Origin of the sequence: Arthrobacter sp. (assembly GCF_030540645.1) — a bacterium.
GTDB lineage: Bacteria > Actinomycetota > Actinomycetes > Actinomycetales > Micrococcaceae > Specibacter.
This window is the reverse complement of sequence record NZ_JAUNVV010000014.1, coordinates 1-53145: the sequence shown is the minus strand read 5'-3', so window position 1 is coordinate 53145 and position 53145 is coordinate 1. Positions and strand designations below refer to the sequence as shown.

The 53145-nt window shown below is 60.4% G+C and carries 39 protein-coding genes; 12 read left to right on the top strand and 27 right to left on the bottom strand.

Going from position 1 to position 53145, the window contains the following annotated elements; all coding sequences use genetic code 11:
* Nucleotides 1–319 (top strand): DUF5997 family protein (locus Q4P21_RS04620; protein WP_303387660.1); only part of this gene is annotated, 319 nt, incomplete at its 5' end.
* 98 nt (nt 320–417) lie between these two features.
* Here Q4P21_RS04620 and Q4P21_RS04615 read toward each other — a convergent pair.
* The 3 genes from Q4P21_RS04615 to Q4P21_RS04605 form a co-directional block, all read right to left on the bottom strand.
* Entirely contained in the window at nt 418–1950 is a 1533-nt protein-coding gene (locus Q4P21_RS04615; protein ID WP_303387659.1) for an APC family permease, read from the bottom strand.
* Nucleotides 1947–2879 (bottom strand): universal stress protein, encoded by a 933-nt coding sequence (locus Q4P21_RS04610; RefSeq protein WP_303387658.1) that lies wholly within the window; start codon nt 2877–2879, stop codon nt 1947–1949. The genes Q4P21_RS04615 and Q4P21_RS04610 overlap by 4 nt, the downstream gene beginning before the upstream one ends.
* 178 nt (nt 2880–3057) lie before the next feature.
* Complete coding sequence (locus Q4P21_RS04605; RefSeq protein ID WP_303387657.1) at nt 3058–4443, bottom strand: NAD(P)/FAD-dependent oxidoreductase; 1386 nt, start codon at nt 4441–4443, stop codon at nt 3058–3060.
* 159 nt (nt 4444–4602) lie between these two features.
* Here Q4P21_RS04605 and Q4P21_RS04600 point away from each other — a divergent pair, with 159 nt between their 5' ends.
* From Q4P21_RS04600 to Q4P21_RS04590, 3 genes are all read left to right on the top strand, one after another.
* Nucleotides 4603–5283: a TetR/AcrR family transcriptional regulator gene (locus Q4P21_RS04600; RefSeq protein ID WP_303387663.1), complete on the top strand. Its 681-nt coding sequence runs from the start codon at nt 4603–4605 to the stop codon at nt 5281–5283.
* Between the two features lie 64 nt (nt 5284–5347).
* Nucleotides 5348–5770 (top strand): hypothetical protein, encoded by a 423-nt coding sequence (locus tag Q4P21_RS04595; RefSeq protein ID WP_207343678.1) that lies wholly within the window; start codon nt 5348–5350, stop codon nt 5768–5770.
* Nucleotides 5771–5870: 100 nt separating this feature from the next.
* A complete protein-coding gene (locus tag Q4P21_RS04590; RefSeq protein WP_303387662.1) occupies nt 5871–7415 on the top strand; it encodes a stealth conserved region 3 domain-containing protein in 1545 nt (514 codons plus the stop codon).
* Between the two features lie 62 nt (nt 7416–7477).
* Here the strand turns inward: Q4P21_RS04590 and fdhA are convergent, their stop codons facing one another.
* Entirely contained in the window at nt 7478–8692 is a 1215-nt protein-coding gene (gene fdhA, locus Q4P21_RS04585) for a formaldehyde dehydrogenase, glutathione-independent (protein ID WP_303387656.1), read from the bottom strand.
* Between the two features lie 187 nt (nt 8693–8879).
* Nucleotides 8880–9359, bottom strand: coding sequence for a MarR family winged helix-turn-helix transcriptional regulator (locus Q4P21_RS04580; protein WP_303387655.1), 480 nt, complete (start codon nt 9357–9359; stop codon nt 8880–8882).
* Between the two features lie 73 nt (nt 9360–9432).
* Here Q4P21_RS04580 and Q4P21_RS04575 point away from each other — a divergent pair, with 73 nt between their 5' ends.
* Nucleotides 9433–10914, top strand: a complete 1482-nt coding sequence (locus Q4P21_RS04575; RefSeq protein ID WP_303387654.1) for an MFS transporter — start codon at nt 9433–9435, stop codon at nt 10912–10914.
* Between the two features lie 16 nt (nt 10915–10930).
* Here Q4P21_RS04575 and Q4P21_RS04570 read toward each other — a convergent pair whose 3' ends face one another.
* From Q4P21_RS04570 to Q4P21_RS04555, 4 genes are all read right to left on the bottom strand, one after another.
* Nucleotides 10931–11449: a DinB family protein gene (locus Q4P21_RS04570; RefSeq protein WP_369598858.1), complete on the bottom strand. Its 519-nt coding sequence runs from the start codon at nt 11447–11449 to the stop codon at nt 10931–10933.
* Between the two features lie 132 nt (nt 11450–11581).
* Nucleotides 11582–12217 (bottom strand): lactate utilization protein C, encoded by a 636-nt coding sequence (locus Q4P21_RS04565; RefSeq protein ID WP_303387653.1) that lies wholly within the window; start codon nt 12215–12217, stop codon nt 11582–11584.
* Nucleotides 12214–13758: a LutB/LldF family L-lactate oxidation iron-sulfur protein gene (locus Q4P21_RS04560; protein WP_303387652.1), complete on the bottom strand. Its 1545-nt coding sequence runs from the start codon at nt 13756–13758 to the stop codon at nt 12214–12216. The genes Q4P21_RS04565 and Q4P21_RS04560 overlap by 4 nt, the downstream gene beginning before the upstream one ends.
* Nucleotides 13755–14552: a (Fe-S)-binding protein gene (locus Q4P21_RS04555; protein ID WP_303387651.1), complete on the bottom strand. Its 798-nt coding sequence runs from the start codon at nt 14550–14552 to the stop codon at nt 13755–13757. The genes Q4P21_RS04560 and Q4P21_RS04555 overlap by 4 nt, the downstream gene beginning before the upstream one ends.
* Before the next feature lie 315 nt (nt 14553–14867).
* Between Q4P21_RS04555 and Q4P21_RS04550 the strand changes: the two genes are divergently transcribed.
* Together Q4P21_RS04550 and Q4P21_RS04545 are read left to right on the top strand one after the other, a co-directional pair.
* Complete coding sequence (locus Q4P21_RS04550) at nt 14868–19112, top strand: alpha-L-fucosidase (protein WP_303387650.1); 4245 nt, start codon at nt 14868–14870, stop codon at nt 19110–19112.
* Between the two features lie 176 nt (nt 19113–19288).
* Nucleotides 19289–19960 carry a FadR/GntR family transcriptional regulator gene (locus Q4P21_RS04545; protein WP_303387649.1) on the top strand — a complete coding sequence of 224 codons (672 nt, stop codon included), beginning with the start codon at nt 19289–19291 and terminating at the stop codon, nt 19958–19960.
* Nucleotides 19961–20112: 152 nt separating this feature from the next.
* On the opposite strand, the gene Q4P21_RS04540 is transcribed toward Q4P21_RS04545, so the two are convergent.
* The 8 genes from Q4P21_RS04540 to Q4P21_RS04505 form a co-directional block, all read right to left on the bottom strand.
* Nucleotides 20113–21096 (bottom strand): ABC transporter substrate-binding protein, encoded by a 984-nt coding sequence (locus Q4P21_RS04540; RefSeq protein WP_303387648.1) that lies wholly within the window; start codon nt 21094–21096, stop codon nt 20113–20115.
* A 64-nt stretch (nt 21097–21160) separates the two neighbouring features.
* The gene (locus Q4P21_RS04535; protein ID WP_303387647.1) at nt 21161–22183 is read right to left on the bottom strand and encodes an ABC transporter permease; all 1023 of its coding nucleotides are present in this window, start codon (nt 22181–22183) and stop codon (nt 21161–21163) included.
* On the bottom strand, nt 22183–23748 hold the full coding sequence (locus Q4P21_RS04530; protein ID WP_303387646.1) for a sugar ABC transporter ATP-binding protein: 1566 nt from the start codon (nt 23746–23748) through the stop codon (nt 22183–22185). The genes Q4P21_RS04535 and Q4P21_RS04530 overlap by 1 nt, the downstream gene beginning before the upstream one ends.
* 218 nt (nt 23749–23966) lie before the next feature.
* On the bottom strand, nt 23967–24869 hold the full coding sequence (locus tag Q4P21_RS04525) for an amidohydrolase (RefSeq protein WP_303387645.1): 903 nt from the start codon (nt 24867–24869) through the stop codon (nt 23967–23969).
* Entirely contained in the window at nt 24862–25830 is a 969-nt protein-coding gene (locus Q4P21_RS04520; protein ID WP_303387644.1) for an aldo/keto reductase, read from the bottom strand. Before Q4P21_RS04520 ends, Q4P21_RS04525 begins: the two co-directional genes overlap by 8 nt.
* The gene (locus tag Q4P21_RS04515; RefSeq protein ID WP_303387643.1) at nt 25827–26141 is read right to left on the bottom strand and encodes an L-rhamnose mutarotase; all 315 of its coding nucleotides are present in this window, start codon (nt 26139–26141) and stop codon (nt 25827–25829) included. Before Q4P21_RS04515 ends, Q4P21_RS04520 begins: the two co-directional genes overlap by 4 nt.
* Nucleotides 26138–27445, bottom strand: coding sequence for an alpha-L-fucosidase (locus tag Q4P21_RS04510; RefSeq protein ID WP_303387642.1), 1308 nt, complete (start codon nt 27443–27445; stop codon nt 26138–26140). Before Q4P21_RS04510 ends, Q4P21_RS04515 begins: the two co-directional genes overlap by 4 nt.
* A 4-nt stretch (nt 27446–27449) precedes the next feature.
* Entirely contained in the window at nt 27450–28805 is a 1356-nt protein-coding gene (locus Q4P21_RS04505; RefSeq protein WP_303387641.1) for an enolase C-terminal domain-like protein, read from the bottom strand.
* 208 nt (nt 28806–29013) lie between these two features.
* Here Q4P21_RS04505 and Q4P21_RS04500 point away from each other — a divergent pair, with 208 nt between their 5' ends.
* The 5 genes from Q4P21_RS04500 (at nt 29014) to Q4P21_RS04480 (ending at nt 33178) form a co-directional block, all read left to right on the top strand.
* Nucleotides 29014–29898 carry a fumarylacetoacetate hydrolase family protein gene (locus tag Q4P21_RS04500; protein WP_303387640.1) on the top strand — a complete coding sequence of 295 codons (885 nt, stop codon included), beginning with the start codon at nt 29014–29016 and terminating at the stop codon, nt 29896–29898.
* Entirely contained in the window at nt 29899–30657 is a 759-nt protein-coding gene (locus Q4P21_RS04495) for an SDR family NAD(P)-dependent oxidoreductase (RefSeq protein ID WP_207343696.1), read from the top strand. It begins immediately after the preceding gene.
* Between the two features lie 240 nt (nt 30658–30897).
* Nucleotides 30898–31383 carry a DUF2690 domain-containing protein gene (locus tag Q4P21_RS04490; protein WP_303387639.1) on the top strand — a complete coding sequence of 162 codons (486 nt, stop codon included), beginning with the start codon at nt 30898–30900 and terminating at the stop codon, nt 31381–31383.
* 51 nt (nt 31384–31434) lie between these two features.
* Entirely contained in the window at nt 31435–31944 is a 510-nt protein-coding gene (locus Q4P21_RS04485; protein WP_303387638.1) for an RNA polymerase sigma factor, read from the top strand.
* 1 nt (nt 31945) lies between these two features.
* Entirely contained in the window at nt 31946–33178 is a 1233-nt protein-coding gene (locus tag Q4P21_RS04480; protein WP_303387637.1) for a hypothetical protein, read from the top strand.
* A 33-nt stretch (nt 33179–33211) separates the two neighbouring features.
* On the opposite strand, the gene Q4P21_RS04475 is transcribed toward Q4P21_RS04480, so the two are convergent.
* The 10 genes from Q4P21_RS04475 to Q4P21_RS04430 all read right to left on the bottom strand — a co-directional run bounded on the left by Q4P21_RS04475 (nt 33212) and on the right by Q4P21_RS04430 (nt 52810).
* Entirely contained in the window at nt 33212–34246 is a 1035-nt protein-coding gene (locus tag Q4P21_RS04475; RefSeq protein WP_303387636.1) for an adenosine deaminase, read from the bottom strand.
* Nucleotides 34247–34255: 9 nt separating this feature from the next.
* Nucleotides 34256–35371, bottom strand: a complete 1116-nt coding sequence (locus Q4P21_RS04470; RefSeq protein WP_303387635.1) for a type I restriction enzyme HsdR N-terminal domain-containing protein — start codon at nt 35369–35371, stop codon at nt 34256–34258.
* Between the two features lie 80 nt (nt 35372–35451).
* On the bottom strand, nt 35452–36318 hold the full coding sequence (locus Q4P21_RS04465) for a hypothetical protein (protein ID WP_303387634.1): 867 nt from the start codon (nt 36316–36318) through the stop codon (nt 35452–35454).
* Nucleotides 36319–36611: 293 nt separating this feature from the next.
* The gene (locus tag Q4P21_RS04460; protein ID WP_303387633.1) at nt 36612–37670 is read right to left on the bottom strand and encodes a hypothetical protein; all 1059 of its coding nucleotides are present in this window, start codon (nt 37668–37670) and stop codon (nt 36612–36614) included.
* On the bottom strand, nt 37670–40504 hold the full coding sequence (locus tag Q4P21_RS04455) for a hypothetical protein (protein ID WP_303387632.1): 2835 nt from the start codon (nt 40502–40504) through the stop codon (nt 37670–37672). The genes Q4P21_RS04460 and Q4P21_RS04455 overlap by 1 nt, the downstream gene beginning before the upstream one ends.
* Nucleotides 40494–43088: a hypothetical protein gene (locus Q4P21_RS04450; protein WP_303387631.1), complete on the bottom strand. Its 2595-nt coding sequence runs from the start codon at nt 43086–43088 to the stop codon at nt 40494–40496. Before Q4P21_RS04450 ends, Q4P21_RS04455 begins: the two co-directional genes overlap by 11 nt.
* Nucleotides 43089–43179: 91 nt before the next feature.
* Nucleotides 43180–45852, bottom strand: coding sequence for a hypothetical protein (locus Q4P21_RS04445; protein ID WP_303387630.1), 2673 nt, complete (start codon nt 45850–45852; stop codon nt 43180–43182).
* Between the two features lies 1 nt (nt 45853).
* Nucleotides 45854–49384, bottom strand: coding sequence for a tubulin-like doman-containing protein (locus tag Q4P21_RS04440; RefSeq protein ID WP_303387629.1), 3531 nt, complete (start codon nt 49382–49384; stop codon nt 45854–45856).
* Nucleotides 49385–49445: 61 nt separating this feature from the next.
* A complete protein-coding gene (locus Q4P21_RS04435) occupies nt 49446–52292 on the bottom strand; it encodes a VWA domain-containing protein (RefSeq protein WP_303387628.1) in 2847 nt (948 codons plus the stop codon).
* The gene (locus tag Q4P21_RS04430; protein ID WP_303387627.1) at nt 52292–52810 is read right to left on the bottom strand and encodes a hypothetical protein; all 519 of its coding nucleotides are present in this window, start codon (nt 52808–52810) and stop codon (nt 52292–52294) included. The genes Q4P21_RS04435 and Q4P21_RS04430 overlap by 1 nt, the downstream gene beginning before the upstream one ends.
* Nucleotides 52811–53145 lie beyond the last annotated feature (335 nt).

The following is a 53145-nucleotide window of genomic DNA, read 5'->3' as shown; positions in this document are numbered from 1 at the left end:
CTCCGCCCCCGCAGAATTCCAAGAGAATGCACTCAGCCGGGAGGAATTCAAGGTTTTGCAGGAAAACCCGCCAGCCTGGTTGACTGATTTGCGCCGCAACGGGCCCCACCCGCGCCCTGTCATCGCGCAGAAACTGAACATCTCCATCGGTGGGCTGAATCGTTCAAACATCACCGAGGCACTGACGACGGCGGACATTACCGCGCTGCTGCAGGCTCCCCCGGCGTGGCTGGTTGAGGAGCGCGCCGTCCATGCGAAGGCCCGCGCCGAAGCCACGCTGGCCAAGGAACGCCAGGCTGAGCGCCGGCCCAAGAGCTAGGACCACTGCAAGACCGGCGGCGTGACATGCTGGCGGGGGCTTGTGAAATTTCACGGCCCCCCGCCAGCATGGCACGCCGTCGGTTGTTTAAGTGCATATTAGGGGTTGTAAGGCTCGCTGGCACGGCTGAGAACCTGGCCCTTGAAGAACTCGGGGTTGCGCCGGTACATGAAGAACATGAGCACCACACCCAGTGCAATGACACCGGCACCGAGGATGAACACCAGACCCAGCCCGCCAATGTTGGAGCCGGAACCGTAGCTGGGATCCATGGAGTCGTACGCGGTCTTGAAGAACATGACCAGCAGGATCACGCCGCCCACCAGCGGTGCAAGGAACTTGAACAGAAAGTTCTGCACCCCGCGGAATGCCTGGGCCCTGAAGTACCAAACACAGGCCAGCGCCGTGATGCCGTAGTAGAAGCAGATCATCATGCCCAGGGCCGTGATGGTGTCCCACAGTGCGTTCTCTGACAGGGTCCTGGTGATGATGTAGAAACCTGCTGCAGCAATGGCTGCGGCAATGGTCGCGTAGCCTGGGGACTTGTGTGTGGGACTGATCTTCCCGAAGCTCTTGGGCAGGGCGCGGTAGTGGCCCATGGACAGCAGCGTCCTGGCCGGGGAGACAAACGTCGACTGCAGCGAAGCGGCCGAGGAGCTCAGGATGGCCAGTGACATCAGGATCGCGAACGGTCCCATGACCGGTCCGGCCAGTACGGCGAAGATGCTTCCCTGGTTCTCCGGGTTTCCAGCACCCAAGCCGGTGGTGCCGATGCCTGCAAAGGACAGTGTGGCCAAGGAAACTGTCATGTAAATCAAGACAATGACAATGATCGTGACGGTGGCTGCCCGGCCCGGGGTCTTCTTCGGGTTCTTCGTTTCTTCATTCATGGTCAGCGTGACATCCCAGCCCCAGAAGATGAAGATGGAAAGGGACACTCCGGCGGCAAATTGTGAGAAGGACTCGACGGCGAAGGGGTTGAACCAGTCGGCCTGGATGGCAGTGGCGTCAAACGCGCTGCCGTTGGCCACATGGGTGAAGGCCGCCACGGCGAACCATCCCAACACCAGCAGCTGAAACGCCACCAGGATGTACTGGAATGACTTGGTGGTCTCCATGCCCCGGTAGGAAATCCAACACGCCCCTGCAATGAACACCATCGTGGTGGCGAGGTTCAGCGGCAGGTTCCGGGTCAGATCGGCAAGGGACGGGTTGGAGAAAATCTGGCCCAGCATGAGGTAAAAGAAGTCCACCGCCACTGCTGCCAGGTTGGAAAGCACAATGATGGTTGCCGCAATCAAGCCCCAACCACCCATCCACCCCAGCCACGGACCGAAGGCACGCGTGGCCCACGTGAAGGAAGTGCCGGCGTCGGGCATGGCATTGTTGAGTTCCCGGTATCCCAACGCCACCAGGAGCATGGGGATGAATCCGACGAGGAAGATGGCAGGCAGGTGCACGCCCACTTCGGAGACGGTCGGGCCCAGTGCTGCGGTCAGCGTGTAGGCGGGGGCAATGCATGAAATACCAATGACGACGGCGCCAATGAGTCCCACGGAACCGGCCTTGAGGCCTTTTTCGCTGAGGCCGTGGTCTCCAGTGGCGTTTCTAACAAGGTCTGGCCTGCTCATTTTTCCACCTCTGCGATTTCCTCGGCGTCAATGACGGGGATCTCAGTTGTAGGGAAGAGTTCTTTGGCTTGCAGTACGTAGTTGCGTGGAACCACGATCATGGGAACCGGAAGTGCACGCAAAATACGGTTGGCGGTGGAGCCCAGGAAGATGGAATTGTTCTGTGCCAAACGGCTGGAACCGATCAGCAGAATCTCCCCCTTTTTCCACTTGAGGTTGTCGACGGCGTCTTCAATGGAACGTCCTGTTCCCACCACAATTTCCATGTCCAGAGTGTCCAGGACGTCGGCGCTTGCCCCGTCCCCAGTGGCCGCGACCTGAAGAAGATGCTTTTTCGCATCTTCCACGGTGGCGGTCGATTCACCGGGGCCCACGGCCACCAAGGACACCAACCGCAATGGCAGTGACCTGCGCTTGGCCATCGCGATTCCGGATTGCAGCACCCCTTCCGCGCCAGCCCTCGTGCCAAGGGCGCAGGTCAATCGCGTAATCGGCTCGGTGCGGCTGTATCCGGCGGGCGCCAGCACCACGGGGATCGTGGAGGCATGTAGCAGCGAGTTGGCGACGGCGCCAATGGAGAAGCGCTTGAAGATGCCGGTATTGCTGCCACCAATGATCAGCAGTGCGGCACCCAATTCCTCGGCCGCGGCGATAAGTTCCTCCGCCTCGGACTCCCCGCTGCGGATGTGGGCCTGTGCCGGGATGTCCTCCGGAACCAGGGCAAGCCCTTCATCGAGCCACTTGCCGACTTGCTCGGCCAGGATGGTCTCAAAGCCTGCTTCATGCGGATAGGCGCCGTTATATGGGGAGTTCTGTGGCGTCACCATGACAAGGTCCAAGGTGGCTCCCTGCCGCCGGGCCATGGCCACTGCCAAGTTGACGGCATCGCTGCCACGGGGGTCCGCTGTATATCCAACTACATACCGCAAATGGTTCCTCCTAAGGACGTCATTGTCACTCGTGATACTGCTGCGGAGAGGCCGAGGCCCGGACCGGCATTTTTTGTAGGTGACGTAAAGGAGGCGCCAAAGGCCGCTTGCGGCCGACGCGTCGGATAGTCGCCGGAAAAATGCCGGTCCGGGGCGCTGAATGCCCTCCAGTGAGGTGCTACTTCAGTTCTGCCACCAATTTGGCCGCAGTGTCCTGGCCCATGCGGACCGCTCCATCAACGTGCTGGTAGCCTTCGGCGGCGAGGTCTGAGCAGGACCAGTGGATGGGGCCCACGGGGGTGAGCTGGTCGGGACCATAGCGGTGAAGCCCGCCCAAGTCATAGCTGGTGGCGTAGGCTCCGCGGGTCCACTCCTCCGAGCCCCAGTCGGATTCGTAGTAGACGACCGGCTCTGCGGCTGCATCGCCAAGGAATTCGGCGAGTGCCGACGTGATCTCTTTTTTACGCTGCTCTGCGCTGAGTGTGAAGACGTAGTCGGCTTTTTCGTCGGAGACAAAGCCAACGAGGGTGCCGCGTGTGTCTTCGTGGTTGGTGTTGTCATAAACTTCCTGCACCAGCGAGGAAGCGCTGAAGCCGGTGCCGGAGAGGCCGTCTTCGCGCCAGAACGGGGTCTCGTAGACGGCATGGACCTTGATGACAAAGCCCAACGATTGGTGCTGGTGCATCTGGTGCTGGCGGCGCGGCAGCGGCGGGTCGAAGGAGACCCTGCTGTAGAGGTTTGGTGGAACTGCCATGACCACACGTTTGGCACTGACCGTGGCGCCGTCGGCAATGACGGTGGCCCGGAAGTCGCCGTCGTGCTCCTCCCAGCGGATGGTGCGGGCCGGGGAGTTCAGGATGATGTCCCCGCCCAGCTCGGCAGCAATGGCCAGAGACAGGCCCTGCATGCCGCCGACCACACGCTTGTCGAGGATGAAGTTGTCATCAACGAGGTTGGTGAACGAGCCTGCGGAGGAGGCCATCAGCACCGCTTGAAGCGCGGAGAACGCATGGGCCGGCTTGGTGAGCATGCCGCCGGCGATGAAAAGGCCAATGTTGTTGCAGGCTTCTTCGTTGTCCGACTGGCTGCGCAACCAGTGATGGAAGGAGATGATGTCCAGTTCACGGGCATTCGGGTGCTCCCAGGGGCTGGCCGGATCCATCGCTGCGGCAAGCGCATCCAAGGTTTCGATGAGCTTGTTCATCTCTGCTTCAGTGTCCGCGTCGACGGGGAACATTTCCCCGGTGTAGCGGGTCCGGTTTCCGTCAGGACCGATGTAGACGCTGTCGCCCTCACGGTAGCGGGAGTAAGTCTCCAGGCCAAGCTCGCCTAGCAGGTCAATAAGTGCTGTTTGGTCAGGTGAAACCCACTGGCCACCTATTTCCAGCCATGCGCCGTCGACTGTGTTGGACCATGTGCGGCCACCCACCCGGTCACGGGCTTCAAGAACCGCCACGCTCAGCCCGGCCGCTTTCAGCTCGCGGGCGGCGGTCAAACCTGACGGGCCAGCACCGATGATGACCACGTCGCGTTCGATGACGGCAGAATTTTCTATCGTTGTCATGTTTCCCTTTCCCGGAAAGCAAAAGTGACATGCTTCACTAAATGAATTACGTTCATTTAGAATAGACTGTAACTGGCATCACAGCCTTATGTAAAGAGGGCGGTGGAAAATTGTTATAGTGGCGAGCCGAGGAAGGGAGCACGCGTGACCGAGTCTTCAATGCAGCAACGCCGCCGCCCGGCGGGCCGACCGCCGCATCCCCTCCTCAGTTCGGCACGGATAACGTCAGCTGCATTGAAACTGATTGGGCGTTCCGGCTATAGAGGGCTGACCATGGCCGCGCTGGCTAAGTCCTTGAACGTAGCGACTTCTGCCCTGTACAACCACGTGAATTCCAAACAGGATGTGTTGCTGCTCGTGGAGGACCATCTCATGGGGCGGGTGGATGTTTCAGCGTTTCCCAACCAACCGTGGGAAACAGCGGTCAGCATGTGGGCGCACTCCTACCGTCAAGTTTTTGCCTCTCACCTGCCACTCATCCCCGTCATTGCCTTGTTGCCGGTGACGGACGCGCCCAAGACCATCACCATGTATGAGGCCGTCACCCAAGGTTTTCTAGCAGCCGGCTGGCCAGCGGAACGCATCATCGATGCGATCGTCGCTCTTGAATCGTTCATCTACGGGTCGGCCTATGACGTCAATGCGCCCGCGAATATTTTCGACGCCGGAACCCGGGTGGCGCATTCACCCAACTTCAGCGCCGCCGTCGCCCGCCGAGGCAACCTTGCCGGTGCGAACAACGCCGACGCTGCCTTTGACATGGGCCTCAAGGCGCTGATCCAGGGACTTGCAGCGGGAGTCAGTGCGGATTTGGGGGCAGCCACCGCTGGCCGGCACTAGCCACACAGGGCTGGCAACCCTAGGCTGAAGCACAAACGACCTCGGAACCAGCAGGAGATCCACCATGGGATTCAGCATCAGCAACGCATCACTTCGCCTTGTCTCCGGAGCTTTCATCCTCAACTCAGGCATTGGCAAGCTCAGCCTGACGCCGGAGCAGGCCGGTGGCCTGCAAAGTGCGGCGCAACGAGTGATCCCTCAATTTGCGGACCTGAAGGCGGAACAGTTCGGCAAATACTTGAGCTATTCGGAGATTGCCCTGGGCTGCCTTATTTTGGCGCCCTTCATCCCCACACGAATGGCCGGCATGGGTTTGGCCGTATTTTCCAGCGGCCTGTTGGCCACCTACATCAAGTCGCCCGGCATGACCGAACCCGACAGCATCCGACCCACGCCGGCAGGTACCGCCATGGCGAAAGATTTTTGGCTTGCCGGCATTGCTGTATCGCTGATCTTCAACCGTAAACGCCGCTCACGCAGCAACTGACGGAAGGCCCGGACAACTTCCCACGCGATAAGCTCACTGCAGGGCTGGAAAATCAGTCACTTTCGCTCCCAGCCCGCAGGAGTCCGTCGTGCCGCCACCCATGCCCCGAACCGAGTCACTTTCCTCTCGTGCGGCAGCCATCCTTTCGCGTAACGATGTTGTCATGCACCGCGGGCGACTGACACTTCTCAACAGTGCTTCCAGCCCGAACACCCTGACACCGCATGCGGCAATGGTTGCTGATCTGCTGGCTGTTCGTGACGTCTTGGATTCATACTCCATTGAGTATCTTCTTGTCCGTGGCAATGATGCTCGCCCGGTCCTTGCCATTGACGCAGCCCTGCGAGGCAAACTCGAACTGGCCTTGGCAACAGCTTTTGCCCATGAGCCGTTCTACGCCCGCAGCATTGATACAAAGAAGTCCACCATCCTCTTGGCTAATGGCAGTCTGAGCAAGTCACCGTCCACCCGGATCGTCAGACTCTTCCGGCCGCGCGTGGAACCTCTTGGTGGCTTGTATTACGGCGCAGCATGGGGTGTCCAAATTGAGTTATGGATGTTTGCCCCTGAACGCATCGACCTGCCGATCGAAAACTCGCTTACCCGACGCAGCATCGACCCACGCTTGGCAGCGCCGCGCACCGTGGAATTATATGGACATAGCTGGCCAAGCATCGAGAACATGTTCGTAGATCACGTCTTTGACATCCGTTTCGACATTGACATGGTTTTTTCGTGGGTTGACGGCAGCGGCCTGTCCTACCAAACGGCACGTCGTGAGCTCGAAGTCGGGGCGGTCCTGGGTGACGGCGATGACCATGAGTCTCGCTTCCGGCATCTGGACGAACTGAAATACGCATTGCGCTCAGTGCACTTGTTTGCCCCGTGGGTCCGGCGCATCTTTATTGCCACCGACTCGGCAGCTCCCCCTTGGCTGGCAGAGCATCCCCAGGTCACACTTGTGCGCAGCGATGAGCACTTCGCCGATCCGTCGGTGCTGCCCACGCACAACTCCATGGCGGTGGAATCACAGCTTCACCACATCGACGGACTCGCCGAGCACTTCTTATATTCCAATGACGACATGTTTTTTGCTCGGCCACTGTCACCGGACCTTTTCTTCACGCCAGGGGGCATCACCCGCTTCATGCTCTCCCCCAACCGCATTGGTTTGGGGGAAAGCGATGTTGAACGCAGCGGCTTTGAAAACTCAGCCCGCGTCAACCGTCGCCTTTTGTGGGATCGATTCGGCGTGTTCACCACCCGCCACCTCGAGCACAGCGCCGCACCACTGCGGCGGTCCGTCCTGGCAGAGTTGGAACAAGAGTTTGCCGCTGATTTTGCCTCCACAGCCGCCAGTACGTTCCGGGCAGCCGGAAATATTTCCGTCACCAACTCCCTGTATCACTACTACTCGCTGTTGACCGGGCGCGCGGCCATGCATGCCGACGGCAAGGGTATCTATGTCGACACGACCAGTACGGACGGACTGGCTTCATTGGCGCACGTGTTGGCCCGGCGGAATGCAGATTTCCTGTGCTTGAATGACGGCAGCTCCGGTGACGCTACGGCGGAGCAACGGCGCAAGCAAGTCACGGAGTTCCTCGAAAAGTACTTTCCCTTTAAGGCGCCTTGGGAAAAGTAGGCAACACACGACTGGCTCGACCACCGTCCCTCAGGTGGTCGAGCCAGTCGAGACCGTGTCAGCTAGTCCAGATAGCCGTTCGGGTTCAGCACGTACTTCGTGGCCGCCCCGGCGTCGAACTCGGCATAGCCACGCGGTGCGTCAGTCAGAGTAATGGCCTGGGCGTTGACGTTCTTGGCGATGTGCACCTTGTCGTGCAGGATTGCCATCATCAAGCCCCGGTTGTACTTCATGACCGGACACTGCCCCGTGGTGAAGGCAAGCGACTTCGCCCAGCCGGTGCCCAGGCTCAGCGACAGCGAACCCTTCTGTGCAGCGGCATCGATGCCACCCGGGTCGCCTGTGACATAGAGCCCGGGGATGCCGAGCGAGCCGCCAGCCGCCGTGATGTCCATGAGCGAGTTGAGCACTGTTGCCGGAGCTTCGTGGTGGGAGTCTGCGCCGTGGCCCTTTGCCTCAAAGCCCACTGCGTCGACTGCACAGTCAACCTCGGGGACACCGAGTAGCTGCTCGATCTGTTCCCCGGGATCGCCCTTGGACAGATCGACGGTCTCACAACCGAAGGTCCTTGCCTGTGCCAGCCTGTCGGCGTTCATGTCACCAACAATGACCACGGCGGCACCGAGCAGATGTGCTGACGTTGCCGCAGCTAGACCCACCGGCCCTGCCCCGGCAACGTAGACCGTAGAGCCCACGGTAACCCCTGCCGAGACCGCTCCATGGAACCCGGTGGGGAAGATGTCGGAAAGCATGGTCAAGTCCATGATTTTTTCCAACGCCTGATCCCTGTCCGGGAACTTGAGCAGGTTCCAGTCGGCGTACGGAACCAGCACGTATTCCGCTTGGCCACCAACCCAGCCGCCCATGTCAACGTAGCCGTAGGCACTTCCGGGGCGGTCAGGGTTCACGTTCAGGCAGATGCCGGTCTTGCGCTCCTTGCAGTTGCGGCAGCGGCCACAGGCAATGTTGAAGGGAACCGAACAGATGTCCCCCACCTTGATGAATTCAACGTCCGGTCCAACTTCAACCACTTCTCCAGTGATTTCGTGGCCCAAGACCAAATCAGACGGTGCAGTGGTGCGTCCTCGCACCATGTGTTGGTCTGATCCGCAGATATTCGTGGCGACGGTCTTCAGAATGACACCGTGTGGGACCTTGCGCCCCACGTTGGCAGGATTGACACCCGGCCCATCTTTCAGTTCGAACGTGGGGTAGTCGATGTCAATGACTTCAACGACGCCGGGCCCCTTGTAGGCGACAGCCTTATTTCCAGACATGCTCTTGATTCCTTCCCAGTCAGTTCAGACGGCGTAGGTCAACGCCTTCAAATGCAACGAGAAAACACCCCGCCCATCTGCCGCGGAATTCTCCGTAGAGCGCAGCTGCACCGGATGACGGCGCCGAAAAGTGGGGTTAAGGCAAGTCTAGATTGGGAAGAATTGATAAGAAAGGGGCCATAAGGCCCTACCCTGCAGTTTCCTCAGACCGCGGCCAGAGGGCACCTTCAAGCCGCTCCACATCCTTGTTGAAGGCTTGAAGCATGCCCACAAGCTGCGACCGCCGCGCATCGGGCCAATCGCGAACAACACCCTCCAGCCCTTGCTCGTAGATGCTGCGAGTGTTGGCCAAGGCCGCCGTTCCAGCCTCGGTGGGCATGACGCGGCGTGCCACCTCACCGCCGTCACGCGGGGCATAATCCAACAACCCGGCACGCAAGAGCGCCGCGGACTGGCGATGCACGGTGGACCCATCGAGTCTCAGTGCACACGAGAGTTCCTTCAATGTCATGGGCGGCACATTTTCCAGCCGACTCAGCAGGACCATGGCAGAGCGGTCCAGCACCTCGTCTTGCCGGTGCTGGGGGCGAAGGGCATAACGAGCCAGCAACATGAGTTCATATTCCAGTTGCCCAAGCACGTTCTTTTCGTGTAGCACAGTTCCCACTCCGTCATTCTTATGTATGATACATGTATATTGCATCATACATAAGAAAAGTTTCAACGTCATCAGGAGCCCGGTGTTCAGTAGTAAAAATCCAACCCGCACGCCCACACCAAGGATGGTTGTCACCACCTTGGCGTTTTGTGGCATAGTCGTCTCGCTCATGCAAACCTTGATCATTCCCTTGATCCCGGAGCTTCCCAAGTTCCTGAACGCCTCGGCCACCGACGCGTCGTGGGCCATTACGGCGACTCTGGTGGCGGGCGCCGTCGTCACTCCTATCAGCGGACGACTCGGCGACATGTTCGGTAAGCGCCGCATCCTCATTCTGAGTTTGCTGGCCATGGTGGTCGGATCAGTGCTGTGCGCGCTCAGCGACTCGCTTACGATAGTCGTGGTTGGCCGCGCGTTGCAGGGCTTGGCAATGGGTGCGATCCCGCTGGGCATCAGTATCATGCGCGACGAGCTTCCACCCATGAAGGTGGGCCCGGCCATCGCCACCATGAGTGCCACGATGGGTGTTGGTGGGGCCATCGGAATTCCACTTTCAGCCTTCATTGCGCAAACGGCGGACTGGCACATGCTCTTTTGGGTTGCCGCTGCGCTGGGTTTGGCGTGCGCACTGCTCGTCGCCTTCGTCCTGCCTGAATCCCCAGTGTGCACGCCGGGGCGCTTTGACGGTTTGGGCGCAGCCGGATTGGCCGTGGGCCTTGTCGCGCTGTTGGTCCCGGTGACCAAGGGCTCGGAATGGGGATGGGGCAGCCCCTTGACCATCGGCATGTTCGCCACGTCAGTGGTGGTGCTCCTGATCTGGGGCGCCTACCAGTTGCGGACCAAGGAAGCCCTGGTTGACCTTCGGGTTTCCGCACGCCCGAAGGTGCTGCTGACAAATCTCTCCTCCGTGATGATCGGCTTCGCCATGTATGGCATGTCCTTGATCTTCATCCAACTGCTTATGGCACCAGCGGCAACCGGGTACGGCCTCGAGCTCACCATGATTCAGGCCGGCCTTGCCTTGGCGCCGGGCGGCTTCGTCATGATGGCGCTCTCCCCCGTCTCCGCCAAGCTCTCGGCCCGCCGTGGCCCCAAGGTGACGCTGACCTGCGGCGCACTCGTCATTGCCGCCGGTTATGTTGCGGCCTTGCTACTCAATGGCAGCGTGTGGGAAATCATCCTGGCCTCCATGATCATCAGCGGCGGTCTGGGCTTGGCCTTTGCCGCCATGCCCGCATTGATCATGGGCGCCGTGCCGATTACCGAGACTGCCGCAGCCAACGGATTGAACTCCTTGATGCGTTCCATCGGAACCTCAAGCTCTGCCGCCGTCATCAGTGTGGTGCTGGCCTCGATGACCATGCAGCTGGGCCCTTACGAGCTTCCCACTATGGACGCCTTCCGGATAACGTTCGTCATCGCCATCGGAGCCGCTGTAGCATCGGCCGCGCTGGCCGCCTTCATCCCCACCGGCGGATCGGCACCAGTCCACGGCGTTCCTTCCACTAAGGCACACGCTGACAGCACGACGCCGGCCGTCAAGGAGCGCATGCCCGTCGCCTGACGCTTGGCGTCTCGAGTCATTTCACCGCGGGCAGGCCCTTCACATAGGCGGCCTGCCCGCCGTGCTGGATGCAGTCGTCAACTATGCTGACGAGCCGCACACCCAGTGTGACGGGCGGGTTCCAGCGCTTATCCACGATTCTGTCGAGTGCTGCGCCGTCCAGTTCACGCACGAACTTCAGGCTCCGATCCAGCACGGCTTCATGATATTCACGCAGCAGTTCGGTGGAATCCAGCTGCACCGCGGAAACCTGCGCGTGAGAGTGCCCATAGCCAGTATCCGCGGGGTCCAAATCGAAGCCGAACCGTGCGGCATAACCCTCTGCTGTCCAGACGGATGCGGCACCGGCAACGTCCGCGACCTGCTCATCCTGGGCACGGCACAGGTGCCACAGCAGCCACGCGATCGAGTTACCCGTCTCTCCGGGGCGCCAATTCAGCTTTTCCCGCTCCAACCCATCCAAGACCGCCGCAACGATGGTGCCGATCCGGCCAAACGAATCTTCCAACAACTCCGAGGTTTCCATGCTGGCCATGCTTCCACTATGGCCCCGGCTTGGGAACCCCGCACGCCGGCGTTCATATCGCAGCTCCTGCGGGTGCCCGAGTGAAACACCCACAGGAGCTGCCATATGGATTCGCGAAAACCGATGGTTCGCGCCGCCGGACTACGTCAAGATAATGACATCAAGGGTGCGTGGACCGTGGACACCTTCGACACGTTCCAGCTCAATGTCACTTGTGGCGCTGGGCCCGCTGATCCACGTCTGCGGCCGGGTTGCCTCCAGACGAGCGATCGCCTCGGGCAGCACCTCCACAATGTCACCAGCGCGCAGCAGGCAAATGTGCCGGTCGGGAACCAGCGAGATAATGCGCCGCCCTTGGGCCTCACTGCCGTCAAGCATGATGGTTCCCGTCTCGGAAACCGCTGTTGCGGCAGCTGTCACCACTGCGTCCACAGCGTCCAGTTCCGCCACGGTGAGGCGGCGCTCAGGCGAGTCAACATGGACCTCCAACGACCCGGCGTCGTCCGTCAGTTCGGCAAGCCATTCCCTCGGCAAGCCGTGCGGGACCACAATCGAGGCACTGCCGGCGAGTAATTCGGCCAGCTTCGCCGGAGCCTGCGCGGCCGGCGTCACAAACACGTGGGCCTTGTAGTCCTCAAGCCTGTCAACCAGCTGCTCTAAACGCTGCTCAGCGCTCATGTTCGAGCTGCGCCGATATTCGCGCGGCACCACCGGAGTTTCCGGGGCATCACGCAAGGCCGAGGCGATCCGGCCCATGATGTCTTCTCGGGCGCTCATGCCTGCTCTCCTTCGCTGTTCTCAGCACTGTTCCCCGGCGTCATTCCAGGCACGACGGCGGTTCCCGGCTTGTGTTCCTTGTCCCACCACTGCCGGAAGGACCGGTTTGGCGGGGCCGGAATGTCACGGGTTTTTGTCCAACCGCCAGCTATGCCGGGGAGTTTCTTGATGACTTTGTCGCGTCCTGCAGCAAGCTTGCCCAACGGCAGTCCGCGTTCCAGCAGGTTCAGCTTTGCGCCGCTGGAGAAAGCCCACTCGGCACCCTTCATCATCAAGTCCATCTGCGTGGGGACCTTGATTTTCGCGCGCTGGGAATCAATGTCCTCACCGCGCAGGTGCACGAGGATTTCCGGGATATTGATTTTCACTGGGCAGGCGTCAAAGCACGCCCCACACAATGAGGACGCATACGGCAGCGAGTTGTTTTCTTCGCTTTTGATGCCGGTCATCAGCGGGGAAAGAATGGCGCCGATGGGACCTGGGTAGGTGGAGCCGTAGGCGTGCCCGCCGGTTCGTTCGTAGACAGGGCAGACGTTCATGCACGCCGAACAGCGGATGCAGTTCAGTGCCGTGCGGCCCATTTTGTCAGCCAAGGCGGCGGTGCGGCCATTGTCCAGCATGATGAGGTGGACGTTTTGGGGGCCGTCACCGGGGGTTACCCCGGTCCACAAGGACGTGTAGGGGTTCATGCGTTCACCGGTGGAGGACCGGGGCAGCAACTGCATGAACACTTCGAGGTCACTCCAGCTGGGCAGAAGTTTTTCAATCCCCATGACGGTGATCAGCGTTTCCGGCAGCGTCAGGCACATGCGCCCGTTGCCTTCAGATTCCACCACGGTCAGTGTGCCGGTGTCCGCCAAACCAAAGTTAGCCCCGGAGATGGCCACCTTTGCTGTGAGGAATTTTTTGCGCAGGTGCTTGCGGGCGGCCTCGGCCAAACGTGCCGGTTCATCCGTAAGCAGCGGGTCCACACCCGGCATTTCACGCAGGAAAATCTCGCGGACCTGGCTGCGGTTTTTGTGAATGGCGGGGACCAGGATGTGGCTGGGCTTGTCATGGTCCAACTGCACAATGAGTTCGGCCAAGTCGGTTTCATAGGCGGCAATGCCCTGCTCCTCAAGGTATTCATTGAGGCCGATTTCCTGGGTGGCCATGGATTTGACCTTGACCACTTCAGTTTCGCCGGTTTCGCGGATCAACGCCGTGACAATCTCGTTGGCCTCCTGGGCATCCCGGGCCCAGTGGATGATGCCGCCGCGTTTTGTGAAGTTGGCCTCGAAAGCCTCCAGCATGGCGGGCAGGTTCGCCATGGTGGCGTCCTTGATGGCACTGCCGGAGTCGCGCATCTGTTCCCAGTCGGGAAGTTCCGCCACCACCTTCAGGCGCTTGTCCCTGATGGTGTGGGTTGCATGGCCCAAATTGGCGCGAAGCTGGGTATTGGCCAATTCCCTGCGCGCGGCCTGGGGAAATGGTTCGGTCGCGTTGAGGTTGCCGTGCCCAAAAACGGGAAGTGTGGGCATGCCCAGAAAAGTGTTGCTCATCGCTTGCTCCCTGCCAATGTGACGCCGCCGGTGACCGTTACGGGATTTTCCAACGTGCTGGCAAGAATCTCCGCGAAGTGCAGCGTTCCTACATCACTGCCCTGTCTGGAGAGCCCACCGCCTATGTGCATCAGGCAACTGGCGTCCCCTCCCGAGCACAGCTCAGCACCGGTGCCACAAATATTTGCTGCCTTGTCCTGGTTCATGGCCGCCGAAACGTCTGCATTTTTCATGGAGAAGGTGCCACCGAAGCCGCAGCACTGGTCAGCCTCGGGCAGTTCCACCATTTCAATGCCACCGACACTTTTGAGCAGATTCAGCTGCCTGTCCTCAAGTCGCAGCAGGCGCATACCGTGGCAGCTGGGGTGGTACGTGACCTTGTGCGGGAAGTAGGAGCCGAGCTGAGCAGCGGCGTCCGTAATCCCCAGAACGTCGGTCAAAAGTTGGGACAGCTCATAGGTTCTGGCTCCCACGGCCGCAGCCCGCTCTTCAAGGGGAGCATCCCCGCAGCGCCGCGCCACCAGTTCATGCTGATGCTTCACACTGGCAACACAGGAGCCCGAAGGTGCCACGGCGACGTCGTAGTCGTCGGTGTCAAAGGCCTTCACGTGGTTGGCCACCACCGTGTGGGCTTCCTTGAAATAGCCGGAATTGACGTGCATCTGCCCGCAACATGCCTGTCCTGCAGGGAAGACAACCTCGTGACCCAGCCGCTCCAAGAGAGCCACTGTCGCTTGGGCAGTGCGCGGATACATGGCATCGACGATGCACGTGGCAAAGAGTGCAATTTTCATGCTTCCCACTGTAGAGCAAAAACGCTCCGGTGTGGACTGACCACACACCTGAACGGAGGTTCTTGGACCGCGCGTTCTTGTAGTTAACCAACGCTCTTACATCAGATGTTTACTCAAACAAGGACTAGCATGCAACTGATAACACGCAGAAAGTTGCTGGTGTTCTCCGTAACATTCAATAAATAGTGCGTTATCTCACTTTGTACCACTAAATTGGACTCTAATCATCCGATGTTTTGTGGGGAGCTGGCTGCCTACCGTTATGGGCGGGCTGCGACTTCGGGGAAGTTACGACTACAAGGGAGTATTCATTTCATGGTCTTACCCAGTATTGGCGTTGAATCGCGAGGCGGAGGCCGGCTACGGCACCCAGCTTCGCCGCAGAAGCGCCTCAAAACCACCGCCCTCGCCAGCCTGGCGGCTGCGGGCCTTATCGGCACACTTTTAGTGCCGGCACTTGCCGCACAGGCCGCCACCAGCGACTCGTTGAATGTGGGCTTCAATGGCTCACTGGTCGGCACTAGCGCTTACACCACCACGGGCGATGAAATCATGCACGGCGTGCTCAAGCGCGTCAACGGGGCCGAAGAGCAGGTGCCCCTTTCAGGGGTCAAACTCGCCGGTGGAACCCAAGGTCTCCGCTATGCACCCACGGACATGACCACAGGGACAACGAGCGCTGACCAGGGGTTCCTTGGGGAAGTGAAGTTCACTCCCACGAGCACAGCCGAGCTGTCCACGATCTTCTCCGCCGGCGGAAACTTCTTCATCCGCGCCCAGGCCAACGAATTGCGCTACGGCTTCGACTCCCAATCCGGCTCAACGTGGACCTCGAACAAGGCCACGGTTCCCTACCCTGCCCTTAATATGGAGCACGCGCTCTCCTTTCACTACCTACCCACTGGAACCGGCGCCAAGCTGACCGTGATGCTGGACGGTGTGGTTCTGCCAACCGTAACCAGCACCGGGCTGGCCACCAACAGTGCGAATCTGGGCTCCATCTTTGGCTTTGGTTATGAAGTCAACACGCAGGGCACAACCCGCGGCTTCAACGGCACCCTCCACGAGGTCCGTCTCGCCAAGGCAGCAACTGCATTCAACGCCGCAGACTTCGAGTTCCAGCCGCTGCCGGCGTCGACCGACCTGCTCGACGTCGCCTACGACGGCACACTCAACGCCAACCAATACACCCCCTCCAGCAGCGAGATCATGGCCGGGACACTGGCACGGCGCGCCGGCACGGAAACCATCGCCAATGGCGTGGCCACCCTGACAACAGCCGGTCAGGGACTCGATTTCACGGCGGGCGACTTTCCCCTGGGCACAGCGGCCCTCAACAAGGGATTCGTGGCCGAAGCTGTCTTCACACCGACAGGAACCCAGGTAGCCCAAGGAACGGTCATTGCCGTGGGCGGCAACTTGTTTGCCCGCTACACCAACAGTGCAACCGGGTTCGAGTACGGTTTCAGCTCCAACGCCAGCGGCAAATGGGTGACCGTCGCTGAAACCATTCCGGTTCCCGAGGTCAACAAGGCCCACACCTTCTCCATGGTGTATGTGCCCAAGAGCGACGGCACTGCCGAACTCATCGCCGGCATGGACGGGAAACTCCTGACCCCCCTCAAGGGTGCTCAGGCCGTCAAGAACCAGAGCGCAACCTCCACCGCCAGCTTCGGCGCAGAAGTCAAGGAAGCCAGCAATACCCGCACGTTCAAGGGTTCGCTGGACAAGACCCGTTTTGCCGCCCTGACCGCTGGCTATGACGCGGCAGCCGTCAAGTACCAGGAGCTGGTCGAGGCCGAACCTGAAGTTTGTGAGCCGCTGCTGTTGGACCCTGCCAACTACGTTTCTGTCAGCACGGGCGACTGTGCAGCCAACGTTTTGGCCAAGTCAGCCCTGGTTCGCCCCACGCTGCCCCAGCTCGAATGGCAGGAAGCTCGCCAAACCGCATTCGTGCACTTCGGCATCAACACTTTCTACAACCAAGAGTGGGGCAACGGCACCGAGGACCCCGCACGGTTCAATCCCACGGACTTCAACGCTGACAGCTGGGTTAAGACTCTGCGTGACAACGGATTCCGTTACACGGTCCTGACGGTCAAGCACCACGATGGATTCATGTCGTACCCGTCTCGCTACACCCCCTACACAGTGGCATCCTCCCCATGGAAGGGTGGCAAGGGTGATGTGGTGAAGGAGTTCACCGACGCCGCACATAAATATGGCATGAAGGTGGGACTCTACATGTCCCCCGCCGACTCCAACCAGGAAGTTTCGGGCGTATTTGGCAACGGTAGCGCCAAGCAGGAACGCACCATCCCGACACTGGTCACCAACGACGACAGGGCAGGCAAGGACCTCCCTACGTTCAAGTACCAGGCAACCGATTACGGCGCGTTCTTCCTCAACACGCTATATGAAGTCCTGACCCAGTACGGCCAGGTCGACGAGGTATGGTTCGACGGCGCCCAGGGCAATACGGGCAAGCAGGAATTCTACGACTACCCGGCGTTCTACGACATGATCGCCCAACTACAACCCCACGCCCTGGTGGCTGTGGGCGGCAACCACATCAAGTGGATCGGCAATGAACAGGGAACGGCACGCGACAACGAGTGGGGCGTACTCCCTGTCAAGACGCCGACAGACGGTGGCAAGATTTCTTCCGTCACCCCGGACGGCGAAGCAAATCTTGGCTCCACGAAGTCCATGCTTACGGCCGTCAAGACCGGTGCTGCCAACAACCTGCACTGGTGGCCGGGAGAAGCCGACATGAAGCTGACCCAGGGTTGGTTCGCGCACCCGAATGACGCACCAAAGTCACCGACTGAGATGCTTGGCAAGTACCACGACTCAGCTGGACGCAACGCAGTGCTGTTGCTCAACGTTCCGCCCACCACGACGGGCAAGTTCGCGGAAACCTCCAATAAGGCTTTGGCTGGCTTCACCGAAGAACGGGCGAAGGCATTTAGCCAGGACCACGCCTTGGGCCTGCCGGTTTCCATCAACGGCGAGGCTTCGGCACTGCTCACCGATGGGAACTTCCGTTCTTCTGCAACGCAGGGTCTAGCTGCTGGCCAGAGCTTCGAAATCAATTTGGGCTCGGCCAAGGCCGTTGACCGAATCGCCTTGTCTGAGGATGTTTTGAACCACGGACAGAACGTGGACGGCTTCCTTGTTGAGGCAAAGCTCAATGGAGTGTGGACGAAGGTCACCGAAGCCGGCACCGTCGGCGTACTGCGCATCCTGAAGTTCAACACCACCACTGCACAGGAATTCCGAGTCACAGTGAAGGGCACGCGGACGCCCGCGTTCTTCGCGAACGTTTCCCTGTATGGAACCTTGGCAGCGGCTCCGGCCCCCATCAAGGATCTCTACGTTGACTGCCAGGCCCCTGTCGCAGGGATCGGTACCGAAGCCCGGCCCTTCAACTCGATGGAACAATTCCGTCAGACTGAAATCGCCACAAGTGCAACCATTCATTTCAAGGCCGGTACTGACTGTGCAGCGTCCGACACCCCATTCTGGGGTTACGGCACCGCTGCTGCACCCATCACTGTCACCACCTATGGAAACGGCACACCTGCATTGATCGGCGGAAAGTCCTTGGCGGATAACTTCGCCAAGCGCGCTGATCAAGGCTGGGTAGTTGATGAGGGCGTGGCACCCGCCACCCCCACCGTCACAGTGGAGACTGCTACCGTAACTGCCGGAGAAACCAACAAACTCACGTTGACTGGCTTCACCCCCGGTCAGGAGGTCACTGTTGAATTGCGCCCTGGTGCAATCACCTTGGGCAAGGCAACCGCCGATGCCCAGGGCAGCGCCACTTTGACCGTTACGATTCCGGCCGATACCTCGGCAGGAGACTTCACCGTCGTGGCCACTCAGGGAGCAAATTCAGCTTCAGCTTCCCTCAAAGTCAACGCGGCCGTAGTGACGCCCACGCCGACCCCGTCTGCGACGGCTACGGCTACACCGACACCTTCGGCCACGGATACACCCACGGAGACGCCCACGTCTACAGCTACTCCTGATGCCACTACCCCGCCGGCGGCGGATGAGCCTTCAGGCTTCCTGAGCTCGACAACAGTGGCAGCAGGTGCTGATCTGACAATCACCGGCGAGAACTTCAAGCCGGGCAGCACTGCGACGTTCACGTTGCATTCAGATCCCGTTGTGCTGGGTACCTCCACTGTCGCGACGGACGGGAGCGTAGCCCTCACCACGAAGGTGCCTGAAACGGTTCCGGCTGGTGTGCACACAGTGATCATCACCGGCACTGACAACGCTGGGGAGAGTGCCACAGTCAGCATCTCGCTGACGGTGACCGCTGCCGCAAATGCCACAAGCACGGCAACGTCCAGCGCAAGTGCAAGCAACTCCGCAACTGCGTCTGCAACAACCAAGGCCGGGTCTGCTGCAGGGGCCGGAACAACGAATGACGATCTAGCCCACACGGGAGCCAATGCCACATCAAGCCTCTTCTTGGCTTTGACATTGTTGATCGCCGGCGGCGTCTTCGTCATGGTGGTCCGCCGCCGTGGCAAGCGCGCCTAGTTCGCCTGCAAAAAAGAATAAATAAATAAAGGCTGTGCCCGGTTCCTCACAGGTGCCGGGCACAGTTGCTTAACGCAGTAGCCGAGACGCCGCCGTCGACATGATTCAAGGAATGGACCGTTGCCGCCGGAGTGCCACACCCGGTAAAGCAAACATCAGACCACTAGACTGTTGCTATGGCCGTAACCGACGAAGCAATCACCAAGATCAAGGACATGATCATCTCCGGAGAGCTTGCCGCAGGCGACCGGCTACCTCCCGAGAAGGAACTCAGCGAGAAGCTGGGTCTTTCCCGGAGTTCACTCCGGGAAGCCGTCAAGGCGTTAGAGATCATACGTGTCTTGGATGTGCGTCGCGGCGATGGGACCTACGTGACCAGTCTGGAGCCGAAGCTGCTCACTGAGGCCATGACGTTTATTGTCGACCTGCATCAGGATGAAACCATCCTGGAGATCTTTGAGGTCCGCCGCATGCTTGAACCTGCGGCTGCAGCCACAGCCGCAAGGCTCATCACCGCGGAACAAATCGCCACCCTGCGTGCCACGATGGACAACATTGATGAGCAAACCAGCGTTGAATCCCTGGTTGAGCACGATCTTGTGTTCCACGGACTGATTACGGCAGCCGCAAACAACTCCTACTTGGAGAGTGTGCTGGACTCACTTTCAAGCAGCACTGTCCGTGCCCGTATTTGGCGTGGCCTCACCCAGGAAAAAGCTGTGGACCGCACTCTCTCGGAGCATACGGCCATCATCGAAGCGCTGGAGCGCGGCGACATTGAACTCACCAGGGCCCTGGTGACTGTTCACATCAGTGGCGTAGAGCACTGGCTGCGGCAAGCGCTCTAGGCCCCGCCACACGCAGCAACAGGTGCGCTGGACGCCGTCGTGCCTGGAAAATCCTTAGCAAGCTAGTGCTTAAACGAAACCGGCCCGGCCCGATGGCGGAACAACACGTGAATGTGTTCTCCTGCCACCGGGACGGGCCGGTCCAGTGAAGCCTACTCGTACAGGTTCGCGGCGATCTTGGGATCGGCGATGTTGGTCTTGTCGTACCAGTAGAAGCCGGTGTCGATGACCTTCTCAACCTTTTCGCCCTTGATGGCGGCAACGGCGGCCTTGACCGTCTCGTAGCCGATGCCCACGGGGTTCTGGGTGACTGCGCCAGCCATGAGGCCGTCCTTGATGGCGTCCATCTGGGCCTTGCCGGAGTCGAAGCCGACGATGACCAGCTTGCCGGTCTTGCTCATCTCCTTGACAGCGTTGACAATGCCGATGGCTGCGCCTTCGTTGGTGCCGTACATGCCTGCCAAGTCCGGGTTGGCGGTCATCATGGCCTTGGCGGCGTCCGTGGACTTGGCCTGGTCGCCGTCCGCGTACTGCACGTCAACGATCTTGATGTCCGGTGCGTTGGCCTTCATGTAGTCCACGAAGCCATCGCGACGGTCGGTGCCTGAGGTGGCCGTCTGGGAGTGGCTGATGATGCCAATCGCGCCCTTGTTACCGAGCAGTTCAGCCATGTGCTTTGCGGCTTCAGCCGCGGCAGCCTTGTTGTCAGTGGAAGCCGTGGCCAACGGGATATCTGAATCTACACCGGAGTCGAAGGCAATGACGGGGATGTTCTTTGCCTTGGCATCCTGCAGCACGCCTTCTGCGGCCTTGGAATCCAATGCTGCCAAGGCCAGCGCCTGGGGGTTCTTGGCCATGGCGTTGTTCAGCTGGTCCATCTGCTGCTGAACGTTGGTTTCCTTGTCAGGGCCTTCGAACGAAATCTCAACATCGAATTCCTTGGCTGCCTTTTCAGCGCCTTGCTTCACTGACTGCCAGAACTGGTGCTGGAAGCCCTTTGAGACAATGGCGATATACGGCTTGCCGCCGGCGCTGGCGCCACCACCGGCAGGCGCAGCGGCCTCCGTGTCACAGGCTGCAAGGCCCAGGGATACTGCAGCCACCGAGGCTAGGGCGAGAAATTTTCTTCTTTGCATGGGTCTTACTCCTTTGTATAAACACTTGGACGAATCTGTTGCGGGAACCGCGGTTTTTGAGAATCTATTTGACGGTTTTCTTGCGTCGCACCATGTCCAGGTAGACGGCGAGCAGAATCACGACGCCGACGGCAACTTGCTGCCATTCCTGCGGGATCGACATGATGGACAGGCCGTTGGTCAGCACCGACATGATCAGCGCACCAATGACGGTGCCAATGATGGAGCCCTTGCCGCCAGCCAGTGATGTTCCGCCGATGACGACGGCGGCAATCGCCTGAAGCTCCAAGCCCATGCCACCTGCGGGCTGGGCCGAGTTGAGGCGGGCTGCGGCAATGACGCCGGCCAGCCCGGTGAAGGCGCCGGCAAATGTGTAGATCATGACGGTCCACTTGGTCACGTTGACACCGGAGAGGGCCGTTGCCTGTTCGTTGCTGCCGATGGAGTACGTGTAGCGGCCAAGGACGGTCTTGGACAAGACCACTCCTGCCACGATGGCAGCAGCGAACAAGATGAAGACGGCATTGGGGATAACCAGGCCCGGGATCGACTTGCCCAGGGCAAAAATCGACTGGAAGCCCTCAACCTCGTTGGTGTAGATCGGCTTCGTCCCGGAGATGACCAGGGCCAGGCCGGCAGCAACCATCATCATGGCCAGTGTGGCGATGAATGAGGGGATCTTCAGCACCGCAACGAAGAATCCGTTGGTACAACCAATGAGGGCACCGAACAGCACGCCGCCGAGCACTCCCACAATCATGGGAAGGCCCAGCTGGGTCATAAAGTAGGCCGTCATGACCGAGCACAAGGTCATGCCCGTTCCAATGGACAGGTCGATGCCGCCGGTGATGATGACAAAGGTGGTTCCCAATGCCAAAAGTCCCGTTACCACTGTGGAGAGCAGAATATTGGACAGGTTTGCCGCTTGGTAAAAGTTCGAGCTTGCCACGGAGAAGAAGAGCACCAACGCCAACAGGCTTGCAAACGCAAGCAGCTGCTGGAAACTGGCCCGAATCCGGGTGTTGAGTTCTGATTTTTTGTAGCTGGCAACCGTGGCGGATTGCGCATCTTCCTTGGTCAGTGTCATCAGTTTGCCGTGCTTTCTTGCTTTGAGGCGCTCTGCGCGCTGGACGGTGGGAGGGGTGTCAAGACGGCACTTTCAATGTTCTGAGTAGCCAATTCCATAATGTTTTCCTGGTTGGCATCCTCATTGGACAGGAAGCCGGTGAGCCTGCCCTCGCTCATCACCGCAATCCGGTGCGAGAGCCGCAGCACTTCCGGCAACTCCGAAGAGATCATGATGATGGATTTGCCTTGTGCCACCAAGTCATTGAGCAGCGTGTAGATCTCTTCCTTGGCACCAACGTCAATTCCCCGGGTCGGCTCGTCAAAGATCAGGATGTCGCAGTCCCTGACCAGCCATTTGGCAATGACGATCTTCTGCTGGTTACCTCCGGAGAGGTTCTTGGCGATTTGTGCGCTGGACGGGGTCTTGATACGCAGTTTGTCGATGTAGGTGGTGGCCGTTGCCTTCATGGACTTGTCATCGAGCACACCCATGCGCGAGAACATCTTCAAGGAGCTCAGTGCGATGTTGTCTTTGACGTCACGCTCCAGCAAGAGACCCAAATGCTTCCGGTCTTCGGACAGATAGCCCAGGCCCATGCTGGCCGCCACTGCAGGGTTGCTGATGGTCACGGCCTTGCCATTGAGCTCAATGGAACCAGCCGAAATACGGTCGGCCCCCACAATGGCACGTGCGATCTCGGTGCGTCCTGCTCCCATGAGCCCGGCGAAACCAAGGATTTCGCCCTTGTGGAGGTCGAAGTTGATGTTGCGCAGGAAGTCCTTCGTCTCCAACCCGGTGACCTTCAGGACGACTTCATCGGTTGGCGCATGGGTTTCCGGACGCTGGTTGCCGGAAATTTCGCGGCCAACCATCAAGTTGATGACTTCGCGCATGGTGGTGCTGGCCGTGTCGACGGTGTCAATGTACTGACCGTCGCGAATCACTGTGATGCGGTCTGAGATGGCCTTGAGCTCATCCATGCGGTGCGAGATGTAAATGACACCGGTGTCTTCATTCGTGAAGTTGCGGATCAAATCATGGAGGGTGGCCACCTCAGCGTCATTCAAAGCAGCGGTGGGCTCATCCATGATCAGAATGCGTGATTTGTAGGAGAGCGCCTTGGCAATTTCCACCATCTGCTGTTTGGCAACCGTCAAATCGCCGACGCGCGCCTTGGGGTCAAGATCAATATTGATCTTGTTGAACAACAGGCGGGCCTTGCGGTTCAGCGCGCGCTCACTCAGGAAGACGCCGCCAATGCGGGGCTCGCGGCCAATGTAGATGTTTTGGGCCACGGTCAGATCCTGCATCAGGTTGAATTCCTGGTGGATGATGCTGATGCCCAGTTCCTGGGCGTGCTTGGTGCCGTTGATGACCACTTGGTCACCGTCGATTTCAAAGGCGCCCGAATCCGGCACGTAAATACCTGAAAGCAGCTTCATGAGCGTGGATTTTCCGGCGCCGTTTTCGCCAACGAGTGCCAAAACCTCGTTATGGCCGAGATCCAACTGCATCTCGGAGAGTGCCTTGACCCCCGGAAAGCTCTTGTTCACCCCGGATATCCGAAGAAGTTTCTTACTCATGCCGTCCTTCCAAGCCTCATTCAAAATGATCTGACATCAGACCTCTTTTGAAGCCATTCGCCACTGACCGGAAACTGCATACGTCTACTAGATTCTGAAATATCCGGCATTAGCCATGTACATCGGGGCTTCCGGCGAACGTGACTTCCATCATGTTATGTTATTTAAAACACAAACACACTCGTTTGATGCCAATACATCCGATGTTTACGAAACCGTTACCGACGGTACGTACGCTGCGCTGTTCCAGCCCACACCATTTGTGCATCCGTGGACTCCAGCGAGTTGATCAAGGCGGCCAGGACGTCCACGGTATCCCCGTAGCTGGCGCCGAGCAGGCTCACCGGCCAGTCCCCGCCAAACATCAGCCGTGCCGGGCCAAACGCCTCCAGCGCAGTCTCCCAAACCTGGTTCAGCGCTGGGGTTGAGAATTCTGCCGTGTCGGTATGGAGCCCAGATACTTTTGCCACCGTGTTGGGCAGTGAAGCCACGTCGCGCAGCTGTTGCGCCCAGAGTTTCATCGACTCCGGTGCACCGCCACGCGGTGGCTTGCCTAGATGGTCAAGCACCACTGTGAGCTCCGGCAGCGCACGGGCCAGGTCAGCCACCTGCCCGAGGTGACGGGGAAAAGCGTCAGGAACATCAAAGGGGAGCCCAGCCTGCGCTACCAGGGTCAGAGACTTCCTGACGGACTCCAACTCCAGAATGTCGGGCCGTGGATTGTCATGGATCAAGGTGCGCACCCCGCAAAACGCCGGGCTGGCCGTCCACTTTTCCAACAAATCCGCAGTGGCCGCCGGATCTTCCAGCGGCAGCCATCCCACCACTCCAATAATCCAGTCATTGGCGGCGGCGGCGTCCAGCATCGTTTCTGTGTCGGTGGCCGTGTCATCTGCCTGCACCAGGATCGCCTGGCTCACCCCGGCAGCCGAAAGTGCCTGCCGGGCCTGGTGCGGTGTAAACGTGTCGTAGAGGACCCCATGGGCCGGTGTCAGCCACGAATATTGGCCTGAAACGGGTTTCCATATATGCAGATGCGAGTCGATGCGCAACGTTGTTGATCCCAACGGCTCGGCAACAGCGGCAACGTCCCGACCGGCGTCGGACGCGCAGCTAGACATGAAGGAGGCTTTCATCCAACAGGCCACGCTCAACCAATGCCGGCCACAAACCCGCCGGAATAACGGCCGCCATGCGTTCAGCCGTCTGCTTGATCTGCTTTGCGTTGGAGGCGCCCACCACCACAGTGCAGACCGCCGGGTGACTCACCGCAAACTGCAGGGCTGCTGCGGGCAGCTCCACACCGAATTCATCGCAGCAGGCAGCGAGTGCCTTGGCCCGGGCCAGAATTTGCGCCGGGGCGGGTTCATAGTTGTAGTGTGCGTCATCCGGCACCACCGGCCGGGCCAGGAGGCCTGAGTTGTAGACGCCACAGTTGGCCACCTGAACATTGCGCTCCAAGCACAGCGGCAGCAGATCTACGGCAGCCGGCTGTTCCAGCAGTGAGTAGCGACCAGCCAGCATGATCACGTCAATGTCGGCACGTGCCACGCATTCTGCCAGTGCGTCCGCGGAGTTCGAGCCCACGCCAATGGCCTTGACCAGACCTTCTTCGCGCAGCTTTTCAAGCGCGGGCAGCGCCTGGTTGATGCCCGCTTCGAGGTCGTAGACATCGGGGTCGTGCAGGTAGGCAATGTCGATGCGGTCCAGGCCGGTGCGCTCCAGGGAGTCCTCAATGCTGCGGCGAATCCCAGCTTCGGAGGGGTCCCAGTGCCGCACGGTGTCTGCCGGCACATCAAAGCCCTGCGAATCACGGGCACCTTCGGCGTTCTCCACCGGCTCCAAGAGCCTGCCAACCTTCGTGGAAATCACAAACTCGTCACGGGGCCTCGTGGTGAGGAATGCACCGAGGCGGCGCTCCGACAAACCCAGCCCGTAGTGCGGCGCGGTGTCGAAGTAGCGCAGGCCTGCGTCCCAGGCCGCTGCCAAGGTGGCGGCAGCAACGTCGTCGTCCATGGCGCGGTACAGGTTGCCGATGCCGGCGGCACCGAAGCCCAGCCGGCCCAGTTCAGGAAGGCTCATGGCAGTTCCCACACTTTCGCCAGGCCCATGTCGTCACCAGAGTAGTCGTCTTCAACTTCGAGCAGTTCGGCCATTACGGCCTGCCACGCGATGTTGACCGGATTGGTGGCAAGTTCCCTGCGCATGGATTGGTAGTCGGCCACCTCCACTACATGGAAAAGTTCGCGTCCGCTGCGCCAGATGTTCCATCCGGTAACGCCTGCGGCGCGCAGGGCGGAATCCAGCTCGTCGCTGATGCGGGCATGAACGGAGTCGTACTCCGCCTCCTTGCCAGCTTTCAGACGCGTGTGCAGGGCAATTTTCTGGCTCATGCCAACTCACTTTCATCGTTGAGGAACAGTTCGATGACGGGTACCGTCACGTTGGGGCGCTGGACGGGAAGCACTAGCGTCAAGGTGCCTGCAGGCTGGCCACCCGGGCGCGTATTGATGGCGACCTGCGCGGGATCCAGCTTTTCAATCACAATCTCGGAGGCGTCATTGAGCAACTGGGCATAGCTGACGTGCTCGGCCAGCCCGGGCAGGTGCACCACTTTCAGTGGCCAGGCGAAAAGGTGGAGGTAGAGCCGGTTCCCGGCGCGGGTAAAGCGGCAGTCCGCCGGCGGCACGAGGCTTGTGCTGTGCGCCCCGCGGATGGACCGTCCATGGGCGCGCATCCACTCCCCCAGGCCAGTCAAGGTGGCGGAGGCACGCGGATCAATCTCGCCGCGGGCCGTGGGTCCCACGTTCAACAGTAGGTTCCCGTCCTTTGCGACGCCGTCGATGAGCATGCGTACCAACAAGTCCACGGACTTGTAATCCATGTTGTCGCGGTCATAGCCCCAGCTGCCATTGAGAGTCTGGCACGCTTCCCACGGCACCTCCTTGCCGCCGCTCATCATGGCGCCGGCTGGCTGGTACTGCTCAGGGGTGACAAAGTCGCCGGGAACATCCAGCCGGTCGTTGATGATGATGCCGGGCTGCAGTTCACGAATCATGTCCACGAGCTCCACCGAGCCCCAGGCGTCCTTGCCCTTGCCCGGGTACCTGACAGCCAGAGGCCCCTCGGGATACGAGAAGTCAAAGAACAGGTAGTCGATCTTGCCGTAGTTGGTCAGCAGTTCCCGAACCTGCCCATGCAGGTACTCCCGGTAGACGTTCATGTCACGGCTGGCGTTGAGCTCCTCCACATTGGGTGCGTCCCGCAGCGGATGGATGTCATCGATCGTGAAGTCCGGGTGGTGCCAGTCAATGAGGGAATGGTAGAAACCAACCTTGAGTCCGGCATCGCGAAGAGCCTGAACATACGGAACCAGCAAGTCCCGGCCTGCGGGGGTGTTGGTGGCTTTGTAGTCCGTCAACGCCGAATCCCACAGGCAGAACCCCTCATGGTGCTTGGTGGTCAGCACCACGTATTCCATCCCAGCGGCCTTGGCAGACCTGGCCCATTCACGCGGTTCGTAAAGGTCAGGGTCAAACCGCTCAAAATACGCAGCGTAGTCCTCCACGCTGGTGCGCTCTAAGCTCATAACCCATTCATGCCTGGCGGGCAATGCATAAAGTCCCCAGTGCACGAACATTCCAAGCCTGGACTCCGTGAACCACGGAGCATGGTCAACATGTACCTGGGATGGCATTTATTTAGACTGCTTCCGTTGCCAGGGTTAGGTTGGCTGTGGAGTTGCCACCCTCAGCCGCGTCGGCGACCCAGAACGCACCGTCCGGGAACGTGTATTCAGCAACCGAGGCTGCATGCATTTCACTGCCGCCGCCTGGAGTCAGCGGCGGCCAGTAGCAGCCGTCATGCACGTCAATCGGGGTGATGAAGTGCTCGTGGAGGTGATCGACGAACTCGATCATCCGGTCTTCTTTTTGGCCCGAAACGGCCACGAAGTCAAACATCGACAAGTGCTGGACCGCCTCGCACAGGCCCACACCACCAGCGTGGGGGCAAACGCGAACACCGAACTTGGCTGCCAGCAGCAAAATGGCAACGTTCTCGTTCACACCTGCCACGCGGGCTGCATCAATCTGCAGGACCTGCAGGGAGTTGGCCTGCAGCATCTGCTTGAAGACAACACGGTTTTGGACATGTTCGCCGGTAGCTACCGGAATCGGGGCCACCCCGCGGGAAATGGCAGCGTGTCCCAGGATGTCATCCGGGCTTGTCGGTTCCTCAATCCAGGCGATGTCGAACGGAGCCAGGTGCTTCATCCATTCGATGGCCTGAGCCACGTCCCAGCGCTGGTTCGCATCCACCGCAATTTTAATATCAGGTCCGACGGCGGCACGCGCGGCACGCAGTCGGCGCACGTCATCTTCGAGGTCGGCACCGACCTTGAGCTTAATCTGCTTGAACCCGTCAGCCACGGCTTCATGTGCCAGACGGGTCAGCTTCTCATCGGAGTACCCCAACCAGCCCGGTGTGGTGGTGTAGCCCGGGTAGCCTTCAGCCAGCAGCGTCGCCGTTCGCTCTTCGCGTCCCGCCTCCGCGTTGCGCAGAATCTCCAGCGCCTCCTCGCGGGTCAGGGCGTCGCTCAGGTAGCGGAAGTCGACCAGGTTCACGAGTTCCTCGGGGCTCATGCTGCCGAGCAGCTGCCACAGCGGCAGGCCTGCGCGCTTTGCCTTCAGGTCCCACAGTGCGTTGGTGACGGCACCGATGGCCATGTGCATGACACCCTTTTCCGGGCCAAGCCAGCGCAGTTGGGAATCGTTGATGAATTCCTTGTAGGTGGCCCCCATGTCCTGGAGGAGTTCCTCGGCATTTCGGCCCATCAGGTACGGGGTCAGCGCCTTGATGGCAGCCGTTTCAACGTCGTTGCCACGGCCAATCGTGAAGACAAAGCCATGCCCCTCATGTCCGTCGCTGCTGTCCGTGACGATGCGCAGGTACGCCGCCGAGTAGTCAGGATCCGGGTTCATGGCATCAGAGCCATCCAGATCACGTGACGTTGGGAAACGGACGTCGCTGGTCTCAACGGCAATGATTGTGCTCACGGTGCTGCTCTCTGTAGAAAAGTTTCGAAAAGTTAGAAAAGTCACTACCAGCTAAACATCCGATGTTTCACATGTCAATACTAGGAGATATGCTGAAATTGCCGCATAATGTGAGTAAAGTTGCCCAAAAGCTCAGATGTTATGGCCCTGCAATGGGTCATCGAGAACAAGAACCGCTCTTTTGGCGGTTGCAGAGGACATAAATTTCATGAAGATTGCACGCCTTGGTGAGCTTGGCCGGGAAATTCCCGTGGTCATTGCCGCCGACTCATCCGGAACCGAGCAAAGCTACGACGCACGTCCGCTCACTGACACCATCGACGGCGCGTTCCTGGCCAACGGAGGCGTGGCCGCCCTGCGCACAGCACTGGAAAACGGCACCCTGCCGATCCTTGAAAACGCCGCTGAACTGCGCATCGGCACCCCGCTGGCCCGCCCCAACAGCGTGGTCTGCATCGGCATGAACTACGCCGCCCACGCAGCAGAATCAGGGGCACAGCCCCCCGCAATCCCCGTCGTGTTCCTGAAGCCGAACAACACCGTTGCCGGCCCCTTTGACGACTCCCCCATCCCCCCGGCAGCAGCCAAGTACGACTGGGAAGTGGAACTGGGCATCGTGATCGGCCAAGAAGTCAGCTACCTCTCCAGCACCGAGGAAGCAGCCAGCGCCGTGGCCGGCTACGTCGTGGCGAACGATCTTTCCGAACGCGAATACCAGCTCCCCGGCGAAGCAGGCCAGTGGACCAAGGGCAAGTCACTGCCCAAGTCCACACCCCTGGGCCCGTGGTTTGTGCCAGCCGATGAGGTCGACTCCAACAACCTGCAGTTGAAGAGCTGGGTCAACGGCCAGCCGCGCCAGGATTCAAACACCGCAGACATGATCTTTGACGTCCCCACGATCATCCACCACCTGAGCCAGTACATGGTGCTGGAACCAGGGGACGTGATCCTCACCGGCACCCCCGAGGGCGTAGCCCTCTCAGGACGTTTCCCCTACATTCAGGACGGCGACGTCGTCGAAATGGAAATCGGTGGCCTCGGCCGCCAGCGCCAAACATTCTTCCGCGCAGACACAACCACCCAGGAGGCATAAATGAGCCAGGAACTTTCAACCCTTACAGCCGTCGTCACAGGCGGCGCATCAGGAATCGGCGCCGCCATTGCAGCCAAATTGCAGGCCATGGGGGCAAACGTCTCCGTACTGGACTTGAATCCCAAGGACCTCCCCGAGGGCCAGCTGGGCTTTGTTTGCGATGTATCCGACGACGCCTCCGTCAAAGCCGCAATCGAGGGTACCGTGGCAGCACTGGGACGCATTGACATTGTCGTGAACAACGCAGGAATTGGCGCCCAGGGCACCGTTGAAGACAACGACGACGCCGAGTGGGCGCTGGTGTGGAACATCAACGTCGTCGGGATGGTCCGCGTTTCACGGGCAGCCCTGCCGCACATGCGTAAGTCCCCGTCGGCAGCCATTGTGAACACCTGCTCCATCGCAGCCACCGCCGGCCTCCCCCAGCGTGCCCTGTACTCGGCCACCAAGGGCGCAGTACTCTCTCTGACCCAGGCCATGGCCGCGGACCACTTGCGTGAAGGCATTCGCGTCAACTGCGTCAACCCCGGCACAGCCGACACCCCGTGGATTGGCCGCCTGCTCAGCTCGGCTGACGATCCCGCTGCCGAACGCGAAGCACTGAACGCCCGCCAGCCGCACGGCCGTCTCGTGACAGCGGACGAAGTGGCAGGCGCCGTGGCCTACCTGGCCAGCCCGTTGTCCGGCTCCACCACGGGCACCTCCATCGCGGTCGACGGCGGCATGCAGGCACTGCGCCTGCGTCCAGCCGGTCAGTAGCCCTGCACCAAGACCACGCCTTTCGGCATTGATGGTTTTTTTCGAAACGCTCCCTCAGTTACTGAGGGAGCGTTTCGGTTTTAAGCCCCATTGGTGCTGGAGCGTCCTTGGTTGTCGCACGCAAGTAGCCCAATTGCTTGCCCCAGAAGTGTAACGTGGGCCACTTATCCGGAAACTACCTGTGTATGGCGGCATATCGGCCGTCCGAAGGAAACACATCAGGCAGCAGGAGGAAAGATCATGTGGAACCGAGCAATAGCAATGGCAGGAGCAGCACTCTTGGCTGCAGGGGGATTCGGACTTGCGCTGCCGGCAGCAGCCAATGCTGCCCCGCCCACCGACCCGTCCGATCTCAACCAGCAGCCATTTCAAAGCACTGACCCCATTGAGACCGGGTGCGACATTGGCGCCTATGTGATGAAGTCTTGGGATATGCACAACGCCGTGTATAACGAGGTCCAGGGCTTGGCCCAGCTTGTCTACTCACCAACCTGTGAAACCAACTGGGTCAATGTTTACGGGTTCACCCCCGGCAACACCTACGACGTCTTCATTTCCCGCAGCAGCGACAACATCGGCGGCCTGGCAGCCAGTGTCAATGCCGGCGGCGCCGCCGACACACTGCAGACGTACGCGCCGGGCAACACCTGCGTGGAAGTGAAGTGGGAGATTCAAAACACGACCACCGCCATTACGGAGGGCCTGGGCAGCAGCATGATGTGCTGAGTCAGCGCCTTGCACCTTACAAACGCAATGCACCACGGATGGAGGGATCCGGTGTCACTAGCACGGCAGGACAGTTTCCTGGCCTTGCATGAAGAGTTCAAGCCGCGTGTGCTTGGCTACGTCAGGCGGCGGATTTCCTCGGACCAGACTGCCGAGGAAATAGCGGCAGACGTCTTCCGCATTGCCTGGCAAAAGTCGGACAGCGAACCCAACCCGTCCATCGGCTGGCTCTTGAATGTGGCTCGGAACCTCATCGGCAACGAGTATCGGAGCCATGCCCGTGCAATGCAGCTACAGGAAAGGCTTCGTGACACCGAGCGGATCAACGCACAGGGCGGCGATGACGCCGGCACACGCAACGCCATTGCCGCAGCCCTGGAAAAGTTGCGGGAGAAGGACCGGGAAATTCTATTGCTGACGTACTGGGAAGACCTTACACTCGCCGAAATTGCCCACGTACTCTCCTGTAGGGAAGCCACGGCAAGAGTCAGACTGCATCGGGCCCGGAAGTCATTTGAAAGGGCGCTGCCACACCGGTTACGCCCTGAGGGGAGGGACTGAGATGGATCCCATCGAATCGATGCTCCGAAGCATCAATCCTGTTCCCGACGAAACATCAGGACCCGTAAAGCTGGGCCTTCCGCCTGGACTGGACCTGTCCACTGCGCCGCGAGCTGCGGCCTCGAATACGGCGGCTGCGCTGGCGCACCGCCCTGCCCCGAAACGCCGCACGTCGTGGTTCACCACCGCCCGTGTGGCGGTTGTCGCCTTGGCAGCCGTGGTGGTTGTGGCCGCGGCAGGCTTCTTCGGCGCAATGACACAGGGGTGGAAGACGCCGGAGCCGGCAGCTCCCCTGCCCTCACCCAGCTCCATCCCGCCTACCTCCGCCCCTACAAGTACCGCACCACCAAGTGCCCCCCCGGCGGCGCCGGCCATGGATCCCGCAACGGGGATTACATGCACGTTTGAAAACGTGGCCACCACCGATCAGGCAGGGCAGATGCTGGAGAACATGGGGACGCACCCTGGCGACTTCAACGTGCTGGGCTGTGCCGGCGGATGGCTGGCATTTGAACTGACGGACGGCGGCTACCAGAGGCTTGTGGACCAGGGCGCAGGCACGGGCAGCGGCGATGGGAACGGTAAAAAGGGCGATTTTTACTTCGCAAAGTTTGACGGCAGCAAGTACCTGTACAACAAGTACTACTTCGTGCAGGGTTGGAACACCATCCAAACGGCCGGGGGGACGGCAGCTGACAAGGCTGCCGAGATGGACAACCGCATCGAACGGCTCCTTGGCATTGCCTCCGGACTACGCCAGGCACTGGTCGGCGAGCCAGTGTCCACACCGGCCACCACTGCCCCCACCACGAACAGCAGTCCTAATGTGGACCCGGAAACGGGGGTGGCATGCAGCATGGACAACGTGGCACCCGCGGACAACCCTGAAGCGTGGGTCATGAAGGACATCGCCGCCCACCCCGAGAACTACACGGTGCTGGGCTGTGCTGGCGGGTGGCTGTCCTTCAAGCTCAGCGACGCCGGATACCAGCGCTGGCTTGACGATTTCAAGACCAACGGCCTCATCCAGGAAAACAGCGAGTTCTTCTACTTCGGCAAGTACAACGGCAGCAGCTACCAGTTCAAGTTGGGCCAGTCCGTGCCCAACTGGACCCCGCGGCCCGGCGTCGATCCACGGCCAGCAGCCATGGTCAAGACGATGGCGAAGGAGATGGAACAGGCGGGCATCCCCGCCACCCTCCGCGAAGCGCTGGTGGGATCCCCACCGTCCTGACAGCAGTTCGCCGCGTCAGCCTTCGGCGCAGTTTCAGCCCTGTGCGGCCCGCCATGCCTGAATGTCTGCCAGTATCTCGGCTTTCCGCCCCTCTGACGCAAACGACGACCGTACGGAGTTGCCCGCCAGCTTCTCCACCATGTCCGAATCCCAAGCAAACTCTGCCACCAGCGCGGCAAAGTTGGCATGCACATAGCCGCCGAAATATGCCGGGTCATCAGAGTTGACACACACGTTTAGGCCGGCGGAGATCATCTGCGGCAGCGGGTGTGCAGCGAGCGTGTCCACGGCGCGCAACCGCACGTTGGACAGCGGGCAGACCGTCAGCGGCACCTGCTCCGCCACAAGCCGCTTGACCAGAATCCTGTCCTCAACAGCCCTGATACCGTGGTCGATGCGCTCAACACCGAGCAGGTTCAAGGCGTCCTCAACATAGCTGGCCGGCCCCTCTTCCCCCGCGTGGGCCACCAGCCGCAGTCCAGCTTCCTTGGCGCGCCGGTAGAGCCGAATGAACTTCGACGGCGGGTTGCCCACCTCTGCGGAGTCCAACCCAATGCCGATGATGGGCGCCTCCATGTCAAGCAGCTGCTCAAGAACTTCCAGCGCGGAAGCCTCCGGCTGGTCGCGCAGGAAAGCAGCAATCAGTTCGGTCGTGATGCCAAAGTCAGCCACGCTGGAAGCCAGTGCGGCCGCAATGCCGTTGACCGCCGTCGAAAGTTCCACGCCGCGGGCCACATGGGCCTGTGGATCAAACATGATCTCGGCGTGCCGCACCCCCGCCTCTTGTGCACGGGCCAAGTAGGCCCGGGTCATGTCAGCAAAGTCGGCCTCGGTGATAAGCACGGCCATGTTGGCGTAGTAAAGGTCCAAGAATGATTGCAGGTCGCTGAACTCATACTGCGCCCGCAGGGAATCCAATGTGGGAAACGGTAGGGTCAGGCCGTTTCGGGCAGCCAGTTCCAGAATCAGCTCTGGCTCAAGCGTGCCTTCAATATGCAGGTGCAGCTCGGCCTTGGGCAGTGTGGCCAGCGCGGCGGGATCAACGGGATTTTCAGGTGCTGTGGTCATGGGGCCAGTCTACTTTCGCACCGGGCCGGAGGCGGGAGCAGGCCCGCGATCGGCCTTGAACAGCTTGGCAATCAGCTTCGGGTCCACAATTTCGGTACGGATCACCTCGCTCAGTGCCTCCACGGTGGTGGCCGTTCCCGTTCTGCGCTTCACTTCCTTGCGCAGCTGGTCAAGCATCGGCTCCGACAGGAGCATATCCAGCACGGCCCCTGGCTCGATGGCTGCCCGGTGACGCCACACTTCGTCGATGCGCCGGCGTTTGAGCGCTTCCCGGTGCAGCAGGAACATCAGCTCGGTTTTCTCCGCCAATGAGGCAGGCCCCAGCAAGTCCACCTCGAACGCCATGTCCACCACTACCGGTAGACCACCGGTGAGGTGATATGCCTGCCACACGGCACCATTGGTGAGCACCATCCACTCCACGCCCTCGTTGACCGCGTACATCAGCACTTGGCGCAGGTGGCGTTCATTGAGTTTCTGGCTGATCCGCTTGACCTCGATAAAGGCCACCATCTGTTTGTCGATCCGCACCCCGTAATCCGCGAAGTCCTGTTTCACCATGTATTCGGTGGTGAGGTCCGTGAACTTGTCGTAGTCCAGGCCTTCGCACAGCATGTCGGTGACCACCATGCGGGTGTCGCCTTCGTTGGCGTCCCGGGCGCGTAGGGCTTCAAGCGGCTTGATGTAGCGTTGGATGGCGTCGTGCACCTGCTCAATGGCCGTAAGCTCCCACTTGGGGATGCGTGACGCTGCAGCCGCTCTCGCCCGTGGTGCCGGTGGCGGTTCAGCCGGGGCCTGCTTTTCGACAAGGACGACGGCGGGAGCCTGGGTTTCGCTGTCTGTCCAGGTTTCGCCGCCCACGGGGTTGAGCAGTTCATCCGGAAGGTGTCGGTACGGTTCCGCGACGCCAAAAGCAGCTTGCTTCAACATCCAGCTGATGGTGGGTTCCCACAGCTCCACGACTTTTGCCCCCGGACCGTCCACCTCGACGATTTTCGTGTGGGCAATCATTTCCAGGTGGCAGTGTTCAGGTACCTGCTGCCCCGCACGGGCAACTTCAGCTGCCCAGCCCACCAAAATATTGAGTCTGTTTTGACCCTTGGCGTCAAGCGATATCTCATTCATGGTTCGGCTCCTTGCCGTGTTGCACTGTCGCTGTCGTTGCCGCTCCTTCTGTCAGCCAGGGCGGAGGGAGTGGGGCCTGGTTAAAGGACTCCTGTTGCGTTGAGCACCCATTTTGCTGGGTCAAGGCATCTGAACGGGGCAATTCCTCGAGCATGGACTGACTGACCGTTGGGGGACTCGCCGAGGGCAGACACGGCGAAGAACCGATAATCTAGAGGGCGGCCATTGTTGGGGTTTTCCAGGCTCATGACGAGGTTTTTGGCGTCTAGTTTATACAAAAGACTGCGGACTTCTTCATGGAGAAGCTCGCCGTCCCGTTGGTCGTAGCCCGGGGTCTGCAGGCTTGGATCCCGAAGGAAGGCAGCTCCTGTATTGGACATGATGGACTGCCACTGCACATCGTCAACGTTGCGCATTTCCTGCAGAGCGTCGAACTTGGACAAGATCACGGCCAAGTGCGGCGTGGCCGTGCCCAGCATCCGCAGCAAATTCCCCAGCACCACTTGCGGGTCGCCGCCAAGCAGGAGCTGTGCAGGAATCAAGTCCTGCAGTTTGAATCTGATGTCTGGAACAGCCAAGGGGTCAAACATGAAGAACACCGCGTCGGCGTGTCCCAGGAAGGAGAAGGGCCGCTGGTATTCAGGTGGGTTCTCCATGTCCTCTCCAGCCACATCACGTATGGACAGGAACCGGCGGACACCGTTGACCATGCCTAGGCTGAGAATGACGGGGTCCCGGGTGTACGAGTCGGCCTGCACGCTGCTTGGCGTTGGATGCATCAGGCCACGGGCTGAGAACAATGGCTTCTCGTAGATCTCCGTGTATTTTTCCCTGGACCGATTGTCGGCAAACTCCACGGTGCAGTTCAGCAGGCCCATCAAGTAGTTCAATTCCTTGACAAGGACAGCGACGTACAGTGATTTCCCTGTTGCCCGGGCCCCGTTCATGGCTATGCAGGTGGCCTCCCCACTGCGCCAGTCCGCCGGAAGGACATAGTGGCAGTTTGGGCAGGCATCCTTGGCCGGCTCCTTGCACCCCGTACATTCCGCCGTCGGAGCCGGACGCCAGTTCTTTCCACCGGATGCAGGCGCCGGCTGATGGATTTTAGGTCCGTTCTCGACCTCAAAACCCATGTAGGCACTGGCGACTTCGTCCTTCTCCAGCGGGCAGCGCCCTGAGCAACAGACCCAGAAGGCCTGCTGCTCAGAGATTCCCTGAAAACAACTGGGGCATTTGGTATTCAATGGTTGACCTTTCCGGAAAGCGCCGAGCCTGCTGGGAAGCAGTCCAGCAAAAGTGACTTGACCATCGCGGCAAGTTCCCGGGGGTCCCCCAACAACCGGTCGTGAAGCGAATCAGTTGCCGCCGGCCGGGCGATGACAGTGCTGGGTTCATGTGAGCCACCCAGCAGCTCCCAGGCAACAGGGTCGGTCACGGCCACAAGATGGCGAAATTCCTGTTGCCCGTTACCTCGTTGCAAAAGCTCCGCATCCGCTGGCAGGCCGTCAGTAACCAGGTAGATCATCTGTTGTGCAGCAAGTCCGTATTTTCCATCAAGCGGGCTGCTGGAGCGGAAGCCGCTAGAAGGGATGCGGTTTTTGAACTGCGCATTGATGGCAGCAGGAATCCTGGTCAGCTCCATGGCCGGCAGCAGGTGGAAGGCATCATCAACAATGGCGGCACTGACTTCCTTGCCGTTTGCCACCACTTGGGAAACGCCGGAGATGACTTGTGCCACGGCGGACACCGTGCCGTCCTGGACCAGGTCGGCAGTTGAGCCTGAACCGTCCACGGCAACCACCATGTTCAGCGCCATTTCCGGGTCAACCCATTGCAGGCCCAAAATTTCACGGGTGGCCACACGTGCTGCGTTGCCCAACGGGCCAAGGTCGGCATCGTTTTGGTTGTGTGCGGCACGAACGCTCAACAACCCTTCCTTCGGCGCCACAAACACCAGGTCCTTACGGTCCAGGCCCGAGACGTCGATGGGTGCCAAAATGATCCTTTGGGGATCCGCACTTGCCCTGTCCTCCACTGCAATGGAGAGATGTGCGATGGTGGGTGCCGGGAACCTTGCCACACCTGCCGGGAACAATGAAACCATGGTGTTGGATACCACCTGGGGCAGGATCACCACGTTGGGCATATTCGCCGGACGCACCAGGGCTTCAACGGCACGCCCTTCTTGAGACACCTCAAGTCGCCCCTGCACACCGGGGCCCTCAAGACGCAGGGTAAAGCTCAGCGGGCGAACATTCAGCCGCACCTCCGCCGTTCCTTCCAACATATATGTGGGCATTATCGATCCTTCCGCAACACCGATGATTTAAAGGACTTAAGTGAATCTAAAAATGCTGGTTTCCCCGGTTCGGGGTCCAGCCGGCCGGTGGCAGAGCAGAGCTGCTGCCACCAGTCCCTGAAGACTTTTTCGCGTTCCTGCAGCGCTTTCTCACGCTGGCGTTCAGACTCGCCGGTCGTGGCCACCTTCCGCATGACGTCCATGGTCGCAGCGGCTGCACCATCCATGTCGTAGAGAGGCATCGTGGATAGCACGATCCGCAGCGGTACTTCCAATGCGGGAACCCATTCCTGATCCAGCTCCACCCGCATACCTGCCATGAAGCGTTCCGGCATTAACGCGCTTTCTGGAAAACGGGGCTTGAGGTAGAGCGACATCCGGCCCAGATGTTCTGCATCCGCAATGCTGAGCACCTGCGACCGGACGCAACCAGCCAAGGCCACCGCAATGCCCGGTTCCGGAACGTCACCGAGGCCCCGAAGCTGCTTTTTCAGGGCCGCAGGCCATGGTTGCATTGGAGCTGGCCCGGTTCCGAGAACTATGACGGCAGCAACCACCATCAGGGCAGTCACTGCCGGGGATTGGTGTGGGCGTTCCAGGGCTTCCAGCGTTTCTTCAAGGGTGCCTAGGAACATCTTGGATATTTCCACTACCGTTGTTGCATCTCCCTGCGTCCAAGCGTGTGCAAGGGTGACACCATCCGAGCTCGTGCGTTCAGCGGCAAGGCGCAGTTCTGCGATCTTCGCTTCCAGCGGCGTTTCGTCCTGCAACCCCCGCTTCACCGCCATTCTGCACAATGATTCCAGCCTCCTGGACCAGTGCTCTTCCAAGAGTGCGTGGTAAAAAAGGTTCCCCCCAAGCGCCCCCGGATGTCTCGATTCGACCGCACACAGTTCGGCCCCGGACCAGGCCGGGCCTGCGTGGAGCACGGCGGTCACAAGTTCAGCGGGAAAGCCAGTCCCTTTATGGAATTCCAGTACCCCGATGGCCGCCGCAACCCGGGCCCTGTCGGCAGTCCCCTGCCCGTTCTTGCACTGCCACAATGCCAGTTCCACAACCATCGGATCCAATTTCACGGCACCGGCATCAAGCTCGTTGGCAATTGTTCGCGGCGCCGCAGCCGGGAACAGCCAGTCACGGAAGGCCGGCGGCATTCTGTGGCCCGGAGCCGATTCTTCAAAGCGGTTGGAACGGGCAACGACGTCCATGACCTTGGCGTGCAGCACACCGCTTTTCAACGCACCAGTGTGGTCGACAAGGGCCTTTCCTTCGTCATCAAAGTCAATGACGGCACTGACCACGCGCTCAAGAATTTCATCCCTGGCGTCGGCAAGCTCGGCATCGCTGCCGGCCTCCAAGTCCACCAGAGAGGTGGCAGCAATAAAATCCAACACCTTGAGTCCTGCCAGGACTGCTTCCCGGCTGCTGTGCTCAGCCAGCCGGGTGCGAAGCTGGAGGACGGCTGACTCGGCTGCTGCCTTCATGGGCAGCGTGTTTGCGGCCGGGTCATGGTCCTCGGGCAGCGGTACGCTGCCTGGGCGTTCCAACCATTCAACGTCGCCCAAGGCCCTCTCCACATAGGTTTGTATGAGAATTTCCCGAACGAGGCCAGCGGCCGGGCCATTGGAAAGCTCCACCCAGGCATCCCCGGCATGGATGCTCCCGGCGGAGCGGATGGCTTGCACCGCCTCCGCCTGAAGTGCTGTGTCACGGCTCAGGGCCAAGGGCGAAGACAACTTCAACACCTCTATCGCCTCGGCTGCCGCATCTGCAAAGATGTGTGGTTTGCGCACTGCCGTCATGGCGAGGGGCCATGACGGGTCGGTTCCGGTGTCCCCCACGCACAGACTGATACGGTCCAGTTCGGCCATGGCTTCCTCGGCAGTTTTCCGTGATGCCACCGCATCCTGGGCAAGTGTGCCCCAATAGGTTGCCGCTATGCGCGAGCCGGCCGCCGTCGTGTGCGGGTTTCCCTCCGTGTCGCCCATGTTGGGGGTCTCAAACTCATCCAGAATCACATGTGTTCCATCGCTTCCCAGCAGAGATGCATCGACCCGGGGAACACACGCAAGGTGCACACCGCGGGCGAACACCGTGCCCAGCGCCCCTGCCCGTTCGTACAGCGAAAAGTTCAGCCGGCGTGCAAAGTGCGGTGAACACAGAAAACTCACGGCAGCAGTCCAGAGGGCGGCGTTTCGTGCCGACCCGGTGACAAGAACGACGCCGGGCCCCCCACCCATCGCTGCAGCAACAGCATCGAGCAACACTGCGAGCAGGCCCGCCCGCCACTCGTTGGGGGCAAAGAGGAAGTCCTGCACGTCCCGGGCAGACAGGCCCGGGGCAAAACCGCCGTCACCAACCGTGGGCAGGTGCGCTGCCGTTACTTGGTCCACGCCAAACGGGCGCAGCACATCCGGGGAGTCCCACCACTGCACAGGCCTGAGCCCCGGGACGAATGAGTCAGGTCTGCGGTCCACCAGAACATGGCTGAAGACATTTCCGGGGCGCCCGGTGCTGTCTCGGCCGGCCATGACACTGTGCCAGTAACGGGACTGGCCCGAGGGGCCGCACACATGGGTGAAGCGCCTAGGCATGGCCGCGACCTCAGCAGCTCCGGGAAAATCACTGGGTTCAACATCCGGGTCGAATTGTGTCACTATCCTTGCCTGCAGCAGTGCCACCTCGGTATCCAACAGGCCTGCGCTGCGTTCCTTGACCTGCCACCCGCCCCGCGTGCCATTACCCGCGTCAAAGGAGGCATAGCTGAGCTGGCCCCAGCGCGGGGAATCAGGGGAAATTCCCAAGGCCGCCGCTTCGTGGATGTCAGCGTCCACCGAACGGCCCCCAACCTGAGTTCCCTCGGGAATTCAGGGTGAGGTCTTTGACGCCGGGGTCCAACACTGCCATTTGTTTGAGTACGTTCATGGGGACCTGGGGAAAGAGCCGGATGTATCCGGTCCCGGCACGGACCTCTGAATTCCAGGTTTCAGGATCCGTCTTCCACGTGTCCGGCGGATCTTTGATGGTCCTGCTGTGAGGCGTGAAGACTCGTGTGGCGGGTTCCGCCCCGTCCATATCTCGCATCATATTCAGCGGTTGGCCGTCCGAAGCCGTCAGTGGAAGCCTTTCATGGTTGTAAACCAACATGAACCCTGGAAGGGCCGCGTTGGGCGTGTGCGAGTCCACCACCACGGTGAAGCCGGTGACTTTCCCGGTGAATTTGGCCTTGCGTGGTGCCACCCGGTACCCGACCCGCATGATCCACGGGTAGTTGACGGTCGTGACCGAACCGGCGACCCGGTTTCCGGCTTCGAAGCTGACGGGAACCAGGTGCAGGTCGCAGCCCTCGGCGGGCAGGTTGGACGGAAAATACATGCCGCCACGCTGGTTGTACGCTGAATGTGAAATTTCCAAGGGCTGTCCCGCAAGTGCGTTTTCCGGACCTTGTCCGGCTGGCCCGCGGTACACCATAACCGCGTCGGCTCCGGCGGGCCATTCAAAGGTCAAAATTTGGCTATCCACGCGTTCCACAACCTTGGCGTTGCGGATTCTCGTGGGCCGGGTGCTGACCCTGCTGGCGCCAACGTGCGCCCGGCCGTCAAGAACGGTCACGGGAGTGAAATATGTTCTTGTCCACTGGACAGGCCACGGCACGTTCAGCATGGCTGCCGTGCCATTCTCCGGTTCTATGGGGTGTGCAAGACGGAACTCAGGGCGCAGGCCGCCTTGCTCCAGCGTCGCTTCCTCAAGCGGCTTGAGCTCAATCCCGGCTGCCGGCGGTGTTGCCGTCCGGTAGATGTCGACCCGCCCACCCGGGGGAATCCTCCAGCGCAGGTCCACCAGGACGGTGTCTGCATCTTCATCAGCGTTCACGGTCACGTTCAGATCGTCCACCGGCAGCAGCACGGCCGAGACGGTGATCGGCACGACGGACGGTGCTGACAGGAGAGTCTGTTCGTAGACTGCGGCCTCAGCGTGCACTTGATAGACGTAAGCAGCCCCGCGCTCTGCCTGCGCGTCGACAAAGCCGCCAAGGTTGGTGCCGTCGGCATGGATCCTGTAAGCGGGGTCGCCGCTGGAGAATGCCGCCTTGTTCGCGGGGATGCGGAAGATCTGTACTTTTTGTGTTCCCGGCAGCGCCGTCCACTGGCCAATGATCCGGCCTTCGTCTTCGCGAATGTCCACCGCCGGGACCTCCGCCACGACCTCCACTGTGGCGTGCAGCACCGGTTGGGAGTTCATGGCATCCACACGGTCCCTGCCCGCATGGCACCACACCTGCACGTACCGCACAGCGGTGCTGAAGACGCGCGCATCAACCGCGTGCCCGTCCTCTGTAATGGCAATGACGTCGGCTTGGTCGGGGGTGTAGGGAGCTGTTTCATCGCCTGAAATGAGCCGGTAAATCTTGACCGCACGCTCGGCACCGCCCGGCGCCCAGGAATAACGCCGGCTACCGTCAAGGGTTTTTGCCACCTTGATAGTCTCGGGCTTGATCCCGGAAGCAATAAAGTCATAGGCGGCAAATAGGGCCGGATCGATTTCCGCTCCCTCCGCGTGGTCGGCTGGCGCCACGGTCGCGCCGGTCTCCAGCGCAGCGCGTTCCCGCTGGACCGGGGCCAAGGGTGCAACTTCCCAGGCAACCTCTGAAGCAGCAGACCGGGCTGCCCTCCGGGTGGGCGGTGCCGGATCTGCTGGCAGGTGTGCCGCGTGCTCGGGCACCGCTGAATCGGCCTCAGTAAGGTCAAGTTCCGCCATCGGTGGATTGATGCTGGCAAGCAGTTCAACAAGCTCGTGCGCAAAGCCCTGGGCCACACCGGGCAGTTGGGACTGAACAGCCGTCAAGTCCCGCTTGCCGTTGGCCACGTTGCGCAGGTCCCTGTCTTTGAGCTGGGATGCGAACGGCCGGGCATCGTCAACAGCTTGGGTTCGCCACGCTTTGAGCAACTCTATGGACTGCTCTACCAAGGAGGGCTCCGCACTGCTCTCAGGCTCATGTTTCGACGCTTCGATGTTCGGTTGGCCAGACAGGTCTTTGACCTTCACCTGCTGCATCTGGGTAATCGCAGTGGCACGCGCATTTGCCAGTGCTCGGGCAGGGGCTTCAGCCGGCACTTCTTCACCACCTGCTGCAGGCTGTGCTGGTAGGCCCGCTTCGCTCTCTGGAACGTCATATTCGCTGCCCAGTTGGCTGTGCGGGTCAGCAATGTTGAAAGCCACCTGCTTCAGCAGGGTCGTGATGGCTCCTTGCCAGGCGTGCACTATGCCGGCATCCACACCGGGCGCGTCAAGGCTCTTGGCAATGGCAATTGCTGCCAGATCCTGCTCCGACGGGGCAATGAAACCTCTGGCCGCAACGTCACGGGCCCACAGCCGCAGGGCACTGAGCCTTGCTTCATACTTTTGATCGATCGTCATTGCATTTACCTTTGCTACTGTGGCTTCTTGCCGCCGGTCCCGGCTGCTGGGATGTCCGACGGCGTGATGTCGCTTTTTGTTCTTGGCTGGCCTAGAACGTTGGGCCTTCCGGCACTGCAATGTCCACGGTAGGCACCGCTGGCATGGATTCTGCGTTGTCCCACCAGTTGGGCTCCACCGGTGCGCTCTTGAACGCCTTGAATTCATGGGCTCCGATACCTTGACTCAACTGCACAAGGCCTGCCCATTGGCTCATGCCGTGACGGACATGGAACGGGATGCTCAATTCCACCCGCCCCTTGCCTGCATTTCGTCCCAGGTCGGTGAGGACTTCGCCGTCGAACTGTCCGGGCATGGTTGCATCTGCCGGGGTGGTCCCGGACATGAATGCGTCGAGGCTCGTTTGGGCCACTGACCCGTCACGGACCTCATTGACGGTGGAGGTCATGGTCGCAGCCAGGTCTGCACGGTTGTTTTGCAGTTCCGCCAGCACATGATTCCATACGTCGTGGCTGGCAGCGTTGTTGATGCCTTGCTCATCCAAGGCCGCAATCCACAAGGGAAGCAGGGAGGTCTCGCCATCCCCAAGCTGGCGGAACAACAATTCCACATTCCCTGAAAGTTCGTATCCGCGGGAACCAAGCTGGGCGGGCGCCCCGTTGACGGCGGTCTGCCAGGGCTGGCTCAACCATCCGGTGGAGAATATGCCTTGGCGCAGTTGCGCTGTCGCCATGCCAATATTCTGCGGGTTGATGGCCACGCTGCCCACCTTGACGTTCAGTGGCAAGCCCTGCACGTAAACCTCCTTGGCGGCAGCTTGGCTGACGTTGCGCCCGAATGGTTCGTGCAGGACACTTCCAACCACGTGGGACCAGGCCAGGAACTGGCTGTAGGCATCTCCCAGTCGGCGCAGGTCGCGCAGGATGTGGCGCAGGTTGCGGCGGTTGATCTCGTCTTGTTCCAACATCGCCGTCCGGGCATTGATCAGCCTGAAAAGCTCCCTTTGTCCACGCATGAAGACAATCAGCGCAACAACCAGCCAGGCAATGAGAATGCCAGCGAGAACAGCTATTCCCGGGCCAACCTCGATGACCTCGCTGGCGAGCAGCACCACTGTCACCACCACTGCCGCAATCGCAATGCCCATGATGATCTTCATCCACAGGGCGATCTTCTTTTGTGCTTGGTGCACCGGTGCCAGACTGTCTGAAGCGTCAGCGGCGTCGCGAATCTGCCTCAGCACGCCCTGCAGTTCCTGCGTGGTGGAGAGCAGGTGCTGGGCGATTCGGCTGCCAACATGATTTGCATAGCTGTCGGCAAATGATTGCTTCCATGTTCGCAGCGCGGCCAGCGCCCCGCTGGCCGGGACACCCAAGTTGGGGTCGGCTGCGGTCTTCTGCAGCCGCTGCTCGGCGTTGTAAATGCCCATGACGTCATAGGGAGACACGGGTCCCAAGGACATGGACGAGCTCAAGTGTGCGGGAATGCCGGCGAAACGTTCAGCGGCCAGCGGTACGGCGGAGCGGGGTGTGCGGACAACTGCGCGTTGGGTTCCGATTTGGACAGGCGGCAGCGCGGCAACCCGCTCCCCGGCATCCGAAAGTGTCAACGCCCCCGCAGCGTAGTCCTGCCAGAGTGAGGACAGGTCTGCATGAACTTCGTGTTCGCGCGGCATCCCTGCATTTTCCAGCACCTTGTCGAGCTCCACGGCGGCTTCCCGGACATCCAGCCATGATGCGGGCATGCCATCGGGTGCAATGCCGTCAACAATGACCGTGTATTGCGCCGGAGCTGCGCCGAAGACCACGGAATGGATCGCGGCAGCAGCCGTAGATTTTATTTTGACTCCGATCCTATTGACCCAGTTCCGTGGCACATTTTTCAATGCCGCACAAATGAAGCTGAACATCATGCCCAAGGCCGTCCAGGCACCGATTGGTTTGGACACGGAAGCCTGCTTTTGCTCTCTGGGTCCCTGCAGCACCTGGGCGTGTTTCGTCCATAGCTGCTCGGCCATGGTGCGGGAGGCGAGAGAAACGTCTTCGATGTAGATGGCTGCAGAGCCCATGCGTGAGGGCAGCGGCAGGCGTTGACTCACATCCGTTACTTGGGCACGCAGTTCCTCCTCAACGGCGGTGGCGTCGAGGTTGCGGTAAAAGGCCCGCATAAGTCTGGCATTCTGGCCGGGCAGGAGCATCTGGTCATCCAGGACCGATGCGCCCATGCCACGCCACATCGCCAGTATCCCGGCGCAGGCCACCGCTGCGTGGCGGCCCAGTGCAAACGGATCGGCAGTGGCATGCAGCAGGCTGTGGCCCTGGTTCACCCCTGCGGATTCCTCGGGGGCGAACACAATGTTGTGCCAACCTTCGTGGGCGAGGTCCTGGACAGTTTCAATATCATTCACGCGGGCGGCCACGGCACGCACTCGTGTGACGGGACGACCGCCAAAGGAGGACTCCAGAAACAAGGCCACCCGCTGTCCCGTTTCGGTTGAAACTTGCGGCGCGTCGGCACCTGCAGTGACAAGCACCGCCACCCTGAGGCGGTCGTAGTTTCCTGCCTCAGCTGCGAGGGAATGCAGGTTGACGCCACGCTGTCTCCCGCCTACCACCTCCACACCGCCAATACCCGTTTCGGTGACCATCTCGGGTTCCACCCAGACAAAGCCGTCCACCAGTCCAAGACCGGACCAGTCGGTGAGAATCTCCCGAAGCCCACCCAGCTGGCCCTTGGGAGCAACGAGAACATTCAACGCCGCCATGTTAGAACGCTCCCAGATCCGGCAGGTCCAAGGAATCCGGACTCTCCTGTCCGCCGCCTGTCAGTGCGCGCTGACGGGCGGTGCCCAAGTGACCCAGCAATTCACCCAATGTGACGAAAATGTCGGGGGCGATGTCGCGGAACAGTGGTGTGGAACCTGCCGTCTTGCGGTTCTGGATTTTGGAGAATGATCCACCACCCTTGGCGCCTAGGTACTCCGGTTCCATGAAGTGGTCCCCGGCCAGAGCACGGATCGATTCAAGCCAGTTCTTGGTGCTTTCATAACGCTCGTCAATGCTGCTTGCAGCAACCACCCCCGGTACGCGCCCTGACATGCCTGATTGGGTGCGTCCTGTGGCAAGCCATTGGGCGAGCTCCTCCACCGCGGCCGTTTCAAACAGGCCTGATGCCGGCTCCTCCGGGCTTGAGTCGTAGAAGCTGCGCAGCAGGTTGTAGGGCCGCATTGAGGACAACACGGGACTCTGGTGCGTATTGGCGACGGCCAGCAGGATGGATTCCAGCACTGCAGGCAGCCAGTCGTAGGATTTTGCCAGGAACTGGGACGGCGGCGTCAGCAACGGGTTGGGGAACTGAGCCCAGTAGCCGTTTTCCTCATCCCAGACTTCCACGGCTGAGGTATATGGCGGTTCGGGCAGGCGCAGGCGGCCGGTAATCTGGCCAACAAACCATCCCGCGACCAGTGCACGCCGCTCCTCCTGGCCCATCGGAAGGGAGGCTGCCAAGGGGCGGGCACGGCGCTGGCTCCAAAATCCCTTGCGTTCAGGCAGCGAGGTGCCTGCCCATTGCTGGGCCACCGGCGCCAGTACGGAGTCGAAGACAAGAGGAGAGTAGTTGCGGTAGGAGCCGAAAATGTCGATCTTTTGGACCTTGTCCTCGCTTGTCATGGCCTGTTGCAAAATTGCTGCCGTCTCTTCAGCAATATCGTCGTTGCCGGCAATCTGCGCGAACAGCGCACCGGCCACATCGTCAAGCTCCCCGAACGGCACTGAGGAGAACTTGAAACGGTACTTAACATCGTCGCTGTGGAGCTGCTGCACCACATCACGGTTGACGCTGATGAGCGGCACAGCCCGGTTCAAGGTCTCGTTGAACTTGGCGATGACGTCTGCCTGGCGTTGCGGGACTTCGGAAGCCTTGGCATCGGTGCCTCGAACATATTCGCGTAATGAAAGAGAGCAGAAGTTGTCAAAGGCCTCGTTTTTGCGGGCAACAAAGCGCCGCGCACGTCCTACCAAGTCCTGCGGTGTCACGTGAACGGTGAATGCTGCCCGTGACGGAGTCAGCGGCTTGCCGGTGAAGGGATCGCGGTTGAATTCAGCTGGCTGCCAGTTTCTTGTCTGTTCCAGCAAACCGCCCGGGGCAATGTCACCGCCGGCAACAGACCACAGGCCACGAATAGTCTGACCCACAATCAGCCATCGGCCTTCATTGAAACCCTGGTGGTTGGTTCCAGCCGAGCCCACCTCGGTCACGTCGTTTTCGTACTGCGTGGCGAAGGTCTTCGATTCGGTAATCAAAATTTCATTGTCCGCCACGTCAAACCGGGCTGGGACGGAGAGGTTTTCATCGCTTGGCCACGCGGCGTATTGGTCGGTGGCAACATTGGCCAAGCCCACAGCAGTGGGACGGGCCGCCTGGGACTGGTCCAGCAAGGTCAGCGACTCACTCAGTGCCTCACGCATGGGAGCAACCACATCGTTGACGAAGGCCGTCAGCACTGTGGACATGGTCTTGCCCACCTGCAAGTACAAAAGGCCCGAGGTTTGCCCGCGAAGCAGGCCCACCAGCCGGTCAACAACGGCCTGTCCATTGGCAATAACCTTCATCGGCGCAATTTCACCTTCAAATTGCGGTGGCACCGTCGCTACAGCCGGCACGCCATACGAGACAATGCCGCCCAGTGCGTTCAGCAGCTGTTCCTTGATGAGGGCCTCAATGCGGTCCACGACCACCCTGGCATAGGGCAGGCCAAATTGGGTGACGGAGTCCTCCACAACCGTAATGAATCGGGACAGGAGCTCATCCTTGTACCCGTATCCCCATTGGTAGGCGGCTTCCACGGAAACGTTCGTCAATGATGCCCTGCGTTCCTGCAGGCGCTGGCGCAGCCCGCCAATCCACTGGTTGGCTGCCACCCCGCTGGCCTCCGGGATGTAGGGCACCACCTGCTCATCTGTGATGGCGTTGGCGATCCTTCCGGCGTCGTCCCGCGTGAACGCCGAGGCGTTGAACCAGTTGAGGACGTCAGTTTGGTTGATGTTTGATCCGTGGGGGACCGGCAATTCCAAGGCACGGCAAATATTGCTCCACTGGCTGTCTGCCAGCGCATTGACCTGCTCGATGCCGGTTGCCGAATTGTTGGGCTGCATGTGGCCCAAACGGAGCCTGTCCACGGCAGTGCGGGCCATGCGCTGCGCCGCATACTCCCCGTACCGGTCCCGGCCCATGCTCAAGCTGGCAAAGCCAAAAGCGCCCCAGGCCAAGTCCTCCGAAGTGGCGCCCCAGCCAAAGGTGTCCCTGCGCGCAGGCTTATCCGTTGAATTGTTTGTCAGGTCATAGGAAATGAAATCCGCGGACGCCTTGCCACTGAGCATGAGGGCAGCCAGGCCCCGGCCAAGGCCGCGATAAAGCGCATCTTGGCTGCCATCACCGAACATCGTCCGCGAGACACCGGCAAAGCGGCCCACTGGAAAGACACGCGCAAACGGAAGTGCATTCGCCATCCCGTTCTTCTGCCCCAAGGCAGCTAACGTTGCCGTGTCGTGATCCGCCGCTGCCTTGGTCTGTGCCGCAACGATTTCCCCCAGCATGGCGAGCGCATTGGCACGCACGCCGCCCCGAGCGGCAGGGGGCAGACCGTCGAAAGCGTCGGCTGCCACCATAAAGACACCGATCATGGACGGCGTCACGCCAGGGACCAGGGCAAGCAGTCGGCACACATCCAGGGCCATGGACGCGCCAGCGCCACCTGCCATCGATGAAACCACCAGGACCATGGGTGGTTCAGACTGGTGAAAGTCGCCCATGCCGGGAACTTTGAGGGAGGCCATCTCGGTATTCGTTTCAACCAGGTTCAGGCGCTGGAAGGCGCGCTCAAGTCCGCTGCGAACCTCGTTGGCCTTACTCAAGGTGATCATACGGCCAACGGCACGCAACTGCCCTGCACCGCTGTGGATGGGGGTATTGATCTGTTCGGGTTTCCGCGGAGCCCACGTACCGATCTGCCCAAGGGCGGAGGCACTGTTGAGCGTTTGACTCAGTGCGTTGTCCAGGATGGAGTAGCTGCCGCTCTGCGGCCCGGTTGCAATGTAGCTTCCACCTTGCTGGAAGACATTTCCAACGCCGTCATTCTTGAAATCGGGGGCGGTGGGCACATCAATTTGAACAAATTGCCAGCCCGCCGGAATCGAGTCAACACCGTGCGCAGCCAACTCCGACTTGAGTTGATCCATCATGAATGCCAAGGTGGCCCCGCCGGAACCACCACAGCCTACTACTAAGAATTTCCGCATTGTGCTGGCCTGTCCGTTCTGAAACTGAATAAAAAAGTGGAATTTGCTAAAACTACTGACACTACTGGTCGGGCTGTCCCCATGGGTTGTACTGAGTTGGCGGTTCCGGTGGCACGGATCCGCCGTTGCCCGGGTCGCCAAAGCCGCCAAATCCACCGGCGATCGGAGACTGTGGGGCCTGCCCGGCCCCGCCAAAGCCCGCAGAGCCGCCGCTGGCAAATCCGTCTGTATCGTGTGCCTGGCCCCGGGCGAACCCGCCGAAACCACCGTCTGGACTGCCAGTCGGACCGGCGCTTGAACTTCCACTTGGCAGGACCGGTTCCAGCAGCGGCTCGGCTGCTGCGTCATTCAGCTGGCCCAGAAGTTCCGGAAGACGGCTCCGAATATCGCCCTCCATGGCCTGCTTGCCTGAAGCAGAGATGTCTCCGCTGGCCAAAATGAGCACATAGCCAGTCTGCGGGTCGGAGCCTTCATCGCGCAGCAGGACCCAGTTGTTGTGGATGGCCAACGGTAGCCGCGCCTGTGTACCCGTTTTGTCTGCCCCCGGATGGGCTGAGGAGACACTGAACCGGTTTGCCGAAATCACGCTGACATATCCGGTGCCCAAAGGGGAAAGGCCTGTTTTTGCCTTGAACTCAACCCCGAGAAGCATCAAGGACCGGGTGCCGCTTGGATCCATGGGAACCAACTGCACAAGGTCAGAGGGGCGCAGAGCGAACGGTGCGCCGTCGCGCTCCACCTGTCCGTGCGAGACATTGATCGGAATGAGTTCCGCAGACAGAGAGCTACCCGGGATCTTGGCCACCATCCACTTGGCCAGATACAGCAGCAATAGCGGAATGCCCGGCCCGAGAATGAGGGCAACGAAGAGAGCAAGGAGGAAGTTCGCCGTGTTCAGTGGCTTCGCCAGACTGGCCGTGAATGCCACCTCGACAGGCATGGCCTTCGCACTCTCTCCATCAGGGGCGATCATCATGGTCACGGTGCCGTTCACGGTACCGTTTCCAGCGTTTTCGGCCGTGAAAGTCAATGCCAGCGGTGAACCACCGGACACGCTGATGCAGTTCTCGGCAGATGCAGCCTTGTCCATGGTGATGGACGTCTTACCAATGTCCGCAGGGGAGGCCACCACATTGAGTTTCTGCTCCGCGGGCAGCCAGACACAGCCGGAACCAGCGGTGCTGAGGGTGCCTCTCACATGGGGCAGCCCTTCGGCCTGGCCAAAGTCCACCGCCGACCCCAGCACCGGGAAGTCTGCTGGCGGGGTGAGCTGTACGGGGATGGAAACCATGGCCGGTTCGAGCAACGTGCCTGGGACTGCTTGGCCTTTGTAAGTGGTGGCTGCAGTGGTGATTGTCAGTGCGAGCCGCATTTGGGCAGGACCGACGGGCAGGCCCTTCAAGTCCATGGCCCTCGGGGATCCCAAGGAATTTTTGTCGAGTTCCCGTGCGACCTCCGTTGCCTTGCCCTGTGCACCAACCATGGTGGCACTGAGCTTCACGGAGCCGAGTAGCCCTGCCGCTTGAACAGCCTTGCCGCTGGTGTCGGCAAGACCAAACTTCACATTTGGGATGGTGTCCCCGACATGGAGTGGCGTTTCTGCAGGGTTCAGCCATACCGGCACGAGGTTGCCGGTGATGTGGACGCTTGATTTGGAGACTTTGTCTTTCGATGTGCCGCTGGGGTCGGTGAAACCCAGTTGCCACAAACCGCTCCAAGCCGTGTTAGTTGGCCCAGCTCCCATGGAAACCGTCAGTGTCTTCTCCGACAGCCACGTGTAGGCGATAGTGTTGCCGCCGTCGCTGAGTTTCACTTCCTTGTTCAGGTCCCCGAGGGGAAGCCCAATGATTTTGCCCGCTGGGCTGACCATGGAGGCGGTCACCTCGTCGGCATCCGCAGTTGCCAGAATCCGGACCTTGGGTGTGGTGGCATCAAGGACGAAGCGATGGGACTGGTCCTCGCAGAAGTCGAACTGGCAGATCCCGTGTTCCTGCACCATGGGGCTGCGACCCGGCGAACTGATGGCGTCAAAGGCAAGCAGGAGGCTGTCAATGCCGCTGGCCAAGTGGAATTCACCCGGTGCAGGGTCAGTGAGATTGCCGCATTCAGAGCCCCCCTGACCGGTGAATCCCGTGGCCACGGACTTCATGAAGTCAAATTCAGCCTCTTCGGGCTTGCTCCCGCCCAGACCGATGCCAAACATCGCCACATGCGAAGACCGCAGTTGGTCGGCCACACCGCCACCGCGGCAAATATCATCTGCGGCCAGTTCGCGCGCCTTATCCGTGTTCTTGACGTTTGTCAGCTCGAGATTGGGGGCGAAGGCCTTGGCGGTGCCATAAGCCTGCTTGGCAGCATCCGTGGTGCGCGGAACAAAGTTCAAACCCCCGTCGCTGAACCATACAACTGCTTGGCAGCTTTGCACATCCGTTCTGGACGACGCGCGGGCTGCCAAGTCGCGGCGGGCCCCATCCAGAGCCGTCCAGTAGTCGGTTTCCATGCCCTTGTCCATCGTTTTGAGCGAGGCAATGCTGTCCTGAAGTTCCGGCAGGGTGGCAGGACTCAAAGTCGTCCATCCCTTGACGCTGCGATATTGATCGGCGAAAACACTGATGGAGATATTGACCTGCCCCTCGACCCCGTCCGTGAAACCGGCGAGCTGCTTGACCAGGTAATCGGCTGCTGTGACACGGCCGTTTTCTGGATCCCGGTCACCTAGGCTGGCTGATTCGTCAACAAGCAGCAGCATGTCGGTGACCCCTCCGCCGGCAATACAGGCTCGGAAGTCGTCAACCATTGTCACCGGGCGCGCGGGCGTCGCGTTGTTCGCCTGGGCAGGAGCACCAAGCAGGCTTCCGGCAGGAAGCACCAACGCGACCGCGGCAAGAAGTGAAAGAAACCGCTTCATTAAATTCGGCCCACCCAATCGGCGATCCTCAGCGCGCTGACCACCACGGCGACCAGACTAAGCATTATGGCCACGCGGTACAGCCACGTGGCAGATCCGCTGGATGAATAAAGTGCAGCAGTCCGGGCCTTCGTGTCCCGGAAGGAATAGACCGCAACCAGGGCAATCGCCACAGGTCCTGCCAATACCCAAGCCGCCACGGTCAGAGCCGGGACGCCGCCGAAGCCCAAGGCGAGCACCAACGCGATGACAGCGGCAGCCATCGAACCAAGCAGCCATATAACGGGGGCACCTGTGGGACGCAGGGGTTCCCCTGCGCTGCCGGTATTGAAACTTGAACCCGGCACACCTGCATTGCCGTCACTCAGGTCGAAGCCGATGTTCTCGTTCGTCCCGGAGATCCCGGCAAAGGGATTGGTGCTGGGTGGCGCCGTTAGCCCCGCAGATGCGTGAGGTTTGCTGGGCGTGCCTGCGCCGCCGAACTGGCCAAAATCGAATGGCCTTCCACTGTCAGACATCTTGCCACTCCCCGGAATCTACGACACTCGCCGCTGAAGTTGCTCCCACGCTTGCGCACAATTGCTGACAGCTGTGGTTGAAGCCCCCTGCGTAATAATAGGCATTGCAGCAACGCCCCGACAAATGCCCACAATATATTTCCTGCTGCAGTAAGTTCAGGATATTTTTACGTTTTTCAACGTGAAAGAAATAAACCTCCACCTGCCGCTTCCCCACCATTGCTACGGATCTTCCACTTCCGGCCCCTTCAAGACTCGGCGGCAGGGTGAATCATGTTTGTCACCACATTGCGTGACAAGTTGGAACCCTTCGTTCGGTCCAGCCGTTAGGAATG

Bases quoted from the DNA above. Each gene is read 5' to 3' on its own strand.
- Q4P21_RS04615 (WP_303387659.1), bottom strand. From the start codon at position 1,950: ATGAGCAGGCCAGACCTTGTTAGAAACGCCACTGGAGACCACGGCCTC.
- Q4P21_RS04605 (WP_303387657.1), bottom strand. From the start codon at position 4,443: ATGACAACGATAGAAAATTCTGCCGTCATCGAACGCGACGTGGTCATC.
- Q4P21_RS04600 (WP_303387663.1), top strand. From the start codon at position 4,603: ATGCAGCAACGCCGCCGCCCGGCGGGCCGACCGCCGCATCCCCTCCTC.
- Q4P21_RS04595 (WP_207343678.1), top strand. From the start codon at position 5,348: ATGGGATTCAGCATCAGCAACGCATCACTTCGCCTTGTCTCCGGAGCT.
- Q4P21_RS04590 (WP_303387662.1), top strand. From the start codon at position 5,871: ATGCCCCGAACCGAGTCACTTTCCTCTCGTGCGGCAGCCATCCTTTCG.
- fdhA (WP_303387656.1), bottom strand. From the start codon at position 8,692: ATGTCTGGAAATAAGGCTGTCGCCTACAAGGGGCCCGGCGTCGTTGAA.
- Q4P21_RS04570 (WP_369598858.1), bottom strand. From the start codon at position 11,449: ATGGCCAGCATGGAAACCTCGGAGTTGTTGGAAGATTCGTTTGGCCGG.
- Q4P21_RS04565 (WP_303387653.1), bottom strand. From the start codon at position 12,217: ATGAGCGCCCGAGAAGACATCATGGGCCGGATCGCCTCGGCCTTGCGT.
- Q4P21_RS04560 (WP_303387652.1), bottom strand. From the start codon at position 13,758: ATGAGCAACACTTTTCTGGGCATGCCCACACTTCCCGTTTTTGGGCAC.
- Q4P21_RS04555 (WP_303387651.1), bottom strand. From the start codon at position 14,552: ATGAAAATTGCACTCTTTGCCACGTGCATCGTCGATGCCATGTATCCG.
- Q4P21_RS04550 (WP_303387650.1), top strand. From the start codon at position 14,868: ATGGTCTTACCCAGTATTGGCGTTGAATCGCGAGGCGGAGGCCGGCTA.
- Q4P21_RS04545 (WP_303387649.1), top strand. From the start codon at position 19,289: ATGGCCGTAACCGACGAAGCAATCACCAAGATCAAGGACATGATCATC.
- Q4P21_RS04540 (WP_303387648.1), bottom strand. From the start codon at position 21,096: ATGCAAAGAAGAAAATTTCTCGCCCTAGCCTCGGTGGCTGCAGTATCC.
- Q4P21_RS04535 (WP_303387647.1), bottom strand. From the start codon at position 22,183: ATGACACTGACCAAGGAAGATGCGCAATCCGCCACGGTTGCCAGCTAC.
- Q4P21_RS04530 (WP_303387646.1), bottom strand. From the start codon at position 23,748: ATGAGTAAGAAACTTCTTCGGATATCCGGGGTGAACAAGAGCTTTCCG.
- Q4P21_RS04525 (WP_303387645.1), bottom strand. From the start codon at position 24,869: ATGTCTAGCTGCGCGTCCGACGCCGGTCGGGACGTTGCCGCTGTTGCC.
- Q4P21_RS04520 (WP_303387644.1), bottom strand. From the start codon at position 25,830: ATGAGCCTTCCTGAACTGGGCCGGCTGGGCTTCGGTGCCGCCGGCATC.
- Q4P21_RS04515 (WP_303387643.1), bottom strand. From the start codon at position 26,141: ATGAGCCAGAAAATTGCCCTGCACACGCGTCTGAAAGCTGGCAAGGAG.
- Q4P21_RS04510 (WP_303387642.1), bottom strand. From the start codon at position 27,445: ATGCCATCCCAGGTACATGTTGACCATGCTCCGTGGTTCACGGAGTCC.
- Q4P21_RS04500 (WP_303387640.1), top strand. From the start codon at position 29,014: ATGAAGATTGCACGCCTTGGTGAGCTTGGCCGGGAAATTCCCGTGGTC.
- Q4P21_RS04495 (WP_207343696.1), top strand. From the start codon at position 29,899: ATGAGCCAGGAACTTTCAACCCTTACAGCCGTCGTCACAGGCGGCGCA.
- Q4P21_RS04490 (WP_303387639.1), top strand. From the start codon at position 30,898: ATGTGGAACCGAGCAATAGCAATGGCAGGAGCAGCACTCTTGGCTGCA.
- Q4P21_RS04480 (WP_303387637.1), top strand. From the start codon at position 31,946: ATGGATCCCATCGAATCGATGCTCCGAAGCATCAATCCTGTTCCCGAC.
- Q4P21_RS04475 (WP_303387636.1), bottom strand. From the start codon at position 34,246: ATGACCACAGCACCTGAAAATCCCGTTGATCCCGCCGCGCTGGCCACA.
- Q4P21_RS04470 (WP_303387635.1), bottom strand. From the start codon at position 35,371: ATGAATGAGATATCGCTTGACGCCAAGGGTCAAAACAGACTCAATATT.
- Q4P21_RS04465 (WP_303387634.1), bottom strand. From the start codon at position 36,318: ATGAACGGGGCCCGGGCAACAGGGAAATCACTGTACGTCGCTGTCCTT.
- Q4P21_RS04460 (WP_303387633.1), bottom strand. From the start codon at position 37,670: ATGCCCACATATATGTTGGAAGGAACGGCGGAGGTGCGGCTGAATGTT.
- Q4P21_RS04450 (WP_303387631.1), bottom strand. From the start codon at position 43,088: ATGACGATCGATCAAAAGTATGAAGCAAGGCTCAGTGCCCTGCGGCTG.
- Q4P21_RS04445 (WP_303387630.1), bottom strand. From the start codon at position 45,852: ATGGCGGCGTTGAATGTTCTCGTTGCTCCCAAGGGCCAGCTGGGTGGG.
- Q4P21_RS04440 (WP_303387629.1), bottom strand. From the start codon at position 49,384: ATGCGGAAATTCTTAGTAGTAGGCTGTGGTGGTTCCGGCGGGGCCACC.
- Q4P21_RS04435 (WP_303387628.1), bottom strand. From the start codon at position 52,292: ATGAAGCGGTTTCTTTCACTTCTTGCCGCGGTCGCGTTGGTGCTTCCT.
- Q4P21_RS04430 (WP_303387627.1), bottom strand. From the start codon at position 52,810: ATGTCTGACAGTGGAAGGCCATTCGATTTTGGCCAGTTCGGCGGCGCA.